The following is a 57,671-nucleotide window of genomic DNA, read 5'->3' as shown; positions in this document are numbered from 1 at the left end:
CCGGCGTCCACTCGCCACCGCACCCGCCGAAAGGACAAGGCATGAGCAGCCCGCCCCTGCTGCGCGGCACCCTGCCGCCGGCCGCACCGACCGCCGACCGCCCCACCGGCCCCTCAGGGGCCGAGGCACACCGCGGCGGAGCCGAACTGTCCGAGGCCACCACCCGGATCAGGGAGCACATCGTGACGATGTGCTCGTCCGCCGAGGGCGGTCACCTGGGCGGCTCGATGTCCCTGGTGGAGATCCTGGCCGTGCTCTACTTCCGGGTGCTGCGCCACGACCCCCGCTTCCCGGGGCAGCCAGACCGCGACATCCTGCTGCTCAGCAAGGGCCACGGGGGCATCGGCCTGTTCGCGACGCTGTGCGAGGCCGGTTACTTCCCGACCGAGGAGCTGCAGGCGTACGCCAGGCCGGGCAGCCACTTCACGGCTCACCCGCACCCCGGGATCCCCGGTGTGGAGATGCCCTCTGGATCCCTCGGCCACGGACTGGCCGTCGGCGTCGGGCACGCGCTGGGGCACAGGCTGGAGGGCTCCGAGCGCCGCTGCTTCGTCGTCATGGGCGACGGGGAGCTCCAGGAGGGCTCGGTGTGGGAGGCCGCCTCGGTCGCCTCCGCGCAGCGGCTCGGCCACCTCACCGCGATCGTGGACCGCAACGGCCTGCAGATCAGCGGCCCCACCGAGTCCGTAGGCGCGCTCGAACCGCTGTCCGACCGCTGGCGTGCCTTCGGCTGGCGGGTGCTGGAGGCCGACGGCCACGACATCGAGGCACTGACCGATGCCCTGTCCCTGCCGCCGGACCCCGAGCGCCCCACCGTCCTGATCGCGCATACCGTCAAGGGCAAGGGCGTCCCCCAGATCGAGGGCAAGGCCCGCAGCCACTACGCCCGCCTCGGCCGCCGCCAGCAGCTCCAGCTCCTGAAGGCCCTGCGCGCGGACGCGGAGGCCCGCCGATGACCACCGCCACGGCCCCCACCGCGCGCCGAGCCGCCCCCGCCGAGCGTTCCGCTCGTGAGGTCTATCGCGACACCGTCGCCGAACTCCTCCCCCGTGAGGAGCGGTTGGTGGTCCTGGACAGTGACACCGGGCTGTTCGGCGGGGTCGACTTCGGGGACGGCGCGGAACGGTACCTGAATCTCGGGATCGCCGAGCACACCCTGATGGGTGCCGCGGCCGGGCTCGCCCGTGAGGGGCGGATCGCGGTGGTCAACACGATGGCCGCGTTCGCCGCGTCCCGGGCCCTGGAGGCGGTGAAGCTCGACATCGCGCTGGGCGAGCTGCCGGTGGTGATCGCGGCCACCCACTCCGGGGTGTCGGCCGGGCACCTCGGCCCCACGCACCACGCCCTGGAGGACCTGGCGTCGATGCGGGTGCTGCCTCACATGACCGTGGTCGTGCCCGGCGACCCCGCCCAGACCGCCGAACTCCTGTGCCAGGCCCTCGCGCTGGGCGGCCCGGTCTACCTCCGCCTCGGCCGGGGCGCCACCCCCGCCCTGCCGGCCGATGCCGGGCCGCCGCGCCTCGGCAAAGCCCAGATTCTGCGCCGAGGCGGCGACATCACGTTCGCCGCCTGCGGCCCCTACCCGGTCCTGGCGGCCCTGGAGGCGGCCGAACTCCTCGCCGCGGACGGCATCTCGGCGAACGTCCTGCACCTGCACACCGTCAAACCGCTCGACACTCCGGCGCTGCTCGACTCGCTGGGCGACCAGCGGCATCTGATCACGGTGGAGGAGCACTGGGCGGCGGGCGGGTTCGGCTCCGCGGTCGCCGAGGAACTGGGCGCGCTGCCGGTCCGGGTCCACCGGGTCGCGATGCCGGACGCCTTCGTGCCGGTCGCCGGCAGCCAGCGCCAGCTTCTCGAACAGGGCGGTGTCAGCGCCCAGTCCATCGCCGCCCGCGCCCGCCGGGCGCTCGGCAACTCCGGGGGAGGCACCCGATGACCACGACAGCACAGCGACCGTCGAACGCCCCGGCAGAGCTCGGCGACGAGTGGCGCGCGGCCGGCTTCTGGCGCGACGAGACGATCCTGCACGACCTGCGCCGCTGGGCCGCCGAGCGCCCCGCCAAACCCGCCCTGGTCTGCTACTCCGGCACCGACGCGCAGACCGTGACGTACGCCGAACTCGCCCGCCGGGTCGACCGGCTCGCGGTCGGGCTGCTCCGGCTCGGCGTGCGGCGCGGCGACGTGGTGACGCTGCAACTGCCCAACTCCTGGGAGCTGGTGGCGCTGTGCCTGGCCGCCGCGCGGGTCGGCGCGGTCGCCGGTCCCGTCGTTCCGACGATGCGCCGCCGCGAGGTGGAGTTCATGACCCGGCTCACCGCCAGCCCGGTCTACATCGCCGCCGCCGAGTTCCGGGGCTTCTCCTACGACGAGATGAGCGCCGAGGTCGGGAAGGCCGTGCCCACCCTGCGCCACCGGGTGCTGCTCGGCGGCGACGGCCGGGAGGGCGGCCACCTCACCGACGGCGCCCTGGACTTCACCCGCGATCTGTACGCCCCCACGCCCGACCCGGATCTGCTCGCCTCCCTCGACTGCCTGGAGGCCGGGCCGGACGACGCCGGGCAGATCATGTTCACCTCCGGCACGACCGGGGAGCCCAAGGGCGTCGTGCACAGCCACAACACCCTGTACGCGATGAACAAGGCGCAGGCCGACGTCCTCGGCCTCGCCGACGACGAGATCACCGCGATGGGCTCGCCGACCACCCATCAGGCGGGTTTCACCTGGAACTTGGTGATGCCGCTACTGCTCGGCGCGACCGCGGTGCAGGTGGACCGGTGGGACGCGGACCGGATGCTGCGCATCCTCCAGGAGCAGCGGGTGACGTTCTTCATGGGGGCGCCCACCTTCCTGTCCGACCTGATCGACGCCCAGCGCCGCACCCCCCACGACCTGTCCGCTCTGCGCAGCTTCGCCACCGGCAGCGCGCCGATCGCGCCGCTGCTGGTGGAGGACGCCGACGCGCTGCTCGGCTGCCGGGTGTACGCGCTGTGGGGCATGACGGAGAACGGCTGCGTGACCGTCACCCGGCCCGAACAGCCGCCGCTGCGGGCCGCCGAGAGCGACGGCACCGCGGTCCCCGGCATGGAGATCCGCGTCACCGCCAAGGACGGCACTCCCGTACGCCCCGGGGAGAACGGCCGTCTCCAGGTGCGCGGCGCCGCCCAGTGCCTCGGCTACTTCCGGCGGCAGGAGGTCTACGACGCCTCGGTGACCTCCGACGGCTGGTTCGACACCGGCGACCTGGCCCGGGACGACGGCCACGGTGGCATCCGCATCGTGGGCCGGGTCAAGGACATGATCATGCGCGGTGCCGAGAACATCCCGGTCGTCGAGGTCGAGGGCGCGCTGCTGCGGCACCCTGCGATCAAGGACGTCGCGGTGGTCGGCTACCCGGACGAGCGGCTCGGCGAGCGCGCCTGCGCCTTCCTGGTCACCACCGGCCCGGTCCTCGGCCTGCCCGACCTCCAGGAGCACCTGGCCGGGCTCGGCATGGCCAAGACGTACTGGCCGGAACGGGTGGAACTACTGCCGGCGCTGCCGCGCACCCCTTCCGGAAAGATCCAGAAATTCGCCCTGCGCGACCAGTTGCGCACGCCGGGCCGCTCCGTCCCTTCCGGCCCCGCCGCCTGACGCCCGCCGCGAGAAGGAAGCACCTCCATGGACTTCACGTACACCCCGGCGCAGAACGAACTGGCCAAGCGGGTCGCCGAGTTCGCCGCAGAGAAGATCGCCCCGCACCGCCAGGAGCAGGACCGCGCCGGCACCTACCGCCCGGACCTGATCGCGGACATGGCCGCCGTGGACCTGTTCGCCCTGCGCATCCCGGAACAGTACGGCGGCCTCGGCCTCGACGTGGTCAGCGCGGGCATCGCGCTGGAGCGGCTGGCCGCGGCCGATCTCGCGGTCTGCTTCCCGGTGCTCAACGCCGCGCTCGTCGGAGGTGTCCTCGCCGACAACGGCACCCCGGAGCAACGGGCGGCCTGGCTGCCGCCGATCGCCCGCGGCGAGGCCGTCGTCGCCCTCGCGCTGACCGAGCCCGACCACGGCACGGACGCGGCGGGCATCCGGATGAGCGCCGAGGCGGACGGTGACGGCTGGGTGCTGACCGGCGAGAAGACCTCGATCATGATCGCCGCGCACGCCACCCACGCGCTGGTCTTCGCCCGCACCGGCGGGGACGGCCCGCGCGGCATCAGCGCCTTCTACATCCCGCTGGACGACGCGCGGATACACCGGGAGCGGCTGACCGATCTGGGCTGCAGGGCCGGCGGCAGGGGCCGTATCGTCCTCGACGGGGTGCGGATCGGCCGCGGTGAGCTGGTCGGTGAACCGGGCGGCGGCTTCGCAGCCGTGATGCGCGGCTTCGGGGTTTCGCGGGCGTACATCGCGCTGATGGCGATCGCGGTGGGCAACGCCGCCCTGGACGAGGCGTACGCCCACGCCACCCGGCGGACCGCCTTCGGGCAGCCCCTCGGCCGGTTCCAGTCGGTGGCGTTCCCGCTCGTGGAGCACACCACCCTGCTGCACGCCGCGCGCCTGGTCGCCTACGAGGCTCTGTGCACGGCGGACCGGGGCGAGGATCCCCGCATCCCGTCGAACATGGCCAAGTGGTGGGCGCCCAAGGCCGCCGTGGAGGCCACCCACCAGGCGCTGCTGACCATGGGGCACCTGGGCTGGAGCGAGGACGGGCCGGTCGCCCAGCGGCTGCGGGACGTCATCGGCCTCCAGCTCGCCGACGGCACGGCGGCGGCGACCAAGCTGACGGTGGCGCGCCTCGTCCTGGGCAGGGAGTACGCGCCGTGACGGGCGTCCTGCCGCGCTCAGCCGTTCGCCGTGTCGGCCTTCAGGCCCTGCCGGTACACCTGCATCTTGGAGCGGGTGCCGCACACCGCCATGGAGCACCAGCGGCCGGAGCGGTTGCGGGCACGGTCGTAGAAGGCCCATGCGCAGCGATGATCATGGCAGGACTTCAGCCGCTGCCAGGTGCCCTCCTTGGCCGCCTCGACGACGATCCCGAGGATCTGCCCGAACACGCCCTGGGGGCCCGTGCGGGTGGGCCGCAGGGCGGGCAGGCCCTCGTCGTCGAAGCCGAGGACCAGCGGGGAGTGCTCGGCGACGCGCTCGACGACGGCGCGGGCCGCCGGGTCGGGGGCACCGCCGTTGTTCTCCCGCAGCAACGCCCGCAGGGCCTCGCGCAGTTCGACCGCCCGCCTGCGGTCGGCCTCGGTGACACCGTCGGCGGCGCCGGGCGGACCGTACTCCTCAAGCCAGCGCGTGATCCCCCCGACGGTGGCGAACTCGTCCGGTCCGAACTCCACGTTGAGGCTGTTGACGAAGGACTGCACCAGGGCGAGAGGACCGGGCGCGACCTCGCGGTTCCCCGGTTGCCGCACCCGCGGTCGTCCTGTCGGCGTTCTCGACGCCGTGGCCTGCGCCGGCATTGCGTTCATGTCGCAGACCTTACCGGTCACCTGCGTTGACCGGTATCCATCTCCACCGCTCCGTCCTCACCTCCGTATCTCCCCCCACGAAAGGAATCCCATGTCCGGGAACACCGGCGGGCGACCGCCGCTCCTTCTGCTGTGCGCCGCACAGTTCATGCTCGCCCTCGACTTCGCCATCGTGAACGTCGCCCTTGGCGGCATGCAGCGCGACCTCGGCTTCACCGACAGCGGACTGCAGTGGGTCGTGGGCGCCTACGCGCTCTTCTACGGCGGGTTCCTGCTGCTCGGCGGCCGGGCCGGGGACGTCATCGGCCGCAAGCGGCTGTTCGTCGCCGGGCTCACCGTCTTCACCCTCGCCTCGCTCGTCGGCGGCCTCGCCACCGCCCCGTTCGTCCTGGTCGCCGCCCGTGCGCTGCAGGGTCTGTCGGCCGCGGCGGTCTCCCCGGCCGTCCTGGCGCTGATCGCCGCCGGGTTCCCGGAGGGCAAGGAGCGTGTGAAGGCGATGGGCGTCTTCGGCGCTGTCTCCTCCGCCGGCTTCTCCGTCGGTGTCGCGGCCGGCGGTCTGCTCACCGAGTACATCAGCTGGCGCGCGGTGATGCTGGTCAACCTGCCGGTCGGCATCGTCCTGGTCGCGCTCGCGGCGCGGAAGCTCGTCGCCGACCACGACCAGACCCGTGGCACGCGTCTCGACGTGCCGGGGGCGGTCCTCGTCACCTCCGCGATGTGCGCGTTCAGCTACGGCCTGACCGTCGCCTCGGACAAGGGCTGGGGCGCGACACCGGTCATCGTCTCCCTGGTGGCCGGCGCCGTGCTGCTGATCGCCTTCCTGGTGGTACAGACCCGGGTCTCCGCGCCGCTCGTGCCGCTGTCGATCTTCCGCAACCGCAGCCTGTCCTCCGGTAACGCGATCGCGTTCCTGTCGGGCGGTGTGATGTCGGTGTCCACCTTCTTCATCACCCTCTACCTGCAGCAGGTGCTCCACTACTCCTCCGTCAAGACCGGACTCGCCTTCTTCCCGCAGGCGTTCGTGGTGTTCCTCGCCAGCGTCCCGGTGATCCGCCTGACCGAGAAGCTGGGCGCGCGCAACACGCTGACCCTCGGTGGTGTGTTCCTCGCCGCGGGCGGGGCGCTGCTCGCGCAGGTAACGGCGGACAGCTCGTACCTGCTGGTGGTGCTGCCCGGCGGTGTCCTGCTCGGCCTGGGTGTGACGGTCATGATGATCACCACGGCCGTCGCCGCGACCAGCGGGGTCAGCGGTCCGCAGATGGGTCTCGCCTCCGGCCTGTACAACTCCGGCCGCCAGCTGGGCGTGGGCCTGTGCCTCGCCCTGGGCGTGGCGCTCGCCGGCATCGCGCACGGCGCGGTCCGGGCCATCCCGATCGACGGCTTCCGCGCGGCGTTCTGGTTCACCGCCGCGCTCTCCGTCGGCATCGTCGCGGTCTCGACCCTCGGCCTGCGCGGCACGGCGGTCGCCACGGCAGCCCGCCCGCAGACCGACGCGGCCCCGGGCACGGAACCCCTGGGCACCCCGGCCGACGCGCCGGTGGCGGCCCAGTAGTCCACCGGCGGTTCGCCGCCGTCCCCCGCGCGCGGCCGGCCCTCGCTCCCCCGGAGGGCCGGCCGCCGCGCCCATCCGGTACACGCGTGCGGAGAGGATCAGGAAAGAGCCATGACTCACATACTCGTCGCGGGCGGCGGCATCGGCGGACTGGCGGTCGCGCTCGGCCAGGCCCGCAGCGGACATCGGGTGACGGTGCTGGAGAGCCGCCCGGAGTTCAGCGAGATCGGCGCCGGAATCCAGCTGGCACCCAACGCCTTCCACGCGCTGGACGCCCTCGGTGTCCGCGACGCCGTGGCCGACCGCGCCGACTTCATCGACGAACTCCGCTTCATGGACGGTACGACCGGACGCCGGGTCGCCGCGATGCCGCTGACCGGCGGCTACCGCACCCGCTTCGGCAACCCCTACGCCGTCGTACACCGCGCCGACCTGCACCGTGCCCTGCTCGACGGCTGCCGGGACTCCGGCGTGGAGCTGATGGCCGGTCAGCGCGTGACCCGCTACGAGCACTCCGACGGCCACGTGACCGCGACGACCGCCACCGGCGACCGCTTCCGCGGCCAGGCGCTCATCGGCGCCGACGGCCTGCGTTCCGCCGTGCGCGAGCAGCTCGTCGGCGACGGCGCACCGCGCGTCTCCGGCCACACCATCTACCGCTCCGTCATCCCGATGTCCGAGGTCCCCGAGCAGCTGCGGACCCGGGCCGTGACCCTGTGGGCGGGCCCGAAGTGGCACTTCGTGCACTATCCCATCGGCGCCGGCGCCTACCTCAACCTCGCCGCCACCCGCGACGACGGCGCCGTCCACGAGATCACCGGAACGCCCGCCCCCCGCGAGCGGGTCCTCGCCGAGTTCGACGAACTGTCCGACGCCGCACGCCAGGTGCTGCGGCTCGGCCGGGACTGGCGGATCTGGGTGCTGTGCGACCGCGACCCGGTCGCAACCTGGGTGGACCGCCGGGTGGCACTGGCCGGCGACGCCGCACACCCGATGCTCCAGTACGCCGCCCAGGGCGCCTGCACGGCCCTGGAGGACGCGGTGGTGCTCGCCGCGCTGCTGCGCTGCGACCCGGCCGACGTCTCCCAGCGTCTGGAAAAGTACAACGGCGTACGGCGCGAGCGCACCGCCCGCACCACGCTCACCGCCCGCTGGATGGGCAGCGAGCTGTACCACGCGGCCGGTGCCCGCGCCGCCGAGCGCGACGCGCTGCTCGCCTCGCACTCCGCCGAGGACCTGTACGACGTGGTGTCCTGGCTGCACGGCGCCACCGACTTCACAACCGTTTGACGCACGCGGAAGGCAGATGCCCGTATGGCCGCCCAGCACGACGACGCCGAAATGCTGCACTTTCCCACCGAGGAGGACCTGGAGAACTGGCTCGAAGAACATCACGCGCTGTCGAGCGGGGTGTGGCTGAAAATCGCGAAGAAGGGCTCCGGAATCCCCTCGGTCAATTCCCCCCAGGCCCTCGACGTGGCCCTGTGCTATGGCTGGATCCCGGGCCAGCGCAAATCGCTGGACGAGCGTTTCTTCCTGCAGAAGCTCACTCCGCGACGGCCGCGCAGCGTGTGGTCGATGGTCAACATCCGCAAGGTCGAGGCGCTGATCGAAGCCGGGCGGATGCGCGAGCCGGGCCTGGCCGAGATCCGGGCCGCGCAGGCCGACGGACGCTGGGCCGCCGCCTACGAATCACAGGCCCTCGCCGAAGTGCCGGAGGATCTGGCGGCGGCGCTGGGCGAACGGCCGGGCGCCGCCGAGCGGTTCGAACGGCTCGACCGCACCAAGCGCTACGGCCTCATGCTGCCGCTCCTCAAGGCGGTCGGCGAGCAGAGCCGGGCCGCCCAGCTGAAGAAGATCATGCAGAAGCTGGAGTCCGCCGAGAGCTGAAGCCCCTCGAAAAGCGGCCACCCGAAAAGCCGTCGCCCGGCTCCACGCAGCGGGCGGCGGCTTCTCGTTTCCATAAAGAATCCGTCACCGCACATCCCCGGCTTCCGGAATTACGGACACTATTCTTCCCGCATGACTCTTCACGTACGCCATTGGGGCACGGGCGACCACGTCGCCGTACTCGTCCATGGAATGCTGAGCAACGGGGAATGCTGGTGGGAAATCGGCCCGGCGCTGGCCGAGCGCGGCTATCGGGTGGTGGCCGTGGATCTCCCCGGCCACGGCCTCTCCCCCGCCGCCCCCGACGCCGGCCTGGACGGCTTCGTCACCGCTCTCCTGAAGTCCGTACCGGCCGCTCCGGCGCTTGCCATCGGCCACTCGATGGGGGCTTTCGTGCTCGCCTCCGCCCTGGACCGGCTGGCCCCCGAGCGGGTGGTGTACGTCGACACGCCCTTCGGCCCCAGCCGGGCCGACTTCGACCCCCCGACGCTCACCGCGGCGTACACCAAGGCCAAGGAGCGCCGTACGCTCGATGCCCTCGACCGGCACGAACCCGGCTGGCAGCAGCGGGACCGGGTCGTCGAGGCGCGGGCGGCCGAGCAGTTCGACGTGGCCACCTCGGTGAGCCTGCTCGCCTCGGTGGCCGGGACGGACTTCGCCCCGCCGGAGCACGTCCCCTCGCTGATGATCCGCCCCGAGCCCAGCCGCTTCGTCCCGCCGGCGGCGGTCGAGCAGCTGACGGCCCGGGGCGTACAGGTGCGGTCGGTCGAGGGAGCCGGGCACATCACCTGGTACGGCCACCACGCGGAGTTCATGACGGCGCTCGACGGCTGGCTTGCGGCGCCACTGCCGAAGGCCGCCTGAAGCGCCCCGGTACGCCCTCCCCTGTACGCCCAGAGCCCCACCGGTCGAACCGGCGGGGCTCTGTGATGTCCTGTCCGGTCAGGCGGCGGTTGCCGGGACCCGGTCCGCGACCAGGGCCGCCATCCTCGCCACGGACGGCTCGTCGAAGAGGTCGACGATCTCGATGTCCACCACGAACCGCTTGCGCACCAGGTCGGTCAGCCGGGCGGCGCGCAGCGAATCCCCGCCCAGTTCGAAGAAGTTGTCCCGCACGCCCACGCCGTCGAGTTCCAGCACCTCGGTCCACAGCCTGAGCAGCACCTCCTCCAGTTTCCCGGCGGGGGCCTGGTACGGGGTGTCGAGCTCGGGGCGCGAGCGCGGCGGCTCGGGCAGGGCGGCCCGGTCGATCTTGCCGTTGACGCTGAGGGGCAGCCCGCCGATGACGTACACGGCCGGGACCATGAACGACGGCAGCCGCTGGGACAGCCCGCGACGGATGTCGCGCACCGACGGCACGGTCCCCTGGCTGGGCTCGACGTAGGCGGTCAGCTGGACGTCGCCCTGCCCGTCCTGACGGGCGAGTACGGCGGCCTGGTCGACCCCCGGCAGGGTGGTGAGGACGACCTCTATCTCACCGAGGTGAACCCGGTTGCCGCGCACCTTGACCTGGTTGTCGGTGCGGCCGACGATCTCGATGCTGCCGTCCGGCCAGTACCGGGCCAGGTCTCCGGTGCGGTACATCACGGGGTGGCGGGCGGGGTCGATCGGGTTTCGGATCCACTTCTCCGCGGTGGCCTCCGGACGGCCCAGGTAGCCGGCCGAGAGGCTGACGCCGGCGATGCACAGCTCGCCGACGAGGCCCGGCGGCAGCGGGCGCAGCTCCTCGTCGAGGACGTACGTGGTGACGTTGGTGGTGGGGCGGCCGATCGGCGGCAGCCGGCGAGCCCTGCCCTGAGCGCCCAGTCGCTCGCCGAGTTCGGTGATGTCGCAGCTGGCGACGACGGTGGCCTCCGCCGAGCCGTAGAGGTTGACCAGCCGGAACGGCAGGCCGGCCGGGGGCCAGGACTGGATGCGCTCGCCGCACACCCGGATGTTCTCGAGCGGGGTGTCCTCGGGCCACTCCAGGCGCCACAGCCGCTCGGCCATCGGCTTCATCAGCAGGGTGGTGGTGATGCCCTCGCGCAGGAACCACTCCTGGAGGCGGTGCTCGGAGGAGACCACCGACACGTCGGGAATGTGCACGGTCCCGCCGCGGGCGAGGACGGGGAAGCATTCGACCTCGATCATCCCGTAGCCGGGGGCGGCGAGCCAGGTGCCCTGGGAGGCGGCGGTCATCCCGCACAGTTCGGCCATGCTGTGGATCAGGTTGCGGGCGGCGCCGAAGCGGACCATGACGGCCTTGGGGGCGCCGGTGGAGCCGGAGGTGTAACAGATGTGGATCAGGTCGTCCGCGTCGACCGGCTCGCTCACCTCGGTGTCCGGCTCGGTGCGCCAGTCGTCGGTGTCCAGGGCGATCACCGGGGCGAGGCCGCTGACCTTGTCCGCATGGGCGGCGAGCGTCAGTACGACGGCGGCGGAGGCGTCCTTGATCATGTAGCGGACGCGGTCGGCGGGGAAGTCGCTGTCGAGCAGGATCGCCGCGCAGGCCAGCTTGAAGCAGGCCAGCTGGGCGACCAGGCTCTCCGCGCCGCGCGGGAAGCAGACGCCGACCCGGTCGCCGGGACGCACGCCCCGGGCGGCGAGCCGGTGCGCCAACTGGTTGGCCTGGCCGTCGAGTTCGCGGTACGTGAGCCGGGTACCGGGAAGGATCACCGCGAGCGCGTCGGGGGAGCGGCGCGCGTGCTCGGCGACCAGTTCGTGGAAGTACTCCGGGCCCACCGGCCCCTCGGTGTCGTTCCACTCCACCAGGGTGCGGTGCAGCTCCTCGTCGGTCAGCAGCGCGATGTCCCGGACGGTGCCGTCCGCGTCGGCCGCCAGCGCGGCGAGGATCCGCTCCAGGTGGCGGGCGTACTGGTCGGCGGCCTCGGCGTCGAACTCGTCGCTGTCCAGGGCGAGTTCCAGGCCGTCGCCGGTCGTGGAGAGGGTCAGCGCGGCGAGCGCCGCCGACGCGGGCCCGGTCGTGTCGACGGCGGCGTGCGCCGGCCGTCCGGTGCCGCCCACCTCCGCGACGGGGGCCCCGGGTGCGGCGCGCAGGAGATCCCCGGCAGTGGTCGGTCCGTCGACGCGGAGTGCGACCGTCTCGGTGACGCCCGGCTGCCGGCGGCGGCCTATCAGCAGGTCGGTCTCTCCCGTGTACGTGTGCACGAGTGCCGCCAGGGCGGCCGTCGCGTACACCTCGGACCGCTCGGCGACGACCGCGGGGGCGTCGATGGCACGCCGGTGCAGCGCGCCGCTCCGCGCGCCGTCCAGGACGCGCGCCAGGGGCAGGGACGAACTCGTGGTGACAGCCACGGCATTGGTTCCTCTCGAGTGTTGTTCCGGGTGGACTGCAGGGGGTGTGCTCAGGCGGCGGAGGCCCGGCGGGTGTCGATCGCCGCGGCCAGGTCGTCGACCATGCGGGCCGTGGTCGACCAGTCCACGCACGCGTCGGTGACGCTCTGGCCGTACACGAGGCGGTCGGTGCGGCCGAGTCGGAGGTCCTGGCGGCCCGCGGTGAGGAAGCTCTCGATCATGACGCCGGCGATCCCCTGCTCACCCGCGGCGATCCGGCGGGCGATGTCGGCGATGACGAGCGGCTGCCGCTCGTGGTCCTTGTTGCTGTTGCCGTGGCTGGCGTCGACGATCAGCCGCTGCGGCAGACCGGCGGCGTCCAGTTCCTCCAACGCGGCGGCGACCTGCGCGGGACCGTAGTTGGGGCCGTCGGCACCACCGCGCAGCACCACATGGCCGTCGGGGTTGCCCTGGGTCGCGACGACGGCCGCCCGGCCGTCACCGTCGATGCCCGGGTGGACATGGGCACGGGAGGAGGCGACGACGGCGTCCACCGCGTCCCGGACCCCGCCGTCGGTCGTGTTCTTGAACCCGATCGGCATACCAAGGCCGCTGCAGAACTGGCGGTGGACCTGGCTCTGCACCGTACGCGCCCCGATGGCCCCCCAGGCGACCGCGTCGGCCAGGTACGGCGGGACCAGCGGGTCCAGGAACTCGCAGGCCACGGGCAGTCCCATGCCGGCGATCTGGGCCATCAGGCCGCGGGCGAGCCCGAGCCCGCCGGGCAGGTCGTGCGAACCGTCCAGGCCGGGGTCGCTGAGCAGCCCCTTCCAGCCGACCCGGGTACGCGGCTTCTCCACGTACACCCGCATGACGACGATCAGCTGATCCCGGGTCTCCGCGGCGAGCGCGGACAGCCGCTCGGCGTATCCGAGGGCGGCGTCCGGGTCGTGCACGGAACAGGGGCCGGTGATGACGACCATGCGGTCGTCATGGCCCGCCAGCACCCGGCCGATGTCGCGGCGGGCCAGCGCGGTGGTCTTCTTCGCGAGGGCGGACAGGGGGATCCGCGCACGCAGCGCGTCCGGGCTGGGCAGCACCTGCGGGGGCGCGGGCGCCGGGACGGCGGGGGCGTTCGGGGCGATGCTCGCGGTACGAAAGGGAGTCATGGACGTGATCCGTTTCCTTGGGCGAAAGGTGCGGAGGGGGCTGTGAAGGCCGTGCGGGGCGGCGGAGCCGGTCTGGTGCCGCGGGGGGCCGGGTCACTCAGACGCCGTCGGCCGTGAGGACCGCGGCGGAGAAGGTGAAGCCCATGCCGGTGCCGATCACGAGGACGCGGTCGCCGGGCGTCAGCAGGTCGTTCCTGAGCAGGTGATCGAGGCCGTACATCTGGTCGCAGGGGCCGAGGTGGCCGATGGTCAGGCCGAGTTCGTGCACGGTGTTGCGAGGGGTGATGCCGAGCGGCCGTACGAAGCTCTCGCGGTACAGGGTCCGGCCGACGAACGGAGTCAGGAACCAGTCGATCTCGTCGGCGGTGATGCCGGCCTCGTCCAGCGCGCGTCCGACCACCTGCCGGGTGCAGTCGGCGACGCGGGTGTGCACGCCCCTGAGCGTGACCTCGCCGGACGCCAGGAACTCACGCGTCCTGCGCCGCATGTCGGGCTGCCCCTCGGGCACCGTACGGAACGGCTCGGCGCCCCGGGACAGTCCTTCCAGGACGGTGTCGGTCCGGCTCACCAGTGAGCGCAGCCGCAGCCGCCCGGTGTCACGGGTGACGACCCCGGCGGCGGCGCCGTCGCCGAAGACCATGCCGGGGGAGGTGTGGAAGCGGTCGGTGGGCGGGGCGAACCGGTCGGCCAGGGTGATCAGCACGGACGGCACGTCCGGGCGGGCGATGAGCGTGGAGGCGGCGACGTCGAGCGCGGCCAGGGAGCCGTTGGACCAGGCGTTGACCGTCGTCGGCGTGTTGTCGACGTGCTCGCCCAGCAGCTCCCGGGCGATCCAGCAGGCGGCGGGCCACAGGTCGATGCCCTGGAAGTGGCCGTGGCTGTGCAGCAACAGGGTGTCGGTGTCGACACGCGCTCCCTTCTCCGCCGCTTCCTTGACGGCCTGCCGGGCCGCGGTCACCGCCATCTCGGGCGGCGCCTGGGTGGCCCGCGCGTAACTGACCATGCCGGTGCTCTCGGCGGCCTCGGCCGAGTAGCGGCCGTCGGCGACCGCCGCGGCCACCGGCTCGAACGCGCCGAGGGTTCCTCCGGTGCCGGCGATCCAGATGTTGTCGAAGCGCATCGGACGGTTCCTTCCACAGTGGGGCGGCGGGACAAGGGGTGCTGCTACCACCAAAAACGCTATGCCGGTATCGAGGCAGGGACAACGGCCCCCCGATTAGCGCCCGTTACCTCACCGAGCAGCTCCGCGATCAGCTCCCCCAGCAGTTCGGGACCGCGCCGCGTCAGCACCGACGCGGGGTGGAACTGGACGGAGGCGAAACCGGGCCCGCGCAACGCGTGCACCTCGCCGTCCGCCTCGCGGAACACCCGCACCGGACCGGCCCGTTCGGGGCACTCGACGAGGTCCTGGGCGCTGCGCGCGGCGAAGGTGTTGTAGAAGCCCACGGGCTCACCGCGCCCGAAGCAGTCGATCGTGCGCTGCACCCCCTGGCTGGGCACGCTGTGACGCACCAGCGGAAGCCCGAGCAGCGTGCTGAGCACCTGGTGCCCGAGGCAGACCGAGAAGAACGGGATACCGTCCCGCAGCAGCCGCGAGGTCACCCCGCACAGCCGGGCGATCTTCGGGTCGGCCGTCTCCCGGGGGTCACCCGGACCGGGCCCGACGATCACCAAGTCATAGTTGTCGAGCGGGAGGTCGTCGTCGTGGCGGCGTACGTCGACGTACGGCCCGTACGCCTGGAGCAGATGGCGCGCCATATGCGTGAAGGTGTCCTCGGCGTCGATCACCAGGATCCGGCGCCCGGACAGCGCGGCCGACGGCCGGGACCGCTCGCGCGGGTCCTCGAACCAGAAGCCGGCCAGCGGCCGGTTGCGCTCGGCCAGCGCCGCCCGCACCGCCGGATGCGCGGCCAGCGGCTCCGGCCGGCCCGCGGCGGACCCCGGCCGCGCGCCGACCGGTGCCCGCAGCGCCTCGATCAGCCCGGCCGCCTTGGCCCGGGTCTCCGCGGCCTCCGCCACCGGGTCGGAGTCGCGGACCAGGGTGGCGCCCACCGGGATCCGGACCCGCCCCGACGCGTCGATCTCCGCCGTACGGATGAGGATGGCCGAGTCCATCCGCCGGGACCCCGAGGCGTCCCTGCCGATCAGGGCCGCGACCCCCGCGTAGTGACCACGCCCCTCCGGCTCGTGACGGCTGATCACCTCGCAGGCGCTCTCGATGGGGCCGCCGGTGACGGTCGGCGCGAGCAGCGTCTCGCGCAGGATCTCCCGTACGTCCAGGGAGCTGTGGCCCTCGATGAGGTATTCGGTGTGGGCGAGCCGGTCCATCTCCTTCAGGAACGGCCCGGTGACCTGTCCGCCCAGGTCGCAGACCCGGCCCATCATCTTCAGTTCCTCGTCGAGGACCATGTACAGCTCGTTGGCCTCCTTGGGGTCGGCGAGGAAGGCCAACACCTCCTCCGGGACGGGCCCGCCCGGCGGATAGCGGTACGTGCCGCTGATCGGGTTCATGACGACCCGGCCGGAGTCCAGGCTCACATGGCGCTCCGGCGAGGCGCCGACGAAGGTGCGCTCCCCGGTGTGCACGACGAACGACCAGTGGCTGCCCGGGGCGCGGCCGGCCAGCCGGCGGAAGAACGACAGCGCGGTCCGCGCCGACCAGCCCTCGATCCGCGCCGTGAAGGACCGCCGGAGCACGAAGTTGGCCCCCGCGCCCCGCCCGATCTCCTCGGCGAGCACCCGGCGCACCCGGGCGGCGTACTCCTCGTCGTCGGCGTCGAAGCGGCCCTCGTCCATGGCGATCGGCACGTCCGGCAGTTGTTCGAGGACGTCCCCCAGCGGCAGCACCGCCTGGTCGTCCACGGCCAGGGCGATCAGCGGCGCCCCGTCGTCGGCACAAGCGAATCCGCGCTCGCGGATCTGCCGGTACGGCAACAGCGCGAGCACCTCGTGCCGCTCGCCGGCCGGCTCGTCCGCACGGGGGTCCGCGAGCGGGATCTGCGAGATCAGCTCGTGTACGGCGACCCGCCCGGTCAGCACGTCGATCCGGTCGGGCCCCGTCGCACCGGGCCGGTGCAGCAGCGCGAACGGAGGCGGGTCGGCACCGAGGACGCGCTCGAGGACCGGGTGCGCGGTCATGACCGTCCCCCAGCCATCGCTGCCCCTGCCGTCCCGGCCATCGTGCCCATCGCGGCCAGCACGGACCGCGTCGGCAAGGTGACCGAGCAGCGGCCCGCGACGTACTCCAGCGTCTCCCGGTGCCGCCGGGCGGAGAAGTCGGCGATCGCGTCGCTCACCACGAAGGTCTGGATGTCCTGCGAGAAGCCCTCGTGGGCGGTCATGAGGATGCCGACATGGGCGTACACCCCGCAGATCACCAGCTGGTCGCGGCCGGTGCGGCGCAGCATGCCCAGCAGATCGGTGCGGCAGAACGCGCTCGGCCGCCACTTGGTGAACACCTCGTCACCGGGGCCCGGGGCGATCCGCTCGGGGATGGCGCGGTGCTCCTCGTCCGCGCTCATCCCAGCGCCCCAGAAGTCCTTGAGCAGCCCGCGCTGCTCGTCGTTCATGCCGCCCGGCTGGGCGGTGTACACCACGGGCGCACCGGCCGCCGCGAACGACCCGCGCAGGGCCTCGGTGTGGTCGAGCAGATCCGTCAGCGGCTGCCGGCCGGTGTCCGGGCCGCCGTACCCGAAGGGGCTGAGGAAGTAGTTCTGCAGATCGTGGACGAGCAGCACCGCACGGGCGGGATCGACCGTCCACGAGGCGGTGTTGCGCGGGAGTTCGTCCTCCGTCGGCATCGGATAGGGATCGATGAGAGGGATCGCCATGGTGGCTCCAGGGTCAGTTGCGGGTCGGGCTTCCCCCGACCCGCTGGTGCGGGGACCGGCCGGACCGGCCCGGTGTGGTCAGGCTCCGAGCGCGGCGCCGCCGTCCACCACGAGGGAGTGCAGGGTGATGTGCGCGGCCTGCTCGGAGAGGAGGAAGAGCACCGCGTGCGCGATGTCCTCGGGCCGGGCGAGCCGGCCCAGCGGGATGCCCACCCGGTAGGTGTCCGGTGAGCCCTCGACGGACGGCCGGGCGAAGTCGCCGTCGGCGTACATCGTGGTGAGCATCGGGGTCTCGGTGGAGCCGGGCGCGACGACGTTGCAGCGGATGCCGTACCGCGCGACCTCCAGGCCGAGGGTCCGGGTGAAGCTGGTCGCCGCCGCCTTCGACGCCGCGTAGGCCGCCATGTTCCAGCGCGGTACGCCCGCCGAGTTGGAGGCGACGGTCACCACCGCGCCCGAGCCGCGCGGCACCATCCGTCCGACGACCGCCCGGCTGACGTGGAAGACGCCGGTGGCGTTGACCGCGAAGGTGAACTCCCAGTCCTCGTCGCTGTATCCGGTGACCTCCCCGGTGCGCAGCACCCCGGCCGCGTTCACCAGGTGGTCCAGCGGCCCGAGTTCGGTCTCGGCGCGCTCCACCGCGGCGTCCACCTCGGCGCTGGAGCGCACGTCGGCGGCCAACGCCAGTACGCTCGCCCCCTCGGCCTCCAGCTCCTTCACCAGCGGTTCCAGGGCGGCCCCGTCGGCGTCGAGCAGGGCGACCCGGGCACCGGCGGCGGCGAGCTCGCGGGCCACGGAGGCACCGATGCCGCCGGCGGCGCCGGTGACGAGGGCCGTGCTGCCGTACAGGGCGGCCCTTACCTTGGACTCGCTCATGGCGCCTGCCTCCATCCCGTGTGATGTGCGGCCGCCGCCCGGCGGCGCCGTTCGAGCGTCTCGGTCCGCCGGCGCAGCACCGCCGCGACCGTGTCGGCGTCCACGCCCAGGCAGCGCACCGTGAAGGAGGACAGGGCCTCCAGGTACTCCGCCTCCAGGGCGTCCTCGTCGAGCTCCGTGGAGCGGCCGTCCTCGATGAGGACCCGGCCGGCGACTACGACCGTTTCCACGTCCATGGAGCCGCCGAGCGACAGGAACCCCTCCAGCGGGCGCGGGTTGAGCAGATAGCGCCAGTCGCCGGCGGGCACGAGCAGCAGGTCCGCCTGCTTGCCCGGCTCCAGGCTGCCGATCCGCTCCCCCTGGTCCAGGCCCCGGGCGGGCAGCCGGGTGGCCATCGCGAGGGCGTCGGTGGGCAGCACCTCGGTCGGGTCGGCGTACATCTCGTTGTAGAGCTGCCACACCGCCCGCATCGCCTCCGGCATCCCGCCGAGCGGCACGGCGGCGCCATCGGTGGACACCGACACGTCCAGCCCGGCCCGCCGGAACTCCGGGATCGCCCGCGTCTCGGAGACGGTGGACTCGCCGGCCTGCCCGTACTTGGCGGGCGAGTGGCTGATGTGCGCGCCCGCGTCGATGAGCAGCGCCCGCTCCCCCGGATCGGCGAAGCCGCAGTGCACCGCCATGAACCGCTTCGACAGCAGCCCGGCGTCGGCGAACCGCCGTACCGGAGTGGCGCCGTAGTAGGCGAGCATCACGTCGGCCTCGTTGCGCAGCGCGCCCACGTGGGTGGCGAACGGGACGTCGTAGCGGGCGACCAGGTCGGCGAACCCAGCGGCGAGTTCGTCGCTCATGTTGGTGCCGTAGACGGCGGTGGGCCAGGCCCGTACGAGACCGTCGGGGTCGGCTGTGCACTCGTCGAGCAGTTCCTCGATGCGCTGGAGTTCCAGGTCGGTGTCGCGGGTGCGCCGGAAGCGGCTGTCGCCGGGGGCGCAGACCGCGTCGGCGGCCCAGGTGCTCACCGTGACGCGCATCCCCAGGTCACGGGCGGCCCGGGCCAGCGCCTGCGGCTGGTTGAGGGAGCCGACATCGCCCAGTGTGGTGACGCCGGAGCGCAGCTGGGTCCACATCGAGTAGCGGGCGATGGTGAGGGCCTCGTCGGGGGTGAGCCGGTCGACGTGGTCGTGGAAGGTGTCGAAGACGACGGAGATCTGCGGCACGTCGCCGCCCAGTGCCATGAACACCGGTTTGTCGTCGCGGTCCGTGGCCGAGCGCAGCGCGCCCTTGAAGGGGAAGCGCAGCGCGAACATCTCGTGCCAGTGAGCGTTGACGAAGCCGGGCAGGATCATCCGGTCGTGGGCGTCGATGACGCGCAGGCCGCCGGCCCGGTGCTCGGGCCGGACCGCCGCCTCGACCTCGGCGCGCGGACCGGCGGCGACGATCACGCCGTCCGCCGCGAGCACCGCGCCGTCGGGCACGACCCGGTCGGTGGCGTCCGCGGGGTAGAGCACCCCGCCGCGGATCAGCAGGGCGTCCATCACGCCGCTCCCGTCTCGCGCAGAGCCCATGCCTCACCGAGATGCCGGTGCCAGGCGTCGAGGGTGGGGGCTCCGGTGAGCGCGGCGAAGTCGACGGGGATGCCCTGCCGACGCCAGCGGGTCACGAGCAGCATCGCCTCCAGTGACCCGAGCCCGAGGTGCACCAGGTGGGCGTCACCGTCGATCTCTTCGGGCGGGACGCCGATGGCCTGGCCGACGTCGCGACGCAGTTCGTCGAGGGAGAGGGGAGTGGTACGGCGCAGGGCGCGGGGTCGTGCGGGAGAAGTGGGCGAGGAAGGGGCGGAAGGGGCGGAAAGGGCTGGGGTGGTGGGTACGGTCATGGGTTTTCACCTCGTGGGTGTCGATGCGGGCGGTGCCGGCGGCGCCGGGGCGGGCCTGTCGCCTCGTCGGTGTCGGAGGGGCGTCACCTCGTCGGTGCCGGAACAGGGGCGGCCGCGGCAGCCGGGATGAGCCGGGCCTGCCCCCAGTCGCGGGAGTACTCCGGGTCGGCGGCGGCCGCTGACAGGACCTTCTTGTCGACCTTCCCGAGCGGTGTGAGCGGCAGGTCCGCCACATACTCGGCGCGGTCCGGCAGCTTGAAGTCGGCCAGCCCCTTCTCCTGCAGCGCGGCCTTGAGCGCGCTGAGCGGCGGCGCCTCCTCCTCGGCCCGGCTGACGAGGAACGCGTAGATCCGCTCCCCGAGGAACTCGTCGGGCACCGGTACGACGGCCGCCGCGGCGATACCCGGAACGGTGACGAGATGCGCCTCCACCTCCCCGGCGGCGATCTTGTCCCCGCCCCGGATGACGACGTCCTTGATCCGCCCCTGGACCACGAGCCGCCCCCCGGGGGTGATGCTCGCCAGGTCGCCGGTGCGGTAGAACCCGTCTTCCGTGAAGGCCCGTGCGTTGTGCTCGGGAGCCCGGTAGTAGCCGCGCAGGGTGTACGGCCCGCGGGTCAGCAGTTCCCCGGTCCCACCGACCGGAACCGGGGCACCGGTCGACGGGTCGACGATCAGCACCTCGTCCGCCTCCGACACCTGCCGTCCCTGCGTGTGCAGTACGTCGTGCGGATCGTCGTCCGGCCGAGTCATGGTGAGCAGCCCCTCGGCCATGCCGAACACCTGCTGCAGCCGGCACCCGAGTTCCGGCTCGATCCGCGCGGCCAGCTCCGGTTCGAGCCGGGCTCCGCCGATCTGCAGGACCCGGAGGCTGGACAGGTCCGTGTCGGACCACTGGCGCTCCTCCAACCAGAGCCGGGCCACGGTCGGCACCACCGAGGTCAGGGTGACGCGCTCGGCCTCGATCAGCCGGAAGCAGTCGTCGGCGGTGGGATCGGGCGCGAGCACGACGGTCCCGCCGGACGACAGCGTGCCGACGACTCCGGGACAGCCCCAGGCGAAGTTGAACTCCACCGGCAGCGCGGCGAGATAGACCGAACCGGGCCCGAGTCCCGACTGCCCGGCCACCGTGCGGGTCTGGTACGCGTAGTCGTCGTGGGTCCGCGGAATGAGCTTCGGCAGCGCGGTCGTACCACCCGACAGCAGGAAGAAGGCCACGTCGGACGGGTCGTTGGCCGGCAACGGCACCGGCTCGGCGTCGACCTGCTCCAGGGGTACGACAAGGCCGTCGGCGGCGCCAGTGCCGCCGGTGCCGTCCATGACGAACACCCGCCGCAGCGCGGGGAGTCCGGCTGCGAGCTGCCGCCCGAGGGCGGTGTGGTCGAAGCCGCGGAAGAGACCGGGAACCACATACCCGGACGCTCCCGACAGCTCGCACAGGTGCCGCACCTCCTGGGCGCGGTGCGAGGTGAGCGAGAACACCGGCTTGGCGCCGGCCCGGAACAGGGCGAAGGCCACCTCCACGAACTGTGCGACGTTGGGCAGCTGGAGCACGATCCGGTCGCCCGGTCGCACCCCCTCGCGGACGAACCCGGCGGCCCTGCGGTCGACCCGGTCGGCCAGTTCGTCGTAGCTGACGCGCTCCGGGCCGGCGACGAGGGCCGTGGCGGCGCCGTACGCGTCGGCCCATGCGCGGGGCAGAGAGCCGAGGTCGATGCCGCGCCACAGCCCGGCACGGCGGTAGCGCTCGGCGGTCTCGGCGGGCCAGGGCGTGCAGCCGTCGAGCATCATCGGTCGTCCTCCTTGACCATGTCGTTCGTCCGGGCGACCGTTTGGTCGTCCGTTTGGTCGTCCGTTTGGTCGTCCGCGTACTCACCGGTGATCTCCACGACCGCGCAGGCGACCTCCATGCCGGGCCCGGCCGCGAGGAGCAGCACGCGGTCGCCCGGTGTGACGTCGCCCCGGGTCCACAGGTGCTCCAGGGCGATGAAGGGGTCGGCGGCGCCGACGTGGCCGATGTCCCGGCTGAACTCCCAGGTGCCGAGGGAGGGTTCGATGTCCAGCGGGGCGAGGTAGATGCTGTGCAGCGCTCCCTTGGCGTACCCGGTGTGGCAGACGCGGGCCACCTTCTCCAGGCTGGTGCCGGCCTCGTCGAGGACGCGGTCGACGGTGTCGGCGACCACCTCGCCGAAGTGCACGGTCGGCGCGGCCGTCCCCTGTTCCCACTGCCGGCGCAGATGGGCGTTGCGCTCCTCGAAGTTGAGCGAGCGGCCGACAGTGATGCCGGGCGGAAAGAGCTGTTCGCCGGCGCGGTGCAACTCCTCCAGCACGGGTGCGGAGGCCGAGCCGATGGACAAGAGCCGGGCGAACCCGCCGCGCCGGGACACGGCGGCGGCCGCACCGCCGTCCGCGAGGAGGAACAGCTTGGAGGAGTTCCAGCGGTCCACGACGGGGGCGGAGAAGTTGTCGCCGGCGGTGACGAGCACGGCGTCCCGGGAGGGATCGGCGGCCAGCCGATGTGCCGCCAACTCCAGTGCGGTGAGCATGCCGAGACAGCCGGGCCCGATCTGGGCGGCGCCGATCGGACGGTCGAGGGTGTGCCGCAGCACGTAGTGCGGCGCGGACCAGCCGTCGGGCCCTTGGTGGTAGGTGGCGCAGTGCAGCAGTGCCCCGAAGTCGTCCGGGGTGAGCCCGGTGGCGGCGCTGCGGCGCAGGGCGGCACGCGCGGCGCGTACGGCCATGTCGGGGGCGGGCAGCTCACCGGCGACCCGAACGGCCCGCATGCCGGAGGTGTCCCGGTCGGCGGCGTCGTACCAGCCGTGGGCCACAGCCTCCTCGGTACTGACGGCGTCCGGAAGCCAGCTGCCGACACCCGCCAGCCATATGTCCTTGTCGGCGACCCTCATCGCAGGTCCCCGTCGCGAGGGTCGTCCGCCGCCGGGACCAGGAACCGGGCGACGCTGTCGAGCTTCTCGCACGTCTCCTCGAACTCCCGCTCGGGCGTGGAGTGCCCGACGATGCCGGCCCCGGCGCGCAGCCAGGTGCGTTCTCCCTGGCGGTAGGCGCTGCGCAGCACGAGGGCCGCGTCCATGGCGCCGGAGTGGTCGACGGTGAGGACGGCGCCGCTGTACAGCCCGCGCGCCTCGGTCTCGTACCGCCGGATGGAGTCGTAGGCGGCGGCCTTGGGCACACCGGAGGCGGTGACGGCGGGGAAGACGGCGGCGAAGGCGTCCCAGGCGTTCCGCCCCGGGGCGAGCCTCCCGGCAACGCGGGAGGCGAGGTGCTGCACGCTGCCCCGCTCCCTCACGGTCATGAACTCGGGCACCTCCACGGACCCCTCGACGCACACGTCGACCAGTTCGTCCGCGCCGACCTTGACCGAGATGGCGTGCTCGTAGACCTCCTTCGGGGAGCCGAAGAGGTCGGCGCGCAGGCTCTCGTTGACCAGGGCGTCCTCGGTGAGGGCACGGGTGCCGGCCAGCGGCTGGCTCACGACGTGCCCGTCCTCGGAGACCTGGACGACGATCTCGGGGCTGAAGCCGATGGCCTCGGTGCCGCCGAGGTCGAGCATGAAGGAGCGGGCGGGGTTGTTGCCGCGCCGTCCGGCGACGTACGTGGCGGTCAGATCGGTCCGCCCCGGCACCTCGACAACGCGGGACAGGATCACCTTGTGCAGCTCACCGGCGTTGATGTCGTCGACGGCGTGCTGGACGGCGGCCCGGTAGTGGGTGCCGTCGGTGACGTGGACGTCGAGGGCCCGAGGCTGCCCACCACCGGCAGGCGCCTGGTCGATGACGGTGTTGACGAGAGCGTCGAGCGTGGCCTGATCGGCGGCGCGCAGGAGGGCGTGTCCCTCGCCGAAGCGGACCTCGGCGCGCGGCACGATGAGCTGCATCAGCCGCTGGTCACCGAGGTGCCGGCGGTCGCCGTCCTTGGCGTACGACAACTCGAAGGCGGCCCAGCCGTAGGCGCGCCAGTACGGCACCTCGACCTGGGTGAGCAGCTCGGAGACGAGCCGCAGCGGCTGCTCACCCCAGGGCAGCTCGACGTCGGGCACCCCGTCCTGGCGAAGCCGGGCCCCGTCGCGGTCGAGGGTCAGCTCGGCCCGCACGCCGCCCGCGTAGGCCCAGCTCCCCCCGTTCTCGTAGAGGACGTACGACTCGTGCAGCCCGGAGTCGGCGAGCCGCGCCGCGATGAGCAAGGGGTCTTCGCTGAGCGGCAGTTGGGTCTCGTAGTAGTGGCGCGAGGCAAGGGCGATCATCTGAGTGGTCCCTCCCGTGAGACTGTTACCTTCCATGAGGTTACGGAGGTAACAGCCCCGGGTCGCCGCCGAGCCGATCACCCTTCCTTCTCGAACTGCCAAACCGAACAAGAAGAGGGCGCGGGATCTAGGACGGAAACTGACCTATTCGAGGGCTACTTTCAGAGAACCCACCGCCCCCCACATGAGGAGCAGGAGATGCTGCGAGGTCTCACGACGGTCCGCTTCCACACCACCGACCTGGAGTCCGCGAAGCGCTGGTACACCGAACTTCTCGGCATCGAGCCCTACTTCGAACGCCCCGGCTACGCCGAGTTCCGCATCGGCGACTACGAGCACGAGTTGGGCCTGCTGGACAGCAAGTACGCGGGAACCCTGGGTGCGCACGGCGACGGGACCATCGCGGGCGGCCCGGTGATCTACTGGCACGTGGACGACATCCGGACCACCCTGGACCGCCTGCTGTCCCTGGGCGCGACACCCCACGAACCGATCCGCGAATTCGGCGAGGGCTTCATCGCCGCCTCGGTCGTGGACCCCTTCGGCAACACCCTCGGCATCATGCAGAACCGCCACTACCTCGACATCCTCTCCACCACAACGCGCTGACCGGCGTGCACGTCGGCACCGGCAGGTACGGGGCCGGGGCCCGGGTTCGGGGGACTTCTCCTCGCAGGCCGGCGAGCAGTCAGGTGGTGGCGGTTCCGCGCGGGGAGAGGAGCGGGCCGTCGGCCGGAGTCAGGGGCTGCTCGCACCAGATCGTTTTGCCCGCTGCCGCCTGACGGGTGCCCCAGCGCTCCGTGAGCTGGGCGACCAGCAACAACCCCCGACCGCCCTCGTCGAACACTCGGGCCCGCCGCAGATGGGGTGCGGTGCTGCTGGAGTCGGAGACCTCGCAGATCAGCGCGCGGTCGTGGATCAGCCGCAGCTGGATCGGCGGGTCACCGTACCGGATGGCGTTCGTGACCAGTTCACTGACCACCAGTTCGGTCACGAACGCGGCCTCTCCCAGTCCCCACTCGTCAAGGCGCCCGACGGCGTCCGACCGTATCCGCGCCACGGCGGCGGCGTCGGCCTCCACGTCCCACACGGCGACCCTGTGCCCGTCCAGGGCCCGGGGCCGCACCACCAGCAGGGCGGCATCGTCGGAGGGGCCGTCGGGCAGCAGCGTGCGTACGACGTGGTCGCACAAGGCGTCCAGGGAGTCCTCCGACGCGGCCAGCGCCTCCCGCAGAGCGTCGAGGCCCTCCCCTACGTCACGGTGGCGGGAATGGATCAAGCCGTCGGTGTAGAGGGCGAGCAGGCTGCCCTCCGGGAGGGTGACGTCCACCGGTTCGAACGGCAGCCCGCCCAGTCCGAGCGGCGGTCCCACGGGGACGTCCAGGAATCTGGCGGTGCCGTCCGGGTCCACGACGGCGGGTGGCGGGTGGCCGGCGAGCGCCATGGAGCAGCGCCTGGAGACCGGGTCGTACACCGCGTACAGGCAGGTGGCTCCGATGTCCCCGGAGAGCTCCGCCCCCGGCGGCCCCGCGTCGGCACCGGACTCCGCCGACAAGCGGACGACCAGGTCGTCGAGGCGGGTGAGCAGCTCGTCGGGAGCGGCGTCGACATCGGCGAGGGTGCGTACGGCGGTGCGCAGCCGGCCCATCGTGGCGGCCGCGTGGATGCCGTGCCCGACCACGTCGCCGACCACCAGCGCGACCCTGGCTCCGGAGAGCTCGATCACGTCGAACCAGTCGCCGCCCACGCCGTAACGCTGTTCGGCGGGGAGGTAGCGGGAGGCGGCTTCCACCGCCGAGGGTTCCGGCATCCGCTGCGGGAGCAGACTGCGCTGCAGAGCGAGAGCCGCGACGCGTTCGCGGGCGAAGCGCCGGGCATTGTCCAGACAGACCGCCGCCCTCGCCACCAGGTCCTCGGCGAGGGGGAGGTCGTCCGCGTCGAAGCTCTCGGGAGTCTCCCGGATGCGGGTGAACCACACCACGCCGAGGGTCGTGCCCCTGGCTTTCACCGGTACGAGGATCCATGAGTGCGTGCCGTACCGTCGGACCTTCGCCTGCCGCTCGGGGGTCTGGTCGATATAGCTGCGGATCGGCGGGGCCGCGTTGGTCCGGTACAGCGAGGACCGGCCTGTGGCCAGGCACAGGGCGGCCGGCGAGTCGGCGAGGTAGACGTCCGCTTCGCCGGCGGTGCGCTGTGCCGTGGTGACCCCCTCGAACAGCGTCAGTTCCGCGATGCGCCGCAGCCGCACAGGCCCGGCCAGCGGCCCCGGAGCGGGTTCGTCGCCTCTGAGGATGACCTCCAGCAGGTCCACGCGAGCCTGGTCGGCGAACCTGGGTACGGACACCTCGGTGAGTTCCCGCGCGGTCTGTGCGATGTCGAGGGTGCTGCCGACGCGCAGGCTCGCGTCGTTCAGCAGGGAGAGCCGCTCGCGGGCACGACTCCTCTCGGTCACATCGCCGACGAGGGCGCAGACCCCGAGCGTACGACCGTCCGCGTCCCGCAGCGGCGTCGCCGAGACGCTGAAGACGCGGGATCCGGGTTCGTTCAGGATCGTGCCCTTGAGCTCGGCGACCTGCTCCTCCCCCGTGGCCATGGCCAGCCGCATCCGCTCCTCCCACTCCACCGCGTCGGGGTCGCCCAGGACCTCCGTCAGCCGGCGTCCGCGCCGGGCCTCGTCCGGCAGGCCGCTGAGGCGGTGCGTCACGGCGCTCTGCCACACGCAGCGCAGATCGGTGTCGTACACCGTCAGGGCCAGCGGTGAGTCCCGCAGCACCCAGCCGGACAGCGACTGCCGCAGTCGCTCCGCCGCCGGCCCGGACGGCGGGCCGAAGAGCAGGACGGTGCCGGGCCCTGCGATGCCGTCCGTCCCGGGGGCGAGGGGGTGGCGGGAGACGGCCATGGCCAGCCGGCGCCCGTCCTTGTGGCGTACGCCGAGACCCGGGTGCCGCTCACCGTGCCCGGCGGCCCCTTCACCCCGGTTCGGCTCCTCGGCAGCGAGTACGGGGGCGTCCAGCAGTTCCGTCGCGGACCGGCCGCGGGCCTCGGCGCTGGTGTATCCGAGCAGGCGTTCCGCTCCGGGCGTCCACCCGATGACCAGGCCCTGCCGGTCGGTCACGACCACTCCGAGCGGTGGATAGACGTCCATGCCGTCAAGACTGACGTCGGATATGTCCATAATCAACCTGATGTGCCGTTCACGGCGTGGGGGCGCTCCGGCCGCGTCGCTGGTCGCCGAGGTCGGTGCGGGCCACCGCCGCGAGTGCGGCACCGATGGCACGGGCCGGTTCGGTCAGAAGCCGGTCGTAGGTGCGTGCCGCCACGAACCGCAGTGTCTGATCCCGGTCGAGGGCGAACCACGCGCCGATGGTGCGCAGGCCGTGCGGGGTCAGTCGCCACAGCTTGTCGGCGTCCTTCACCATGGCGTCGTCCAGGCCGAGGGCCTCCCTGCGGGTGTCGTGCCCGTCGATGATGGCGACGATCCGCTCGGTGTCCCGCGCCGGGTAGCCGACGTCGGCGAGGATGCGGGCGGCGACGGCGGCGCCCTCGGTCTCGTGCCTGCGTGTCGTCTCGTGCGCGGCAGGGCCGGACCGGCGGGCGATGGCGGGCAGGATGTCCGCGGGATCGACCATCTTCCAGCCGGTGTCGTGCAGGAGGACGGCGGGCAGCACGATCTCCTCCGGCGCCTCCGCCCGCGCCTCCGGCAGGGCGTTCAGCAGCGCGGTCGCCAGCGCGTAGGCGTACAGCGAATGGGCGTCGTTGTCACGCACGTCGAGGTAGGGAAGGGCGCGGTCCCATATTTCCCTCCGGACGCCGGTCAACGGCGTGGGGAGGGCAAGCGTGTCACCCGGGGGGATCTCCGACGCGTCGAGCGGAAGCACTGGCAGCGGCTCGCGGGCCGCCCGGTCGGAAGTCATGGCGTCTCCTGTCGAACGCAGCCTGTCGGTCGAGAAGGGGTGACGGTCCGGGCCTGTCAGTCGAGAAAGGTGACGCTCCCGGGCCGTCAGTCGAGAAAGGTGCCGGTCCGGCCCGTCAATCCAGCAAGGTGCCGGTCCGGCCCGTCAGTCGAGCAGGGTGACGGTCCCGGACGTGCCGTCCACGTGGATCCGCTGGCCGTTCCTGATGCGGGTGGACGCCGATCCCGTCCCGGTGACGGCGGGCAGGCTGTACTCGCGGCAGACGATCGCGGCGTGGGACATGACCCCCCCGATGTCGGTGACGGTCGCGCGGATCTTGCCGAAGATCGGGGCCCAGCTCGGCGCGGTCACCGGCGCGACGAGGATGTCCCCCTCCTGGATGAGATCCAGTTCGTCGGGGCCGCGGATCACACGGGCCGTGCCCTCGGCGACGCCCGGCGAGGCGGCCATGCCGGTCAGGTCGCCCAGGTCGTCCGGGGCTGCCAGCCAGGACCGGATCCGCTCGCTGGTGACGCCCCACAGCATGACGCTGAACGGCTCGGTGACGGCCCGCGGAGGCTCGTTCAGCGCCGGTTCCGGGTGCTGCTGTGCGAGCGTGGCCACGATCCGGTGCCGCCGTTCCACCTCCGGTGGCCAGTGGCCGGGGCCGGCCGGCCGGTCTCCGATCGCCCACCCGGACACGTAGTCGAACAGCGCGGCCCGGACTTCGTCACGCGTGAGGTAGAACATGTCGTCCGCGCCGGGCCAGAACCCCGCCCGGTGCAGCAGGGCGGACAGTTCCCTGGCCTTGCGCCAGAAGACGCCCATCGTCCAGTGCTCGATGTAGAAGTTGTGGTTCTCCACGTACGGGTAGACCTGGCGGACCAGGCCCAGTTTCGCCTCGAAGTCCGCGCGTGCCGTGGAGTCGAGCAGTGCGGCGTACTCAGCGGTGATCCGCTCGCGCTCGGCGACGAGCTCGGCCAGGCGCCGGTCGATGACCTCGTCCCGCCGCAGGCGCAGGATGTAGTCGCGGATGTATCCCAGGGGAAGCGAGGGGGTGTCCCTCCAGTACCGGTCGCCGCTGTAGAGGCCGTTGCCCGAGGTGAAGTTGAACCAGGGGTCGCGGGCGGCGTGCCAGGCGTCGAGCCAGTCGCGGCCGCCCGGCTCGCGGCCGAGGGCGGCCAGGGTGCGCTCCCCGGGGTCGGGCACGGTCAGTGTCCTGTCGACGCCCAGTGCGACAGCGAGCCTGGCCAGTTTCCTGAGCTCGTCGTCAGGACGGAACAGCTCCATGTCCACGCCCGACACCATCGCCGCGATTCCCTGGTCCGGGATGTCCGGGAACCATTGCTTGCAGAAGTGGAAGAAGTCCAGGTAGGCCGCGTAGCCGAGGTTGAGGAACTCGAAGTGGTACTGCCAGGCGCGGTGCAACAGGGCGAGGAGCCGGTCGTACCCGCCGAGCAGGGCATCGCCGGCGCCCAGGCCGGTCCCCGCTTCGACGTCCTCGTACGGCTGGAATTCCGGCGGCTCGCTGAAGCTGATCGACTCCAGTTCACGGATGGTGTCGAGGACCTTGCCCTTCCAGTTCTCCAGGAGCCTGTCCCAGTTCGCGTAGTAATACCCGGCGCGTTCCAGGAACTGCGACGCGCGGGCGGGTATCCGGCTTTCCGGCGCGGTCACCGGGCTCAGGTAGACGTAGCCCTGGTGGACGCGGAACGCGACGCCGTACGCGGGCGGCACGACGAAGTGCCGGGTGTTGAAATGGCCCAGGCCCTTGAACGCGAGCTCGGTGACGATCGTCTCGAAAGGCTTCACGACAGTGGGCCAGTGCTGGCTGTCCCGGAACCAGAACCGCCCCTCCTCGGCCGCGCGCCGCCAGGGCTGGAAGAGCATGTAGTACGGGTACAGCCGTTCCCAGCCCTCCGCTCCGGCAGGGGCTGTCATCTCGTAGGGGCTCGGGAACGCCGTGCGCGACGTCGCTGTCATGGGGTGGTCCCCTCATCGCTGGCGGGAAGATCCGTTCGGCAGGTCACGTCGGCGGGCTTCCGGGCCGAGCATGGTGTCGACGATGCTGGAGACGCCCGCGCCCTGGCTGGTCCGGGCAGGCGTCCTCAGCCGACGGCTCCAGAGCGTCTCGGGCCGCGTCTGGAGCAGCATCGCGGTCGCGCCGGTGCCCGCGGAGGCACGCCGGTGGCGGTCGATGGCCCACTCGATGTCCTGTGGGAAGCCGTAGTGCCGCTCGGCGGTCTTGGCCAGACGGGCGATCTCGACGACCTCCGGCGGAGCCAGGCAGGGGACCTGTCGACGGTCCTCCTCGACCGCCCGCCGTACGAGCCCGTGCCCGTCGGGGGCGGGGACCAGCTCCTGGTGCTTCGGCGACACGGTGGTCCGGACCGTGGTGAGCAGTACCTTGTCCACCAGATGGGCGTCCGGGGTCACCTGGCCGGACACCATGAGTTGCCCCAGTCCCCAGATCGCCTCCACCACGATCTTCGAAAGGTCGCCGTCGGCCGGGTTGACGGTCACGGCGGCACCGGAGGTACGGGCATCGACCATCTGCTGCACCCCGACCGCCATACGCAGTCCCCTCTGCGGCAGTCCCTGGGCCGCGCGGTAGATGATCGCGCGGTCGGTCCACAGGCTCGCCCAGCAGCGTCGGACGGCGTCGAGGACGGCATCGCCGCCCCGGATCCACAGGAACGTGTCGTGCTGCCCGGCCCAGCTCGCCTCGGGCGAGTCCTCCACCTCGGCGCTCGACCGGACGGCCACCGCGGCATCCGGGCAGCCGACGGTCCGGCAGAGTTCCTCGTACGCCGCCGTCACCGCCGACGCGACCGAAGGGGGCACGGGGCCCTCGCCCACCAGGCGGCGGATCTCGGCGCCGCGCGCGGCCACCGCGGCCGGATCGGCGGCCGGCCCGGACAAGGCGGCGTCGACGGCCCGGCGCAACCCTCCACCGTCGAGCAGCGCCTCGAAGGCATCGGTGGTCACCGTGAATCCGGGCGGCACCGGAGCGCCTGCCCGGGTCATCGCGAGCAGCGCGGCGCACTTGCCACCGAGCCTGCCCCGCCCGGACTCGGCGGGACTGTCGAACGCGACGATGTACGGAGAGCTCATGGCCTCTTACCCCACTGCCGCGGACTTCACGGCGTGGCCGGCGGCATCGGCCGTACATCCTCCCCGCAGGCACGGCCCCTGAAGGCCAGCCTAGGGCGCCCGTCGCCCGTCCGCACCAGGCGACCGCGCGGGTCGTGCCGCCCGGCGTGTGCGGCGGTCAGCGACCGGGCCACGGGTCCGTCCGGCCCCGCGCGGCAACCTGCCGCACGACGGAGTTCCTCCGCGTACGTCGGCGGGGTTCCCGGCCGTGTCCTCCCGCGGGCCCGGGCGGACGTCGCCGGTGTACGTGGGGCGAGAAGGTTGTACTGCGCGCGTGAGATTGCCGTGTGACATTCGGCATGCCCCTGACCCGTGTTGGCCCTGACTTGGCATGCGCTTGACCAGTGGGGGAACCGGTTGGCGCTCCCCAAGCCGACTGAAGGGGTGGGGTCCCATGGACAGAGCGGACGAGCACACGCCGCACGCGGACGAGATGCGATCGTACGCGGCGGCGTTCGTCGCTCGCGTCACCGTTCGCAACCGGCTGCCGTTGGACTACTCGGTGGCCAGCCTGCGCATCGTCGACTTCATGGTCGACGGTCTGCGCAAGGGCGGTGCGGAGCGGGGGCACTTGCGGGGCACGTTGTTCGGGCTCAGTGCGTACGTGGGTGAGGTGCTGGTGCGCCGTGCGGGTGCGGTCTGGGTGGACTTCGACGCTGACCAGCGTGACTACTTCGGGCAGCCGGTCGGTGTGCGCATGCCGGACGGGAGGGTGTGGAACCCCCTCGGAAAGGTGCGGAACCGCTTGGAGTCGGGCGGCCCCGAGGAGTCCCTCCAGACCTTCTACCTGACCCTGCACGGGCGGGCCCGGCGGACCGCTGCCGGCTCCGCGCGGGAGATGGATGTGCCCCTGACGGGCCGCACGATGACCGCGAGGGGACAGAAGAGGGGACAGAAAGCGTCGTTCACCGTTGGGGCGTTACCGGTGGACGGGACTGCGTGCGCGCAGGAGAGCGTCAAGGATCCGCACCGGTGACCTGAACGCCGCCGGTGCATGCGGACCGGCGGAGCAGGTCAGGCGAGGCCAAGTCAGGTCAGGTCAGGTCAGGTCAGGTCAGGTCAGGGTGCTGACCGTACGCAGGAAGTGATCCGCGTCCTCCGGCTCCGCGAGTCGGCCGAGTTCCAGCCAGGAACCGTCGGCGAAGCGGAGCCTGAAGGTGGCGAACCCGCGAGGCTGGCCCGCCTCGGCTTCGACACGGGCCTCGTCGAGGGAGAACTCCGCGACGGCCCGGAAGTCGTCGGCTGTGGTGGGCGACAGTGTGCGGCGCGGGGACGCGGCAAGGCAGACGCGGTCGCGGGCCAGCATCACCAGGCGCTTGGGATCGGGCGAGTGGCCGTACCAGCGCAGCAGCAACTGGCCCGCGGTCAGGTGCCAGTCGCCGTCGAAGACACCGCCGGCCGGATCGTCGCCCGGGCGGCCGTCGCTCCTGACCGCGCGGCGGGTGGTGCCCTCTCCGGATGAAGTCCCGCCCAGCATGTCGCCGAGCTTGCCGATCAGCACCATCGGTACCAGGACGAAGAAGAACACGACACCGCCGACGTACAGCAGCCAGGGATGCCCCGGTTTCAGCCGTCCTTTGCCCGCCGCCCGATGAACCTCCTTGGGAGGCGCGGGAATCGGCTTGCCGATCTCGCACCAGACCATGGCCACGGGGTCCTCGCCCAGAATCTTCCGGGCCCGCCGCTGTACCTTGCGCTTCGCCATGCCGGGGAGCCTAGGCGGATTCGGTCACGGTGTGGACGGTGCGCTTCACCTGGCCCTTGGAGACCACTGTCTGGACTGACGCCTCGGGTCGGCGGGATGGCGAGCACGCCGAGCGCCGGCCCGTTGTCGCCGGCCGTCCGGCGGACGGCCCGACGCGTCCTGCGGGCGGGGCGCGTCCACGGCCGGGGCGCGCGTTGACACACGGCCGTGGCGGACGTTGACTGGCGGTACGGCTCAGAGCCATGCCGCCAGTCAGCGTCCGGCATGACGTCCATGACGTACAGGAAAGCGGCACTTGATGATGTACGACCAGACACGCGCCCAGCAGCCCGCGGGCAAGGCCTCGGGGCGGGACGAGCGGCGGGCTCCCGGACCGGAGGCGCTGTTTCCGTCGGGTGACCGGGACAAGATCGTCCATCGTCTCGGGCAGGCACTCAACGCCTTCGCCGACACCCCGCGCGAGGCGCTGGAGGAGGCCGAGGGGGCCTTCGACGACGCCGCCGCCCTGCTGGTGGCCGCCCTCGCCGAACAGCGGCGGCTGCTGCGTGAGGGCTGGCAGGACCGGGATCCCGAGACGCAGTCCACGGAACTTCGCCTCGCGCTGCGGCAGTACCGGGAGATCACCCAGCGGTTGCTGCGGCTTTAGAGGGCGACTTCAGAGGGCGGCTTCAGAGGGCGGCTTCAGTGGGCGCTATCAGACGGCGGCCTTGGAGGGCGGCTCCAGACTGCGGCGCGACGGCGGTTCGCGTTTCGCGTATCGACGGCCGAAAACACATGTCAGGCCCGGCGTGCGGAAACAGGGGCCGGGTCTGATGCGTTGTCGGGGGGCGGTACGGGAATGAGTCCGGGATGGATCACGGGCAGCTGGGGGGTGGTCCGGCGCCGGTCCCTCCCCTCGTGGGGACCGGTGCCGGACAGTGCGGACGCTCAGGTCCGATCCGGGCGGGCGTGGATCGGGGACAGGTGCCGGGTCTCAGCGGATCTCTCCGGCTCGGCCGGGAGGGCCGGTGGCGTCGTCCCGTCGCTCCGGCGCAGGCCGGGCTTCAGCGTGCGATGCCGTGCCGTGTTCCGCCGAGCCCTGAGCCGGTGAACTGCCCTGGTGACGTCCGGTTGCCGCGCTGTTACGGACTGATCCTGCCAGTTGGGGATCCGGGCGAGGAGGTTCCGGTCTCCGCCGGGGCACGTCCTCGCAGGTCAGCCGTATAAAGTGGGTTTTCCGGTCCGGACGTTCACACGCGCAGGAAGTAAGGGGTGGAGACCTTGAGTTCCGACTCAGGGGCACGCACGGCCTTCGCGGAGCGTCTGGCGCTGCTGTACAAGGAGGCCGGCAACCCTCCCCTGAAGAGCGTCGCCGAGGCGGTCGTACGACTGCAGCGGGTCGATGAGCGGGGGCGCCCCGTGCGGGTGTCCGCCCAGCGGATCAGTGACTGGCGGCGGGCCAAGAACGTTCCGGCGCAGTTCGCCGCCCTCACGGCCGTGCTGCAGGTGCTGATACCCCAGGCCCGGCGCGCGCGGCCCGCGCCCGTGTCCACCGGGCTGTACGACCTCGCCCAGTGGCAGCGGCTGTGGGAGCGGGCCGTGGCCGATCCGGTGGGCGCCGCGGAGGCGGTGCGGGAGCAGGAGCAGGGGGCGAAAACCGATGCCGTCGCCTCCGCCCTCGCCGGTGGTGTGTGTCCCTACCGTGGGCTCGCCTCCTACCGGCAGCAGGACGCCCGGTGGTTCTTCGGGCGGGAGCGGAGTACGGACGCGCTCGTCGCGCTGCTGCGGGCGGCGGAGCCGACCGGGGGGCTGGTCATGCTCGTGGGGGCCTCCGGCGCCGGGAAATCTTCCCTGTTGAACGCGGGGCTGGTGCCGGCGGTACGGGACGGGGTGCTCGGCGGCGAGGAGCGGGCGGCCCTGCCCCGGCCCGTTCTCCAGCTCGTTCCCGGGGCCGATCCGCTCAAGGAGCTGATCCGTTGCGTTCCCGGCCTCGGGGATCTCGCCCTCGACGACACGGAGGACGACGCCGCCTTCGGCCCGGAGGGCAGGGGGTCCTTCGGCGGCGCGGGGGACGTGGCCTTCGGCGCGGAGGGCAGCGGACCCTTCGCCGACGCGAGGGAGCCCGCCTCCGGTCCTCAGGCCCCGGTCTCCGGTCCCCAAGTCCCGGCCCCCGGTCCCCAGGCCGACGCCTCCGGCAGCCATGCCCCGGTCTCCGGCACCCAGGCCGACACCTCCGGCAGCCAAGCCCCCACCCCCCTTCCCAGCTCCGCCCCCTCCACCGGCTCCGCCCCCTCCACCCGTTCCGCCCGCTCCGTGAAGGAGGCCTTCGCCGACTGGGCCCAGCGGGAATCCCCCTCCGGCGGGCCGGCCGTCGTCATCGTGGATCAGTTCGAAGAAGCGTTCACTCTCTGTTCCGACGAGGCCGACCGGCGGGCCTTCATCCAGACGCTGCACGCCGCCTCGACACCCTCCGGACCGGATGAGGCCGCCCCCGTGCTGGTGGTCCTCGGGATTCGGGCCGACTTCTACGAGCAGTGCCTCGCGCATCCCGAACTGGCCGACGCGCTCCAGCGCCGGCAGATGGTGCTCGGACCCCTCACCACCGCGGAGTTACGGGAGGCGGTGACCGGGCCGGCCAAGGCGGTGGGGCTGGAGTTGGAGCCGGGGCTGGCGGAGCTGATCGTGCGGGAGGTGAGCGCCGACGGGCCGCGCGGGGCGCATGACGCGGGGGTGCTGCCGCTGATGTCGCACGCCCTGCTCGCCACCTGGCAGCGGCGCAAGGCGGGACGGCTGACGCTGGCCGGGTACCGGGCGGCGGGCGGGATCCAGGGCGCGGTGGCGGCGACGGCCGAGCGGGCCTGGTCGGGGCTGGACCCGGCGGCGCGGACGGCCGCCCGGGTGCTGCTGCTGCGGCTGGTCCGGCTGGGCGAGGACACCCAGGCCACCCGGCGGCGGGGTACCCGGCGGCAGCTGGCGGAGGAGTCGACGGATCCGGCCAAGACGGAGGAGTCGCTCGAGGCGCTGGTGCGGGCCCGGCTGGTGACGCTCGACGCGGAGACCGTCGAGATCACCCATGAGGCGCTGCTGCACGCCTGGCCCCGGCTGCGCGACTGGATCGACGAGGACCGCGGCGGCAACCTGCTGCGCCAGCGGTTGGAGGAGGACGCCCGGGCCTGGGAGGACTCGCACCGGGACAGCTCCCTCCTCTACCGGGGCTCCCGGCTGGAGCAGGCGCACACCTGGGTGAGGTCCGCCGGTGACACCTTCCTGACCCGCTGCGCGATGGACTTCCTGGCCGCGTCGGGACGGCTGCGCAAGCGGACCGTGTGGATCAGCCGCGGCGCGGTGTCGGCGCTGGTGGTGCTGGCGATCCTGGCCGTCGGTTCGGCGGTGGTCGCCTGGCAGCAGCGCAACGACGCGGTGTTCGAGCAGGTGGTCGCGGAGGCCGACCGCGTCCAGTACACGGACCCGTCGCTGTCGGCCCAGCTCGACCTGGTCGCCCACCGGTTGCGGCCGGGCGACGAGGGCACCAACAACCGTCTGATCTCGATCGTGAACGCCCCGCTGGCCACGTCCCTGCTCGGCCACACCGGTGCCGTCTACCTCACCTCGTTCAGCCCGGACGGGAAGCTCCTGGCCACCGCCAGCTACGACCGGACGGTCCGGCTGTGGAACGTGGCCGACCCGTCGCGCCCCGAGCCGCTGGGCGGGCCGCTGACCGGTCACACCAGCTGGGTGAGCAGCGCGGTCTTCAGCCCGGACGGCAAGACCCTCGCCAGCGCGGCGGACGACGGCACGATCCGGCTGTGGGACGTGCGGGACCCCGCTCACCCGCGCCCGCTCGGCGCGCCCCTGACCGGGCACAAGGGCACGATCTACCTGGTCGCCTTCAGCCCGGACGGGCGCACGCTGGCCTCCGCCGGCGAGGATCACACCGTACGGCTGTGGGACGTACGCGATCCGCGGGCGCCCCACGCTCTGAAGACGCTGACCGGGCACCGGGCCGCCGTGCGGTCGGTGGCGTTCAGTCCCGACGGGCGGACGCTGGCCGCCGGGGGCGACGACAACACGATCCTGCTGTGGGACACGGCCGATCCACGGCGTCCGGAGCCGGTCGACACCGTGCTGACCGGGCACACCGGCACCGTGCACTCCGTCGCGTTCAGTCCCGACGGCAGGACACTCGCCAGCGGCAGCGCGGACGACACCGTACGGCTGTGGGACGTGTCCGACCCGCCGCGTGCCGCCCCGCTCGGCCCGCCGCTCACCGGGCACACCGGTCCCGTGTGGTCGGTGGACTTCAGTCCGGACGGGACGATGCTGGCGGCGGCCAGCGCGGACAGTACGGCGAGTCTGTGGAACGTCAGCGATCCGGCGTATCCGTCGCAGGTCGGCGAGCCGCTCGCGGGCAGCAGCGGTGAGATGTACGCGCTCGGCTTCAGCCCCGACGGCCGGACCCTGGCCACCGGCAGCGGCGACAGCAAGGTCCGCCTGTGGTCGATCCCGAAGGGCGACATGGTCGGCCGCAGCGGGGCGTTCCGCCCGGACGGGAAGGTGCTCGCCACCGCCGGGCGCGACGGACGGATCCGGCTGTGGAACGTACAGAGCCCCGGCCGGCCAGTGGCGCTGGGCTCGCCGTTCATGCCCGGGGACGGGGGCCTGCGTTCGCTGGCGTTCTCCCCCGACGGCCGCACCCTCGTGGTGCTGACGGACAACCGCGCGGTGTACCTGTGGGACATCAGCGACCCGTCCCGCCCCGTCACACACGGGCCGCCCACCGAACTCCTGACCCGGTTCATGGGCCCGGACGCGCTGGCCTACAGCCCGGACGGGCGCACGCTGGCCACCGCCTACGACGACCGCACCGTCCAGCTGTGGAACGTGTCCGACCCCTCCCACGTCGTCCCGTTCCGCACGCCCCTCACCGGCCACAAGGGGTACGTCAACGCCCTCGCCTTCAGTTCCGACGGCAGGACCCTCGCCAGCGGCAGCGCGGACGGCTCGATCCGGCTGTGGGACGTGACCGACCCCCGGCACACCACCCTCCTGGGCTCCCCGCTCACCGGGCACGCCGGCCCGGTCAACTCGCTCGCGTTCAGCCCGGACGGCGAAACGCTGGCCAGCGGCAGCGACGACGACTCCGTACGGCTCTGGGACGTCACCGACGTCCGGGACGCGAGGCCGCTGGGCTCCCCGCTCACCGGTCACACCGAGGCGGTGGTGTCGCTGACGTTCAGCCGGGACGGCCGCACCCTCGCCAGCGGCGGCAACGACAACACCGTCCGGCTGTGGGACGTCGCCCACCCAGCCGACGCCGGCCCCATCGGGCAGTCGATGAGCCCCAACGCCAAGACGGGCAACTTCCTGTCGTTCAGCCCGAGGAGTCAGATGCTCGGGGTCTCCAGTGGCGCCGACACCGTACGGCTGTGGAACCTGGACGTCGACGACGCCATCTCCCGGATCTGCTCGACCACGCGGGGCGTACTGACGTCCGACAAGTGGCACGAGTACCTGCCCCGGCTCTCCTACGAGCCGCCGTGCGGGAAGTGACGGGAGCCGGTGGGCGGGCCGCGGCGGGCCCGTTCGGCTCCTTCTTACACGTGATCCCGGTCACAACGCAGCGTTACGACTCAGCAGTCGGCTCCCGCCGGACAGGCGGCGTTGTTAGTCTTGGCCATAGCCCGATCGCTGGTGCATCCCCCGTCGCCAGCGGTCGGGCCTTTTCGTGCCCCGTTCGCTCCGGCCCCGGCCCCGCTTCGGAAAGGTGGTGGGTACTGCCGTGACCAGGCGCGTCGTCGTCGTCACCGCTGTCCACGCTCCCTCGGCCCGCTTCCTGCGGGAGGCCCACGCCTCGCTGTGCGCACAGGAGTTACCCGACGGCTGGGAGTGGCACTGGGTGATCCAGGAGGACGGCAGGACGGACGCCGTCGCCCCGTACGTCCCCGACGATCCCCGGATCACGTTCCGGCAGGCCCGGCCCGGCGGCCCCGGAGTCGCCCGCACCATCGCGCTCGGGCACGTCGACGGCGAGTACGTGAAGATCCTGGACGCCGACGACCGGCTCGCCCCCGGTGCCCTGGCCCGCGACCTGGCCGCCCTCGAAGCCGACCGCGACATCGGATGGGCGACCTCCCGCGCACTGGACCACCTGCCCGACGGCTCCACGGTCGGCTTCCCCGGGGACCCCGAGCACGGGCCGATCGCCCGCGGGGCCGTCCTCGCCTTCTGGAAGGCGAACGGCTTCCGCGCCCCGGTGCACCCGGCGACCCTCTGCGTCCGCCGGGACCTCCTGGTGGCCCTCGGCGGCTGGATGGCCCTGCCCGCGTCCGAGGACACCGGTCTGCTGCTCGCGCTGAACTCCGTGAGCCGCGGCTGGTTCTCCCGGGAGGTCGGGCTCCTCTACCGCAAGTGGGACGGCCAGATGACCGGCCAGCCCTCCCACGTCGACCCGGAGGAACGCGCGGCCCGGATGGCGGTCGTCGAGGCCCGGGCGCGGGCGCTGGCGTCCTTACGGTGGCAGTACGCCTAGCGTCGGGCCGCGCCTGGCGTTGTGCCACGCCTGGCCTCGCGTCACGCCTGGCGTTGTGCCGTGCCTAGCCTCGCGCCGCGTGGTCGGCCGCGGTGGCGAGCCAGCGGGCGAGGGTGCGGACGGTGGTTTCGTCGAGCCGGTCGACGACGGTCCGTACGGCCGCCACGTCGTCCGGCGCGAGGTCGTGGAGGCCGGCCTTGCCGAGGCCCGCCATGAGGGCCTGGTGTCGGCGGTCGTGCATGCGTTCCGCGAGCTTGGTGGGTTCGCCGGCCGGTTCCCTGGGTTCGTCGGCCGGTTCCTCGGTGGATTCGCCGGTCGGTTCCTTGGTCGGGCCCTCGGCCGTCCGCCGGGGCGGGGCCGACGTGGGGGCAGGAGCGGAGGCGGGGGCGTCGTAACAGTGCCAGTCCCCGCCCTTCGGGCCCCACAGCGCGACGGTCGCCTCGTCGCCGCGGGCCCGCAGGGTCTGGGTCATCTCGCCGAGCGCGTACAGGACCGGGGAGCGGTCGGGCGACTGGGCTCCCACCTGCCACACGGCCGTGTCGGGCCGGTAGAACAGCGCGACCCAGCGGGGCTCCCCCTGCGGTCGCGGGCACTGGGGACGGGTCTGCATGGCGCTCACCCCTTCGATGCGGCACGGCGCCGCGACCATAACTGACGTACCGTCAGATGACCAGGGGCAGGGGTCATTTGGGGTCCGCGGCAGCCGGTAGTCTGGGTCGGCTGCGGCACCCCCCACGATCACCGCACCACGAGGTGAGTTCGGCCTGCGGCCATCGACACGTCTTACGGCGTATCGACACGTCTTACGGCATGAGGATGACGAACAGGTGCTCATAGCGGGCCGGTACCGGCTGCACGATCCGATCGGTCGCGGTGCGATGGGGGAGGTCTGGCGGGGCGTCGACGAGACGCTCGGCAGACCGGTCGCCGTCAAGCTTCTCCTCCCCCACGACTCCGATCCCACAGCCACCTCCCGTTTCCGGCTGGAGGCGCAGACCGCGGGGCGGCTCAACCACCCGTACGTGGTGGGCGTGTACGACTTCGGCGAGTACGACGGCCGGCTCTTCCTGGTGATGGAACTGGTCGAGGGCGACAGTCTCGCCCGTCGGCTCTCCACGGGCGGACCGCTGCCCGCCGACCAGGTGGCCCGGATCGCCACGCAGGCCGCCGCCGGCCTCGCCGCCGCCCATCAGCAGGGCATCGTGCACCGCGACATCAAGCCGGCCAACCTGCTGCTGGACGCCGACGGCACACTCAAGATCGGTGACTTCGGCATCGCCCGCTTCGTCGACGACCCGTCCGGAGCGCTCACCACGACCGGGCAGATCGTCGGCACCAGCCTGTACCTCGCACCCGAGCGGGCCCTCGGGCAGAGCGCCGGTCCGGCCTGCGACGTGTACGCGCTGGGCTGCGTGCTGTACCAACTCCTCACCGGGAGCCCGCCGTTCCAGGCCGACAGCGCGGTGGCGATCCTGCACCAGCATCTCGACTCCGCCCCCGTACCGCCCCGGCAGCTCGGCGTCCCCCTCCCGCCCGCCTTCGAGAACTACCTCCTCGGCCTGCTCGCCAAGCAGCCCGACGACCGGCCGACAGCACAGCGGGTCGCCGAGTGGTTCGGCGGCGGGGGCTGGCAGGGGCGGCCCGAACCGCTGCCCGCGCCGGCGGCGGTGCCCTCCGGGTCCGCTGTGCCCTCCGCGTCCGCCGTTTCCGCTGTGTCCGCCGTGAGGGCGTCCGCCGCGCCGGTGTTCCCGGTTCCGGCTCAGACCGGGCCTGCGACGACGTACGCCCTGCCGTCGGCCACCGGCCGGGCGGCGTCCCGCCCGCGGGCGGCACGGCGTCCGCAGGGGCCGACGGTGCGGGGTGCCGTCCGGCGGCGGCCGAGGGTGGCGGGGATCGTCGCCGGGGTGGTGGTGTTCCTGGCCGCGATGCTCGCCGGCATGCTCTGGTTCGCGCCGGGCCGCAGCACCGCGGAGAGCCCGGGGGACACCGCCCCGGGCACGACGGCCACCACGCCCACCCCGAGCGCCGCCCCGTCGGAGTCCGCCGCCCTGTCCGATGTGCCCGTCCCCTCCCCCACCGTGGCCGTCCCGACGGTCACCCCGGAGGAGCCGAAGGGGGACAAGAAGCAGCGTGAGGGCGACAAGGGCCCTGGCAAGGGGCACTAGGACGACGGGGGTTACGGGGGCCGCGGGGCCGATGGGGCCGACGGGGAGTGACGTTCCGGCCGCGCGGCGAGCGGTCAGGTCCGGGCGGGCGCGCGGTCCGGTCCGCGCGGCAGACGGTCAGGTCCGGGCCGGCGCGCGGAACGGGACCGGCTCGGAGGTGAACAACGTGTCGAGGCGGCGCGCGTACGCCTCCCGCGCGTCAGCGAAGCGTTCCGCCGGCAGGGCGTTCGCCTCGGGCACCGCGAACGGCTCCAGCGGGGCCATGCCGGTGAACCGGAGCAGGCCGTGCTGGAGCGGGTGGAGGACGTCCTGGAGACGGCCGTGGATGCCGTCGGCCGAGAAGGACCGCTCGCGTGCGCCGTACGTCACCGACAGCAGGGCGCGGCGGCCGGACAGGGGCGCGTCCTCGCCGTAGGGCGGCGGGACGTCAGGGCCGTAGGCGAAGCCGCTGGTGAAGACCCGGTCGATCCAGCCCTTGAGGACCGCCGGGGCGGAGAACCACCACATCGGGAACTGCAGGATCACCGCGTCCGCCCAGCGGAGCTTGTCCTGCTCGGCGGCGATGTCCGGGGACAGCCGGCCGGAAAGGGTGGCCTCCTGCGAGACGTCCATCACGTGCAGGCGGCGGTCCGGGGCGTGGCTGGGGAAGTCGTCGGCGTCCACGGTCGCCTTCCACTTCATCGCGTACAGGTCGGAGAGCCGCACCTGGTGGCCGGCCGCACGCAGGCGGTCGACCGCGAAGGCGGTCAACGAGGCGTTGAGGGAACGGGGTTCGGGGTGCGCGGCGACGACGAGGATGTTCTTGCTCTGGTCAGGGGTTTCCGTCATGCCCTCAGGTTCGCCCGGGCGGCTACGGCCTGCCAGAACCCTGTGGAACCGGCGGAACGGGAATCCTGGTACCGCCAGGGCCAGTCACCGCCCGCGAGAGCCGGTCGTCGGGCCCCCGCATACTGGAACCCATGGACGGCGTGCGTGGAATGGGGGACGGCAAGGCGCTCGGTGGTTTTCTGCGCGCCCGTCGTGAGCGGGTCGCGCCGGAGCGCGTGGGGCTGACGGGCGGCGGCCGCCGTCGGGTGCGCGGGCTGCGCCGCGAGGAGCTGGCCCAACTCGCCGGGATCAGCGTCGACTACTACGTACGACTGGAACAGGGCCGCGCCACCCAGCCCTCCCCCGAGGTCCTGGACGCGCTCGCCCGGGTTCTCGGCCTCGACACGGCGGAACGCCGGCATCTCGACACCCTGGCCATGGGCAGGCCCGAGCCCACGCCCAGGCTGCGTGTCGGCCCCGTGCTGCTGCGGGCCCTGGAGGCGATGGCCCCGCTGCCCGCCTTCGTCACCGACCACCGCCTCGACGTCGTGGCCTGGAACGATCTGGGCTCGGAACTGATGGGCGGGCTCGCCGACCCGGGCCGCCGGGACCGCAACAACGCCCGGTTCCTCTTCCTCGACCCCGCCTCGCGCGACCTCCATCCCGAGTGGGAGGAGCGGGCCGCCGAGGCCGTGGGCCAGCTGCGGGTGGCGGCGGCCCGCTACCCCGACGACACCGAACTGGCCGCGCTCATCGGCCGGCTGGCCGAGGGCAGCGGCGACTTCCGGCGGATCTGGGACTCCGGCGAGGTGGTCATGTGCGCGGCCGGCCGCAAGCGGCTGCGCCATCCCGCCGCCGGCCTGCTCGACCTCGACTTCGAAACCCTGCACGTCCCGGCGGCGCCCGGCGAGAGCGGCCTGGTCATGCACGTCTTCAGCGGCCGGCCGGGCAGCCGGGAGGCCGCCGCCCTCGAACAACTGGCGACTGCCTCGGCGGGAACCGTGACGTGACCGCAGCGGGGCCGGATGTGACAGCCCATGGGGCAAGGTGTGACAGCCCTGGGGCAGGTGTGACAGCCCTTTGGCCAGGTGTGACCTTCAGTTGTTCCAGGTCTCGTCGTACGGGTCGTGCGGTGTCGGGACCGGTTTGGCGGTGGTGACCTGGAAGTACGGGATCGGGCCGTGGTTGACCGGATCCTTGGTGCGGCGGGCGGTGTAGGTTCCGGTGACCTCCAGCCAGGCGTCCGGTTGCAGGACCGGCGGGATCCGGCCGGTCAGGCCGATCTTCACCGGCTGGGCGTCGGCGGCACAGCAGTTGAGGGCCATGCGGACCAGGTACGGGGCACCGCTGTGGTCCAGGGCGACGAAGCCGGTGACCTTGATCTGCCGGCCCTGCAGGGAGCCGTGGTCGTAGACCGCGCGGCCCGCGTAGTCGACCAGGCTCAGACGCAGGGGGCCGGCGGCGGGGAGATCCCCGTAGCCGTACGGCTGTTGCAGGGCCGTACCGGTGCGCAGGGCGCTGTAGGAGCCGAGGGCCGGCGGGGCGACCAGTATCAGGGCGAGGAGCGGGAGGACGAGGAGCCAGGAGACGCGCGGTTCGTGGTGGGTGTGCGCGTGGTCTTCCACGCCGGGCCGGGCGTGGTCCTCCGCGCCGGGCTGGACGTGGTCCTCCGCGCCGGACCGGGCGTGGTCCGCCCTGTCGGGCTGGGCGTGGTCCGTCCTGTCGGGCTGGGCGGGCTTCGTGCGCCACTCGTACCAGACCGTGGCCAGGGCCGCCGCGATCAGTACGACGCCGGATGCCAGCAGCATCGGGCGCAGGCCCGCCTTGACGTAGCGCAGGTAGAGGTCGGTGGAGCCGGCGTGCAGCAGGCCCGCGCCGAGCAGGAACAGGACCGCCGCCTGTGCCTGGCGGTTCAAAGGAGCACCGCCCCGGTCAGGACCGCCCCGGTGACCGCCAGGACGAAGGTGGCCGGGGCGAAGCGCAGGGCGAAGCCGCGGCCGAAGGTGCCCGCCTGCATCGCGAACAGCTTCAGGTCGACCATCGGGCCGACGACCAGGAACGCCAGCCGCGCGGTGAGTGAGAACTGGGACAGCGAGGCCGCCACGAACGCGTCCGCCTCCGAACAGATCGACAGCAGTACGGCCAGGACGGCGAGCGCCAGCACGGACACCACCGGGTTGCCCGCCGCCATCCGCAGCCACTCCTCCGGGACTACGGCCTTGAGGGTCGCCGCGGCCATCGCGCCGACCACCAGGAAACCGCCGGCGTGCATCACGTCGTGCCGGACCGATCCCCAGAACGCGGCGCCCTTGCTCTGGCCGTCGTAGGCCGCGCGGGCCGGGGGACGCAGCCAGTCGGCCCGGCCGAGGCGCTGCCACAGCCAGCCCATCGCGCAGGCCACCAGCAGGCTCCCGACGAGACGGGCGAGGACCATCTCGGGGTTCTTCGGGAAGGCGACCGCGGTCGCCGTCAGCACGATCGGGTTGATCGCCGGAGCGGACAGCAGGAACGCGAGCGCGGCGGCCGGCGTGACGCCCCGCCGTACGAGCGCCCCGGCCACCGGCACCGACGCGCACTCGCAGCCGGGCAGCACCGCGCCCGCCATACCGGCCACCGGGACCGCCAGGGCGGGCCGTTTCGGCAGCGCGCGGGCGAAGAAGGACGGCGGGACGAACACCGCGATGGCCGCCGACAACAGCACACCCAGGACGAGGAAGGGCAGCGCCTGGACGACCACCGCGACGAACACGGTCATCCAGCTCTGCATCACCGGCGCGGACAGGACCCGCCGGATCGAGCCCTGTGCCACCACCATGAGCACGAGCAACAAGGTCAGCGCGAGCGGCGAGTTGAGACGGCGAGGCCCCTGGGGGGCTCTTGGCGGAGCGGTGTCCGGGACGCTCTCCCGCGGAGCTGCTTTGGTGACGGCCACGGCCGAGGTACCTCCGGTGGTGCGGAAGGGCGCTGGTTTCCCTCCCCTTCGGTACGGCGGGCGGGGGGCGAACGTTCAACGGGTGTTGGAACCACCCGTGACAGTGAGGCAGTCTTCTCCCTCGTGACCAGCGTTCCGAATCAGAGTCCGCCGGGTGACCCGGCCGCCCCTATGGTGGTGTGCGGTGACGACGGACTCGCGCACCGGCTCGCCGCCGAACTGCGCGGGGTCTACGGCGAGCAGGTCACGCTGGTCGTGCCGCCCTCCGAGCGCGCCGTACGGCCCCCGGTCGTCGGGCGGGCCCGGGCGGCATCGGCGCTGCTCGACCGGGTGGTGAACGCGGCCGTCAACCGGGCCGGGGCCAACGGCGCGTCCGAGCCGCCGCCGCCCGACGCACGGGTGGTGGAGGCCGCGGAGCCGGCCGAGGCCGTGCTCGCCGAGGCGGGTGTGGAGCGGGCGGCCGCGCTGGCCCTCGTGTACGACGACGACGAGACCAACATCCGCGCCGCCCTCACCGCCCGCCGCCTCAACCCCCGGCTGCGGCTCGTGCTGCGGCTGTACAACCGGCGGTTGGGCCAGCACATCGAGGAACTCCTCGACCAGGCGGCGGCCTTGGCGACCAGCGGGACGGACGGAACGGACCGGACGGCCAGGACGACCGGGCCGGGCGGGCCGGGCGCGGCGGCCGGGGCGGGCGACGCTTCCACGACCGTGCTGTCCGACGCCGACACGGCCGCACCCGCGCTGGCCGCCACCGCGATCGTCGGCACCAGCAAGGTCGTCCAGACCGACGGGCTGCTGCTGCGGGCGGTGGAACGGCAGCCGCCGGGACCCGGCCAGGTCGCCGACCCGGGCCTCGCCACCCTCGCGCTGCTCTCCGTGACCAGCAACGACCCGGCGGGCGCGGACGGTTCCGACAGCAGCGGGGACCAGGGGCCGCGGCTGCTGCCGGACGCGGCGGCGGTACGGGCCGCGACCGGGCGCGGGACCGTCGTACTGGAGCAGGTGTCGTACTCCGGGCCTGCGCTGTCCGCGGGACGCGGGATCGTACCGCCGTTCGCCTCGCTGTTCTCGCGGCGGCTGCGGTGGTCGCTGGCGGGGTCGGTGGCGTGTGTGATCGCGCTGGCGGTGGCGTTGTGGCTGGTCACCGACATGCATCCGCTGGGGGCCTTCTATCTGACGCTGCTCGATCTGTTCGCCATCGACGACCCGGCGATCGGGGCGTCGACGGGGCGGCAGGTGCTCCAACTGCTGTCCGGACTGGTCGGGTTGCTGCTGCTGCCGGTGCTGCTGGCCGCGGTGCTCGAAGCGCTGGGCACCTTCCGGACCGCCTCCGCGCTCCGGAAGCCGCCCCGGGGGCTGGGCGGGCATGTGGTGCTGCTCGGGCTCGGCAAGATCGGTACTCGGGTGCTGACGCGGCTGCGGGAGCTGAACATCCCCGTGGTGTGCGTCGAGTCCGACCCCGAGGCGCGGGGGCTCGCGACCGCCCGGCGGCTGCGGGTGCCGGTCGTGCTCGGGGACGTCACCCAGGAGGGCGTCCTGGAGGCCGCCAAGATCCATCGCGCGCGGACGCTGCTCGCGGTGACCAGCGCGGACACCACGAACCTGGAGGCCGTGCTGTACGCGCGGTCCGTACGGCCCGATCTGCGCGTCGTCCTTCGCCTGTACGACGACGACTTCGCGACCGCCGTGTACCGCACCCTGCGGGTCGCGCATCCGGGGGCGTCCACGCGGAGCCGCAGTGTGTCGCATCTGGCGGCGCCCGCGTTCGCCGGGGCGATGATGGGGCGGCAGATCCTGGGGGCGATCCCGGTCGAGCGGCAGGTGTTGCTGTTCGCGGCGCTCGTGGTGCGCGGGCATCCGCAGTTGGAGGGGAAGACGGTCGGGGAGGCGTTTCGGGCGGGGGCGTGGCGGGTGCTGGCCCTGGACACGAGGGCCTCCGACAGGGGGCGGGCGGGGTCGGCCGCGGAGGCCTCTGCCGAGGAGCTGAGGTCTGCGGGCGGCTCGGGGCTGGTGTGGGACCTGCCCGACACCTACGTCCTGCGGGGCTCGGACCGGGTCGTGCTGGCCGCGACGCGTCGGGGGCTGGCGGAGTTGCTGGGCCGACGGAGCCGGGAGCGGGCGGGTACGTAGGTACGCGGCCTGCCCCCGGCCTGCGTCCGCCCACCACCCGACTCGGTCGGTCACGTCGTGGGCAGATGCCTTTCCGCGAAGTCCAGTTCCAGCCTCACCTGTTTGATGCGCTCGTCCACGACCAGGGAGCCGTGGCCGGCGTCGTAGCGATAGACCTCGTGGACTGCCCCCCGGGACTCCAGGCGTTTGACGTAGTTGTCGATCTGGCGGATGGGGCAGCGGGGGTCGTTGACGCCTGCGGAGATGTAGACGGGGGCCTTGACCTGGTCGACGTAGGTCAGGGGGGAGGATGCCTCGAAGCGTTCCGGGACCTCCTCCGGGGTGCCGCCGAGGAGGGTGCGGTCCATGGCCTTCAGGGCTTCCATCTCGTCGTGGTACGCCGCGACGTAGTCGGCGACCGGGACCGCCGCGATGCCCAGGGTCCACGCGTCGGGCTGGGTGCCGAGGCCGAGGAGGGTGAGGTAGCCGCCCCAGGAGCCGCCGGTGAGGATCAGGCGGGCGGGGTCGGCGAGGCCGGAGGTGATCGCCCAGGCGCGGACCGCCTCGACGTCCTCCAGCTCGATCAGGCCGACCCGGTGCTTCAGGGCGTCCGTCCAGGCGCGGCCGTAGCCCGTGGAGCCCCGGTAGTTGACGCGGACCACCGCGTACCCGTGGTCCACCCAGGCCGCCGGGCCGGCCGCGAAGGAGTCGCTGTCGTGCCAGGTGGGGCCGCCGTGGATGTCGAAGACGGTGGGGAGCGGGCCGGTGCTGCCCGCCGGCTTCTGGACCAGGGCGTGGATGCGGCCGCCGGGGCCTTCCACCCACACGTCCTCCACGGGCACCGAGCCCGGGGACTTCATGCCGGGCGGGTCGAGGACGGCCCGGCCGGTGGTCGAACGGACCGTGGACGGCTCGGCGGCGGAGGACCAGAGGTACTCCACGCTGCCGTCGGGGCGGGCCGTCGCCCCGGACACCGTGCCCTGCGGGGTGGGTACCCTGACCAGCTCGCGGGTCGCCAGGTCGTAGCGGAAGAGTTCGCTGCGCGCCTCGAAGCTGTGCGAGATCAGCAGGCCGGTGCCGTCCGGGTACCACTCGGCGCCGACGTCACCGGGCAGGTCCAGGTCGAGGTCAGTCTCCTCGCCCGTGGACACGTCCCAGACCAGGGGCTCCCAGCGACCCCGCCGCTGGTGGCCGATCAGCAGCCGGGCGTCGCCCTCCACCGGTGCGAAGCCGAGGATCTCCAGGCCGAGTTCCAGGGTGCCGCCCTTGGTGTCGTCGAGGTCGGCGACCGGGGTGCCGTCGGGACGCAGGACACGCAGCGCCGAGTGCATCGCGTCGCCGTGCTCGGTGTGCTCGATCGCGATCAGGGAGCCGTCGTGGGAGAGGTCGCCGACGCCCGCGGACTCACGGTGGCGGTAGATCTCCACCGGGTCCTCGCCGGGACGGGAGAGATGGATCGTCGTACCGTCCTCGTCGGTGGAGCGGCCCACGATCGCCGTGCGGCCGTCCCGGCCGAGGGCCAGGCCCGCCGGGTAGGAGGCCTCCAGGCCGGGCGTGGCGAGTTCGTCCGCCCCGCCCTCGAAGGGCTGGCGGCGCCAGAGGCCGAACTCGTCGCCGTCCTTGTCGTCGAACCACCACACCCAGCGGCCGTCCGGGGAGAGCACGCCGTCCGTCGTGCCGTTCGGCCGGTCGGTCACCTGGCGTTGTTCGCCTGTCGCCCGGTCCCAGGCGTACAGCTCGTACGTCCCTGTCGCGTTCGACACGAACAGGGAGCGGTCCGGCGCGTCCTCCGCCCAGTCGGGCAGTGACACCCGGGGCGCCCGGAAGCGCTTCTCCCAGTCCGGCATCTCCTCGTTCCGCGTCGGTGCGGCGGACCCGTTGCTCTCAGTCATGGCCCCATAGTGCCCGCCCCGACCGACAACGCGCTGGCCAGCTCCCCAGCCTGTGGATAACTCCGACCGCCCTCTTCCGGTTCCCTTACCGGGCCGACCACCCGATCGACCCGGAACCCACACCTCGAATCCACTCCGCGAACCCACCCCACGAACCCACCCCGCGAACCGGCTCCCCGCGGGAGCGCCGTACCGTGGGAGCGTGTACCGGTTTCTGCTGACGCCCCGTTGGTGGGGGATCAACGTCTTCGTGCTGCTCGCCATCCCCTTCTGCGTCTTCATGGGGTCCTGGCAGCTGAGCCGGTTCGAGGACCGTATGCAGGACCACCGCACCGCGGTGACACAGGCCGCGGACAGTGAGCGGGAGGCGGCACGTCCGCTGGACGAGATGCTGCCTGTGAACAAGGCCACGTCCGGACGGCAGGTCACCGCGACCGGACGCTACGACCGGCAGCTGCTCGTCCCCGACCGTGAGCTGGACGGCAGGAACGGCTACTACGTCCTGACCCTGCTGCGGACCGACCGGGGCGAGGCCCTCCCCGTCGTCCGGGGCTGGCTCCCGGGGTCACCCGATCCGGCGAAGGCTCCGGCCGCGCCGACGGGTGAGGTCACCGTCACGGGCGCGTTGCAGGCGTCCGAGACGCCCGGGGACAACGGGGTCAGTGCGCAGGGCGGCTTGCCGGCCGGTCAGACCGCGGCGATCAGCGCGGCGTCGCTGGTGAACCTCGTGCCGTACGACGTGTACGACGCGTGGGTGACCCTGGCCCGGGCGGACTCCGGGATGACGGCCGTACCGGCGGTCGCGCCCGCGGACAGCGGACTGGATCTGAAGGCGTTCCAGAACCTGGGATACACCGGGGAATGGTTCGTTTTCGCCGGGTTCGTGGTGTTCATGTGGTTCCGGCTGCTGCGGCGTGAGGTGGAGTTCGTCCGGGACGCGGAGTTGGGGCTGGTCCCGGACGAGGGCGGGAGCCCGGATGAAGGCGACGGCCAGGACGAGGACGAGGGCCAGGATCACGACCGGCGACGGATGACTGTCTGACGCCGGACCGCTGAGCGACCGGGGGCGTTCGGACCCCCGCCCGACCGGGGGCGTTCAGACCCCCGCGAGCAACCCCGTCCAGTACACGACCCCCGCGCACGCGTTGGACACCGTCGCCGAGATCGACGGGGCGCCGCCCTCCGCCGTGTTGGTGACCGTCACGCTGCCGTCTGCCGTGCCGTCTGCCGTGACCAGCTGGGTGGTGGGGCCGGTGTCGCCGCTGGTGGTCGTGGTGCCGCCGTCCGCGGTGGGCTCCTCGGTGGGGCTCGGGTCCGGGCTCGGGGGGGTCCCGGTGTCACCGGTCGAGTTGTCGCCGCCGGTCGTGGGACAGCTCTCGGTGGGAACCCAGGCGAACTGCACCTCGTACGACGAACCCGGCTTCAGCAGCAGTGAGGTGACCTCGAGGGACGGGTCGGGCAGCGCGGCCGCCGGATCCCCGGCGACATGCCGGAGCGCGCTGATCTTGGTGGGGTCGGCCGCGCCCAGCGGTGCCGGGGTGAGGGTGCCGGGGCCGCTGACCGTGCAGCTCGTGCCGGAGATGTTGGTGAAGCGGAAGGTGCCGTAGACCGCGCCGACCGAGTCGGGGGCGTTGACGGTCTGGGTGGGCGAGCCGATCTCGGCCGCCGAGCACACCGGGACGCCGCCCGCCGTGTTGGCGGAGGGCGCGTCGGGGGCGCCGCCGGAGCCGGCGGCGCTGCCGGTGGGCTTGCCCTTCTCGCCGTCCCTCTGCTCGGCCTTGCCCTTGTCCTCGGTCCTGCCCGAGGAGCCGCCGGAGGTGGTCTCGCCGCCCTCCGGGCCCTTGCCCTGGCCCGCCCCGCCCTGCGCCTGCGAGCCATGGCCGGCGATGGAGGGGTCGACACCGAGGCCGGTGGAGTTGGAGACGTGCCACAGGGCCGGGATCGCCGTACCGATGAAGAGGGCGGCGGCCGCCATGCCGACGACGGCCTGCCGCTTGCGTGCCCGTCGGGCGGGTACCGCCTTGCGGAGGTGGTCGAGGGTGCCGTCGCGTGGCTCGATCTCCTGGACTGCCTGGTGCAGCAGGTTGCGCAGTGCCAGCTCGTCCGAGTCGAGCCCTGTGGAGCTCTGGTCGTCGGGGCCGTCGTTCACAGTTCCGTTCCCAGCGTGCGATTGCTTCGCCGGGCGCGTGTCCGCACCCGGCTCGTGCCATGCGTAGGGCTCATGTTCGTGCGGGACGCGCAGATGGCGCCGTCCCTCCTGGTCGCCGCTCATGCCGAGGCCTCCATGGCGACCCGCAGTGCGGCGATGCCGCGCGAGCCGTACGCCTTGACGGAGCCCAGCGATATCCCGAGCGTCTCGGCGACCTGGGCCTCGGTCATGTCCGCGAAGTACCGCAGGACCAGGACCTCGCGCTGGCGGCGCTGCAGGCCTTTCATCGCCTTGATCAGGGAGTCGCGCTCCAGTTGGTCGTACGCCCCCTCCTCGGCGCTCGCCATGTCGGGCATCGGCTTGGACAGCAGCTTCAGTCCGAGGATGCGCCGGCGCAGGGCCGAGCGGGAGAGGTTGACGACCGTCTGCCGCAGGTACGCGAGCGTCTTCTCCGGGTCACGGACGCGTTTGCGTGCCGAGTGGACGCGGATGAACGCCTCCTGGACGACGTCCTCGCAGGACGCGGTGTCGTCGAGGAGGAGTGCCGCGAGGCCCAGCAGCGAGCGGTAGTGGGCGCGGTAGGTCTCGGTGAGGTGGTCGACGGTGGTCCCGGCCGCCACTTGGTCTTCGGCGTACTCGGCACCGTCACGCTGACTGGGTATGCGGGCCGGCCGCGCTGCGGGCATGGGCGCGATCACCGGCATGCCGCCGGGCGTGCCGGGCATGCGGGGTCGTAGCGCCGGGCGGGTCGGCCGGAGGGCCGTGCCGCGGGGCGCCGCAATGAAGTCGAGAACCTCTGCCACGCCAGTTGGACACGTCTGCCCCCGTCAGGGTTGTACGCGACTGTCCGTCTTCTGCCAGGGAGCACAACTGACCGTGCGTCAAACGCGCTCATGCCTACCCGCTCTTCCCCTGTGTCCTGAATGACCGGGGCGTCCCCACGCCCCGCACCGCGTCCCCGCGCCCTCCTGAAAGGGCGTTCGCAAAGACGCTCCCCGCCCTCCGCGCGGTTGCGGAGAGCGGGGAGGCAAATCTTCGAACGCCGAGCGGGCTCGGTTCAAGTGGTCCGGACCATCGTCCGTGTCCATGTCTTACGCAGATCTTACAAATGAACGCGGTTTCAGACAGGACTTTTCCGGCAGGAACCCCATGCCGCACCACGTGTCGCTCATTACACCGAGCGTGAGGGAACGCGCTTTCGTCACCGGAACGCGTCCGGAATCAGCGGAACACGACCGTACGCACCAGAATCCGGCCGAACAGAGCGGACGAGCGGGAACCAGGGCGAACAGCGCACACGTCCCTCCTCACCGGAACTCCCCCGCCACCAGCTCCGCGATCTGCGCGGTGTTGAGGGCGGCGCCCTTGCGCAGGTTGTCCCCGCAGACGAAGAGTTCCAGCGCGGTCGGATCGTCGAGCGCCCGGCGCACCCGGCCCACCCAGGTCGGATCCGTACCCACGACGTCGGCGGGCGTCGGGAACTCCCCCGCCGCCGGATCGTCGAAGAGGACCACCCCGGGGGCCGTGGCGAGGATCTCGCGCGCCTTGCCGACGGTGACCTCGCCCTCGAAGCGGGCGTGGACGGTGAGGGAGTGCGTGGTGACGACCGGCACCCGTACGCAGGTCACCGCGACCGGCAGTTTCGGCAGCCCGAGGATCTTGCGGGACTCGTCCCGCACCTTCATCTCCTCGGAGGACCAGCCGTCCTCGCGCAGCGACCCGGCCCACGGTACGACGTTCAGCGCGACCGGCTCCGGGAACGGCCCGGTGTTGTCGCCGACGGCCCGCCGTACGTCACCGGGGCTGGTCCCCAGCTCGGTGCCGGCCACCAGGGACAGCTGCTGGCGCAGGGTCTCGACGCCGGCGCGTCCGGCCCCGCTGACCGCCTGGTAGGAGGAGACGACCAGCTCGCGCAGCCCGAACCCGGCGTGCAGGGCGCCCAGGGCCACGATCATGGAGAGGGTCGTGCAGTTGGGGTTGGCGATGATGCCGCGCGGCCGCATCCGGGCCGCGTGCGGATTGACCTCGGGCACCACCAGCGGCACCTCCGGGTCCATCCGGAAGGCGCCCGAGTTGTCGACCACCACGGCGCCCCTGGCGGCGGCGATCGGCGCCCACTGGGCGGCGATCTCGTCGGGCACGTCGAACATCGCGACGTCGACCCCGTCGAAGGCGTCCTCGGTGAGCGCCGTCACCTCGGCCTGTTCGCCGCGCACGGCCAGTTTGCGGCCGGCCGAGCGCGGCGAGGCGATCAGTCGGATCTCGCCCCAGATGTCCGCGTGCTGGGACAGGATCTGGAGCATGACCGTGCCGACGGCTCCGGTCGCTCCCACGACCGCGAGCGTCGGTCGTCCGGACCGGCCGGATCCCGTCCCTGCCATCAGCGTCCGGTGCCCCCGTAGACGACGGCCTCGTCGCTGTCGGAGTCGAGTCCGAAGGCGGAGTGGACCGCGCGGACGGCCTCGGACACGTCGTCGGCGCGGGTGACCACCGAGATGCGGATCTCGGAGGTGGAGATCAGCTCGATGTTGACGCCCGCGTCGCTCAGCGCCTCGAAGAATCCGGCCGTGACCCCCGGGTTGGTCTTCATCCCGGCGCCGACCAGGGAGATCTTGCCGATCTGGTCGTCGTAGCGCAGCGAGTCGAAGCCGATGCCGTGCTTGTTCTTCTCCAGGGCGTCGATGGCCTTGCGGCCCTCGGTCTTCGGCAGGGTGAAGGAGATGTCCGTCAGGCCGGTGGAGGCGGCGGACACGTTCTGCACGACCATGTCGATGTTGATCTCGGCATCGGCGATGGTGCGGAAGATGGCGGCGGCCTCGCCCGGCTTGTCGGGCACGCCGACGACCGTGATCTTGGCCTCCGAGGTGTCGTGCGCGACACCGGAGATGATGGCCTGCTCCACCTTCTGGTCCCCTTGCTCGATCGGCTCACTGCTGACCCACGTGCCCTGCAGTCCGCTGAAGGACGAGCGGACGTGGATCGGGATGTCGTAGCGGCGGGCGTACTCCACACAGCGGTGGAGCAGCACCTTGGAGCCGGACGCCGCCAGCTCCAGCATGTCCTCGAAGGAGATCCAGTCGATCTTCTTCGCCTTCTTCACCACGCGCGGGTCGGCGGTGAACACGCCGTCGACGTCGGTGTAGATCTCGCACACCTCGGCGTCGAGCGCGGCGGCGAGGGCGACGGCCGTGGTGTCGGACCCGCCGCGCCCCAGCGTGGTGATGTCCTTCTTGTCCTGGCTGACGCCCTGGAAACCGGCGACGATGGCGATGTTGCCCTCGTCCAGCGCCGTCCTGATCCGACCCGGCGTGACGTCGATGATCCGCGCTTTGTTGTGGACCGAGTCGGTGATGACGCCTGCCTGGCTGCCGGTGAACGACTGGGCCTCGTGACCCAGGTTTTTGATCGCCATGGCCAGCAGTGCCATGGAGATCCGCTCTCCGGCGGTCAGCAGCATGTCGAACTCACGCCCGGCAGGCATCGGAGACACCTGCTCGGCGAGATCGATCAGCTCGTCCGTCGTGTCGCCCATCGCGGAAACGACCACGACCACCTGGTGGCCGTTCTTCTTCGCTTCCACGATCCGCTTGGCGACGCGCTTGATGCCCTCGGCATCGGCTACGGAGGAGCCTCCGTACTTCTGCACGACAAGGCCCACGTGCGCTCCTCGCTCACTTAGTCTGTTTTCCGCAGTCCAGACATACCTGTATGTACCGCGGTCGGCTCAGTCTATCGAGCGCCCGAAATCCGCCTCCGCGGTATCGCATGCTGAGACCAGGGCACCCAGGCAGCGCATGCCCATCCGGAGGCCTCCGGAAAAGTGCCGAGCGTCACAGCAAGCCCCGTCAATCAAGTTTCAAGTTTCAAGCACTGGGGTGCGGCCGGTGCCCGTACTCCTCGGGGAGACGCGAGCCCGCCACCCAGCCCCTGCGCCGCGGCCCGACCCGCTACGGCTTCGAGGCCGACCGGATCACCACGGGTGCCGCCGCACCGGCCCACCCGGGGCCGTACGACGTCGCCCCGCCCGTTGCCCCTGCCCGGAGGCAGAACACCGACGGGCGGCGGCAATCGGGGCCCCGCCCTTCAACGCGCCGTGAAACCCGAGCTGCTGACTACCACTCAGGGAGTATTTACACTTCCTTCACAACTGCCCGTACAACCTTCACCAAGTGTGGCGCAGATCACGAGTGACGCACAGGGATTGCCGCAGTATGCGCGATTTTCCGCACTCGACCCGGGGGGCACTTCATGTTGGTATGGCGAAGCGGATGACGGTCACGGGGGCAGGGGACCTCTCACTTCGAGAAGCAAGGGAACCGCCTTCCAAGGGAGTTGGGGCAGACCCGGCAGAGCGATGTCGATATCGCATTCCTGTGCACCCGAATTCGTGCCCGGTGATGAAGATCCGGACGCCATGGACGAACTTGGGGGACGCAATGAAGGAGTACCGCAGAATGCCCGTGAAGCCGCGGCGCAGACGGCTTGCGCGGCGCGCACTGGGGGCGGCCGCGGTCGGCACCCTGGCCTGGGTCACGGCGACCACGGGGGTCCCCGGCGGCGCGCCGCAGCATTCTGGCCCCACCACCGCACTGGTCGCGGACGGCGCCCCTGGTTCCGCGGTGGAGGATTTCAGCTACCCGCAGGCGGACAAGATCCTGGCCGAGAAGAACATCGTCCTCAAGCGCGGCGACGGGCACATCACCCTGGCCGACTGTGTGGGGGGCACCGGCCTCCTGGAAATCATGGCCCGCGAAAAGACGGACAAGATCTGCTTCAAAGTGGTGGGCGACTCCGGCTGGCTGACCCTGGAGATCCCCGCGGTCTACGCGATCAGGGGCAACGACTACACGACCGCGGTCGACATGACCGTAGGTACCGAAGAGAAGTCGTTCGACATCACCAAGAACGCCTGGACCCCGGTGGGCGAGGCCGCGGACACAGAGGGCCGCGAGCACATGCTCGTCGAGATCAGGTCCTCCAAGTAACCGCAGGTCAACACCGACATGCTCACCGTTCCGCGGTCCGGTGCCCACAGGACGCGCGGCCTCATGGCTTAGGAACCCCGTTCATGAACCTCTCCAGACGCCCCCGTCTGTCCGCGTTGGCCGCCGCCCTGCTCGCGACCCCCGTCGCGCTGAGCGCCGTTCCGGCCGCGGCCGGCCCCGCGCTCACCGGAGCCGACGCCCCGGCACAGCTGAACTACGTCGCGAAAATCAACGTCGGTGAACAGACCGCCTGCACCGGGGCCCTCATCGCCCCGCAGTGGGTACTGACCGCGGCCAGCTGCTTCGCCACGGATGGCCAACCCCCCGCGGGCAGACCCGCCATCACCACCACCGTCACCGTCGGCCGCACCGACCTGACCCAGACCGGCGGCAGTGTCCTGCCGGCCATCCGGCTCGTTCCCCATGCCGACCGGGACCTGATGCTCGTCAAACTCGCCGCCAGGATCACCGATCCGAGCATCACGCCCGTCCGGTTGGCGACCGCGCCCGCCGCTGCGGGAGAGGAGTTGGTGAGCGCCGGATTCGGACGCACCAAGACCGAATGGGTGCCCGACAAGCTCCACACCGGCACGTTCACCGTCGCCTCCACCTCGGACACGACGGTGGACCTCAACGGCTCCGACACCGCGACCGTCTGCAAGGGCGACGCCGGCGGTCCCGCCCTGCGCACCGTCAACGGCACCACGGAACTGGTCGCCGTCAACTCCCGCTCCTGGCAAGGCGGATGCCTGGGCACCGATGCCGCCGAAACCCGTACTGGTGCCATCGACACCCGTGTTGACGACATCAGCGACTGGGTCGATCACGCCGTCTCCCGCAATCCGGACGACCTCACCGGTGACGGCAAGGCCGACCTCGCGGCCGTCAAGGACGACGGCATTCTGTGGATCTACCCCGGCACCGGAAAGGCGAGCGGCAGCACCTTCGGCACGCGCTTCCAGGCCGGCACCAGCTGGCAGAGCCAGGACGCCGTCACCACCGGCGACCTCAACAACGACGGCATCGGTGACCTCCTGTCCCGTCAGGCGTCCGACGGCACGCTGTGGGTCTACCCCGGCACCGGGAAGTCCGGCATGGAGACCTTCGGCACCCGCTACCAGGCCGGCAGGAGCTGGCAGACCCAGGACATCACCCGTACCGGGGACTTCAACAGTGACGGGCTCGCCGATG

Annotated in this window: 44 protein-coding genes and 1 pseudogene; 19 read left to right on the top strand and 26 right to left on the bottom strand. The window is 72.3% G+C overall.

What is annotated here, in order from left to right; all coding sequences use genetic code 11:
• The first annotated feature begins 41 nt into the window (after positions 1-41).
• Genes ACIBK3_RS27730 through ACIBK3_RS27715 form a run of 4 tightly spaced genes read left to right on the top strand, consistent with a single transcriptional unit; the run spans position 42 to position 4,806 of the window.
• Entirely contained in the window at positions 42-956 is a 915-nt protein-coding gene (locus ACIBK3_RS27730) for a transketolase (protein ID WP_399369843.1), read from the top strand.
• Entirely contained in the window at positions 953-1,939 is a 987-nt protein-coding gene (locus tag ACIBK3_RS27725; protein WP_399369841.1) for a transketolase family protein, read from the top strand. Before ACIBK3_RS27730 ends, ACIBK3_RS27725 begins: the two co-directional genes overlap by 4 nt.
• The gene (locus ACIBK3_RS27720; protein ID WP_399369839.1) at positions 1,936-3,633 is read left to right on the top strand and encodes an AMP-binding protein; all 1,698 of its coding nucleotides are present in this window, start codon (positions 1,936-1,938) and stop codon (positions 3,631-3,633) included. Before ACIBK3_RS27725 ends, ACIBK3_RS27720 begins: the two co-directional genes overlap by 4 nt.
• A gap of 27 nt (positions 3,634-3,660) precedes the next feature.
• Entirely contained in the window at positions 3,661-4,806 is a 1,146-nt protein-coding gene (locus tag ACIBK3_RS27715) for an acyl-CoA dehydrogenase family protein (RefSeq protein WP_399369837.1), read from the top strand.
• 17 nt (positions 4,807-4,823) lie between these two features.
• Here ACIBK3_RS27715 and ACIBK3_RS27710 read toward each other — a convergent pair whose 3' ends face one another.
• Positions 4,824-5,453: a CGNR zinc finger domain-containing protein gene (locus ACIBK3_RS27710; RefSeq protein ID WP_399369835.1), complete on the bottom strand. Its 630-nt coding sequence runs from the start codon at positions 5,451-5,453 to the stop codon at positions 4,824-4,826.
• 91 nt (positions 5,454-5,544) lie between these two features.
• Here ACIBK3_RS27710 and ACIBK3_RS27705 point away from each other — a divergent pair, with 91 nt between their 5' ends.
• The 4 genes from ACIBK3_RS27705 (at position 5,545) to ACIBK3_RS27690 (ending at position 9,759) form a co-directional block, all read left to right on the top strand.
• A complete protein-coding gene (locus ACIBK3_RS27705; RefSeq protein ID WP_399369833.1) occupies positions 5,545-7,005 on the top strand; it encodes an MFS transporter in 1,461 nt (486 codons plus the stop codon).
• Positions 7,006-7,116: 111 nt separating this feature from the next.
• Positions 7,117-8,295, top strand: coding sequence for a 3-hydroxybenzoate 6-monooxygenase (locus tag ACIBK3_RS27700; protein WP_399369831.1), 1,179 nt, complete (start codon positions 7,117-7,119; stop codon positions 8,293-8,295).
• A 24-nt stretch (positions 8,296-8,319) separates the two neighbouring features.
• Positions 8,320-8,895 (top strand): YdeI family protein, encoded by a 576-nt coding sequence (locus tag ACIBK3_RS27695; protein ID WP_399369829.1) that lies wholly within the window; start codon positions 8,320-8,322, stop codon positions 8,893-8,895.
• Positions 8,896-9,027: 132 nt separating this feature from the next.
• Complete coding sequence (locus tag ACIBK3_RS27690) at positions 9,028-9,759, top strand: alpha/beta fold hydrolase (RefSeq protein WP_399369827.1); 732 nt, start codon at positions 9,028-9,030, stop codon at positions 9,757-9,759.
• Between the two features lie 78 nt (positions 9,760-9,837).
• On the opposite strand, the gene ACIBK3_RS27685 is transcribed toward ACIBK3_RS27690, so the two are convergent.
• The 11 genes from ACIBK3_RS27685 to ACIBK3_RS27635 all read right to left on the bottom strand — a co-directional run bounded on the left by ACIBK3_RS27685 (position 9,838) and on the right by ACIBK3_RS27635 (position 24,179).
• Complete coding sequence (locus ACIBK3_RS27685; protein ID WP_399369825.1) at positions 9,838-12,189, bottom strand: amino acid adenylation domain-containing protein; 2,352 nt, start codon at positions 12,187-12,189, stop codon at positions 9,838-9,840.
• Between the two features lie 50 nt (positions 12,190-12,239).
• Entirely contained in the window at positions 12,240-13,337 is a 1,098-nt protein-coding gene (locus ACIBK3_RS27680; protein ID WP_399369823.1) for a 3-deoxy-7-phosphoheptulonate synthase, read from the bottom strand.
• 97 nt (positions 13,338-13,434) lie between these two features.
• Positions 13,435-14,457 carry a ketoacyl-ACP synthase III family protein gene (locus ACIBK3_RS27675; protein ID WP_399369821.1) on the bottom strand — a complete coding sequence of 341 codons (1,023 nt, stop codon included), beginning with the start codon at positions 14,455-14,457 and terminating at the stop codon, positions 13,435-13,437.
• 59 nt (positions 14,458-14,516) lie between these two features.
• Positions 14,517-16,475: an anthranilate synthase family protein gene (locus tag ACIBK3_RS27670; RefSeq protein ID WP_399369819.1), complete on the bottom strand. Its 1,959-nt coding sequence runs from the start codon at positions 16,473-16,475 to the stop codon at positions 14,517-14,519.
• Positions 16,472-17,167, bottom strand: coding sequence for an isochorismatase family protein (locus tag ACIBK3_RS27665; RefSeq protein ID WP_399369817.1), 696 nt, complete (start codon positions 17,165-17,167; stop codon positions 16,472-16,474). The genes ACIBK3_RS27670 and ACIBK3_RS27665 overlap by 4 nt, the downstream gene beginning before the upstream one ends.
• A 78-nt stretch (positions 17,168-17,245) precedes the next feature.
• Positions 17,246-18,043 (bottom strand): 2,3-dihydro-2,3-dihydroxybenzoate dehydrogenase, encoded by a 798-nt coding sequence (locus tag ACIBK3_RS27660; protein WP_399369815.1) that lies wholly within the window; start codon positions 18,041-18,043, stop codon positions 17,246-17,248.
• On the bottom strand, positions 18,040-19,578 hold the full coding sequence (locus ACIBK3_RS27655) for an amidohydrolase family protein (protein WP_399369813.1): 1,539 nt from the start codon (positions 19,576-19,578) through the stop codon (positions 18,040-18,042). Before ACIBK3_RS27655 ends, ACIBK3_RS27660 begins: the two co-directional genes overlap by 4 nt.
• The gene (locus ACIBK3_RS27650; protein WP_399369811.1) at positions 19,578-19,919 is read right to left on the bottom strand and encodes a phosphopantetheine-binding protein; all 342 of its coding nucleotides are present in this window, start codon (positions 19,917-19,919) and stop codon (positions 19,578-19,580) included. The genes ACIBK3_RS27655 and ACIBK3_RS27650 overlap by 1 nt, the downstream gene beginning before the upstream one ends.
• Positions 19,920-20,002: 83 nt before the next feature.
• Complete coding sequence (locus ACIBK3_RS27645) at positions 20,003-21,709, bottom strand: (2,3-dihydroxybenzoyl)adenylate synthase (RefSeq protein ID WP_399369809.1); 1,707 nt, start codon at positions 21,707-21,709, stop codon at positions 20,003-20,005.
• Entirely contained in the window at positions 21,706-22,824 is a 1,119-nt protein-coding gene (locus tag ACIBK3_RS27640) for a ketoacyl-ACP synthase III family protein (protein ID WP_399369807.1), read from the bottom strand. The genes ACIBK3_RS27645 and ACIBK3_RS27640 overlap by 4 nt, the downstream gene beginning before the upstream one ends.
• Positions 22,821-24,179, bottom strand: a complete 1,359-nt coding sequence (locus tag ACIBK3_RS27635) for a salicylate synthase (RefSeq protein WP_399369804.1) — start codon at positions 24,177-24,179, stop codon at positions 22,821-22,823. Before ACIBK3_RS27635 ends, ACIBK3_RS27640 begins: the two co-directional genes overlap by 4 nt.
• A gap of 198 nt (positions 24,180-24,377) precedes the next feature.
• On the opposite strand from ACIBK3_RS27635, the gene ACIBK3_RS27630 reads away from it, so the two are divergent.
• Positions 24,378-24,788 (top strand): VOC family protein, encoded by a 411-nt coding sequence (locus ACIBK3_RS27630; RefSeq protein ID WP_399369802.1) that lies wholly within the window; start codon positions 24,378-24,380, stop codon positions 24,786-24,788.
• 79 nt (positions 24,789-24,867) lie between these two features.
• Here the strand turns inward: ACIBK3_RS27630 and ACIBK3_RS27625 are convergent, their stop codons facing one another.
• The 4 genes from ACIBK3_RS27625 to ACIBK3_RS27610 form a co-directional block, all read right to left on the bottom strand.
• On the bottom strand, positions 24,868-27,324 hold the full coding sequence (locus tag ACIBK3_RS27625; protein WP_399369800.1) for a SpoIIE family protein phosphatase: 2,457 nt from the start codon (positions 27,322-27,324) through the stop codon (positions 24,868-24,870).
• 49 nt (positions 27,325-27,373) lie between these two features.
• Entirely contained in the window at positions 27,374-28,093 is a 720-nt protein-coding gene (locus tag ACIBK3_RS27620; protein WP_399369798.1) for an HD domain-containing protein, read from the bottom strand.
• Positions 28,094-28,237: 144 nt separating this feature from the next.
• Positions 28,238-30,055: a PEP-utilizing enzyme gene (locus ACIBK3_RS27615; RefSeq protein ID WP_399369796.1), complete on the bottom strand. Its 1,818-nt coding sequence runs from the start codon at positions 30,053-30,055 to the stop codon at positions 28,238-28,240.
• Positions 30,056-30,067: 12 nt separating this feature from the next.
• The gene (locus ACIBK3_RS27610; protein ID WP_399369794.1) at positions 30,068-31,186 is read right to left on the bottom strand and encodes a PEP/pyruvate-binding domain-containing protein; all 1,119 of its coding nucleotides are present in this window, start codon (positions 31,184-31,186) and stop codon (positions 30,068-30,070) included.
• 433 nt (positions 31,187-31,619) lie between these two features.
• Between ACIBK3_RS27610 and ACIBK3_RS27605 the strand changes: the two are divergent.
• Positions 31,620-32,048, top strand: a pseudogene (locus ACIBK3_RS27605) (hypothetical protein); the annotation flags it as partial.
• A gap of 231 nt (positions 32,049-32,279) precedes the next feature.
• Here the strand turns inward: ACIBK3_RS27605 and ACIBK3_RS27600 are convergent.
• Positions 32,280-32,930 (bottom strand): hypothetical protein, encoded by a 651-nt coding sequence (locus ACIBK3_RS27600; protein ID WP_399369792.1) that lies wholly within the window; start codon positions 32,928-32,930, stop codon positions 32,280-32,282.
• 298 nt (positions 32,931-33,228) lie between these two features.
• On the opposite strand from ACIBK3_RS27600, the gene ACIBK3_RS27595 reads away from it, so the two are divergent.
• The 3 genes from ACIBK3_RS27595 to ACIBK3_RS27585 all read left to right on the top strand — a co-directional run bounded on the left by ACIBK3_RS27595 (position 33,229) and on the right by ACIBK3_RS27585 (position 39,438).
• Positions 33,229-33,576, top strand: coding sequence for a hypothetical protein (locus ACIBK3_RS27595; protein ID WP_399369790.1), 348 nt, complete (start codon positions 33,229-33,231; stop codon positions 33,574-33,576).
• A 614-nt stretch (positions 33,577-34,190) separates the two neighbouring features.
• Complete coding sequence (locus ACIBK3_RS27590; protein ID WP_399369788.1) at positions 34,191-38,459, top strand: AAA family ATPase; 4,269 nt, start codon at positions 34,191-34,193, stop codon at positions 38,457-38,459.
• A gap of 229 nt (positions 38,460-38,688) precedes the next feature.
• Positions 38,689-39,438, top strand: a complete 750-nt coding sequence (locus ACIBK3_RS27585) for a glycosyltransferase family 2 protein (protein WP_399369786.1) — start codon at positions 38,689-38,691, stop codon at positions 39,436-39,438.
• Between the two features lie 64 nt (positions 39,439-39,502).
• Here the strand turns inward: ACIBK3_RS27585 and ACIBK3_RS27580 are convergent, their stop codons facing one another.
• A complete protein-coding gene (locus tag ACIBK3_RS27580) occupies positions 39,503-40,048 on the bottom strand; it encodes a hypothetical protein (RefSeq protein WP_399369784.1) in 546 nt (181 codons plus the stop codon).
• Positions 40,049-40,265: 217 nt separating this feature from the next.
• Here ACIBK3_RS27580 and ACIBK3_RS27575 point away from each other — a divergent pair, with 217 nt between their 5' ends.
• Entirely contained in the window at positions 40,266-41,603 is a 1,338-nt protein-coding gene (locus ACIBK3_RS27575; RefSeq protein WP_399369782.1) for a serine/threonine-protein kinase, read from the top strand.
• A gap of 117 nt (positions 41,604-41,720) precedes the next feature.
• Here ACIBK3_RS27575 and ACIBK3_RS27570 read toward each other — a convergent pair whose 3' ends face one another.
• Positions 41,721-42,431 carry an NAD(P)H-dependent oxidoreductase gene (locus tag ACIBK3_RS27570; protein ID WP_399369780.1) on the bottom strand — a complete coding sequence of 237 codons (711 nt, stop codon included), beginning with the start codon at positions 42,429-42,431 and terminating at the stop codon, positions 41,721-41,723.
• A 131-nt stretch (positions 42,432-42,562) separates the two neighbouring features.
• On the opposite strand from ACIBK3_RS27570, the gene ACIBK3_RS27565 reads away from it, so the two are divergent.
• A complete protein-coding gene (locus ACIBK3_RS27565) occupies positions 42,563-43,420 on the top strand; it encodes a helix-turn-helix transcriptional regulator (protein WP_399369778.1) in 858 nt (285 codons plus the stop codon).
• Positions 43,421-43,507: 87 nt separating this feature from the next.
• Here the strand turns inward: ACIBK3_RS27565 and ACIBK3_RS27560 are convergent, their stop codons facing one another.
• Both ACIBK3_RS27560 and ACIBK3_RS27555 read right to left on the bottom strand, forming a co-directional pair.
• On the bottom strand, positions 43,508-44,326 hold the full coding sequence (locus ACIBK3_RS27560) for a TIGR03943 family putative permease subunit (protein ID WP_399369776.1): 819 nt from the start codon (positions 44,324-44,326) through the stop codon (positions 43,508-43,510).
• Positions 44,323-45,342 carry a permease gene (locus tag ACIBK3_RS27555; RefSeq protein ID WP_399369774.1) on the bottom strand — a complete coding sequence of 340 codons (1,020 nt, stop codon included), beginning with the start codon at positions 45,340-45,342 and terminating at the stop codon, positions 44,323-44,325. The genes ACIBK3_RS27560 and ACIBK3_RS27555 overlap by 4 nt, the downstream gene beginning before the upstream one ends.
• Positions 45,343-45,513: 171 nt before the next feature.
• Between ACIBK3_RS27555 and ACIBK3_RS27550 the strand changes: the two genes are divergently transcribed.
• Positions 45,514-47,475 carry an NAD-binding protein gene (locus tag ACIBK3_RS27550; protein ID WP_399370012.1) on the top strand — a complete coding sequence of 654 codons (1,962 nt, stop codon included), beginning with the start codon at positions 45,514-45,516 and terminating at the stop codon, positions 47,473-47,475.
• A gap of 50 nt (positions 47,476-47,525) precedes the next feature.
• Here ACIBK3_RS27550 and ACIBK3_RS27545 read toward each other — a convergent pair whose 3' ends face one another.
• Complete coding sequence (locus tag ACIBK3_RS27545) at positions 47,526-49,346, bottom strand: prolyl oligopeptidase family serine peptidase (protein WP_399369772.1); 1,821 nt, start codon at positions 49,344-49,346, stop codon at positions 47,526-47,528.
• Positions 49,347-49,548: 202 nt separating this feature from the next.
• Here ACIBK3_RS27545 and ACIBK3_RS27540 point away from each other — a divergent pair, with 202 nt between their 5' ends.
• Complete coding sequence (locus tag ACIBK3_RS27540; RefSeq protein ID WP_399369770.1) at positions 49,549-50,388, top strand: SURF1 family protein; 840 nt, start codon at positions 49,549-49,551, stop codon at positions 50,386-50,388.
• 54 nt (positions 50,389-50,442) lie between these two features.
• Here ACIBK3_RS27540 and ACIBK3_RS27535 read toward each other — a convergent pair whose 3' ends face one another.
• The 4 genes from ACIBK3_RS27535 to ACIBK3_RS27520 form a co-directional block, all read right to left on the bottom strand.
• A complete protein-coding gene (locus tag ACIBK3_RS27535) occupies positions 50,443-51,618 on the bottom strand; it encodes a hypothetical protein (RefSeq protein WP_399369768.1) in 1,176 nt (391 codons plus the stop codon).
• Entirely contained in the window at positions 51,615-52,298 is a 684-nt protein-coding gene (locus ACIBK3_RS27530; protein WP_399369766.1) for a SigE family RNA polymerase sigma factor, read from the bottom strand. The genes ACIBK3_RS27535 and ACIBK3_RS27530 overlap by 4 nt, the downstream gene beginning before the upstream one ends.
• Positions 52,299-52,802: 504 nt before the next feature.
• Positions 52,803-53,876, bottom strand: coding sequence for an aspartate-semialdehyde dehydrogenase (locus tag ACIBK3_RS27525; protein ID WP_399369764.1), 1,074 nt, complete (start codon positions 53,874-53,876; stop codon positions 52,803-52,805).
• Complete coding sequence (locus ACIBK3_RS27520; protein ID WP_399369762.1) at positions 53,876-55,153, bottom strand: aspartate kinase; 1,278 nt, start codon at positions 55,151-55,153, stop codon at positions 53,876-53,878. Before ACIBK3_RS27520 ends, ACIBK3_RS27525 begins: the two co-directional genes overlap by 1 nt.
• Before the next feature lie 796 nt (positions 55,154-55,949).
• On the opposite strand from ACIBK3_RS27520, the gene ACIBK3_RS27515 reads away from it, so the two are divergent.
• Positions 55,950-56,480, top strand: coding sequence for a hypothetical protein (locus ACIBK3_RS27515; protein ID WP_399369760.1), 531 nt, complete (start codon positions 55,950-55,952; stop codon positions 56,478-56,480).
• A gap of 83 nt (positions 56,481-56,563) precedes the next feature.
• Positions 56,564-57,671: trypsin-like serine protease (locus ACIBK3_RS27510; protein WP_399369758.1), on the top strand; the 1,108-nt coding region annotated here is incomplete at its 3' end.

This window comes from Streptomyces sp. NPDC050287, from assembly GCF_044459385.1.
Lineage (GTDB): Bacteria > Actinomycetota > Actinomycetes > Streptomycetales > Streptomycetaceae > Streptomyces.
The sequence above is the reverse complement of the archived record's forward strand: the minus strand, read 5'-3'. Positions and strand labels throughout refer to the sequence as shown.

Bases quoted from the DNA above. Each gene is read 5' to 3' on its own strand.
- ACIBK3_RS27730 (WP_399369843.1), top strand. From the start codon at position 42: ATGAGCAGCCCGCCCCTGCTGCGCGGCACCCTGCCGCCGGCCGCACCG.
- ACIBK3_RS27725 (WP_399369841.1), top strand. From the start codon at position 953: ATGACCACCGCCACGGCCCCCACCGCGCGCCGAGCCGCCCCCGCCGAG.
- ACIBK3_RS27720 (WP_399369839.1), top strand. From the start codon at position 1,936: ATGACCACGACAGCACAGCGACCGTCGAACGCCCCGGCAGAGCTCGGC.
- ACIBK3_RS27715 (WP_399369837.1), top strand. From the start codon at position 3,661: ATGGACTTCACGTACACCCCGGCGCAGAACGAACTGGCCAAGCGGGTC.
- ACIBK3_RS27710 (WP_399369835.1), bottom strand. From the start codon at position 5,453: ATGAACGCAATGCCGGCGCAGGCCACGGCGTCGAGAACGCCGACAGGA.
- ACIBK3_RS27705 (WP_399369833.1), top strand. From the start codon at position 5,545: ATGTCCGGGAACACCGGCGGGCGACCGCCGCTCCTTCTGCTGTGCGCC.
- ACIBK3_RS27700 (WP_399369831.1), top strand. From the start codon at position 7,117: ATGACTCACATACTCGTCGCGGGCGGCGGCATCGGCGGACTGGCGGTC.
- ACIBK3_RS27695 (WP_399369829.1), top strand. From the start codon at position 8,320: ATGGCCGCCCAGCACGACGACGCCGAAATGCTGCACTTTCCCACCGAG.
- ACIBK3_RS27690 (WP_399369827.1), top strand. From the start codon at position 9,028: ATGACTCTTCACGTACGCCATTGGGGCACGGGCGACCACGTCGCCGTA.
- ACIBK3_RS27680 (WP_399369823.1), bottom strand. From the start codon at position 13,337: ATGACTCCCTTTCGTACCGCGAGCATCGCCCCGAACGCCCCCGCCGTC.
- ACIBK3_RS27675 (WP_399369821.1), bottom strand. From the start codon at position 14,457: ATGCGCTTCGACAACATCTGGATCGCCGGCACCGGAGGAACCCTCGGC.
- ACIBK3_RS27670 (WP_399369819.1), bottom strand. From the start codon at position 16,475: ATGACCGCGCACCCGGTCCTCGAGCGCGTCCTCGGTGCCGACCCGCCT.
- ACIBK3_RS27665 (WP_399369817.1), bottom strand. From the start codon at position 17,167: ATGGCGATCCCTCTCATCGATCCCTATCCGATGCCGACGGAGGACGAA.
- ACIBK3_RS27660 (WP_399369815.1), bottom strand. From the start codon at position 18,043: ATGAGCGAGTCCAAGGTAAGGGCCGCCCTGTACGGCAGCACGGCCCTC.
- ACIBK3_RS27655 (WP_399369813.1), bottom strand. From the start codon at position 19,578: ATGGACGCCCTGCTGATCCGCGGCGGGGTGCTCTACCCCGCGGACGCC.
- ACIBK3_RS27650 (WP_399369811.1), bottom strand. From the start codon at position 19,919: ATGACCGTACCCACCACCCCAGCCCTTTCCGCCCCTTCCGCCCCTTCC.
- ACIBK3_RS27645 (WP_399369809.1), bottom strand. From the start codon at position 21,709: ATGATGCTCGACGGCTGCACGCCCTGGCCCGCCGAGACCGCCGAGCGC.
- ACIBK3_RS27640 (WP_399369807.1), bottom strand. From the start codon at position 22,824: ATGAGGGTCGCCGACAAGGACATATGGCTGGCGGGTGTCGGCAGCTGG.
- ACIBK3_RS27635 (WP_399369804.1), bottom strand. From the start codon at position 24,179: ATGATCGCCCTTGCCTCGCGCCACTACTACGAGACCCAACTGCCGCTC.
- ACIBK3_RS27630 (WP_399369802.1), top strand. From the start codon at position 24,378: ATGCTGCGAGGTCTCACGACGGTCCGCTTCCACACCACCGACCTGGAG.
- ACIBK3_RS27625 (WP_399369800.1), bottom strand. From the start codon at position 27,324: ATGGACGTCTATCCACCGCTCGGAGTGGTCGTGACCGACCGGCAGGGC.
- ACIBK3_RS27620 (WP_399369798.1), bottom strand. From the start codon at position 28,093: ATGACTTCCGACCGGGCGGCCCGCGAGCCGCTGCCAGTGCTTCCGCTC.
- ACIBK3_RS27615 (WP_399369796.1), bottom strand. From the start codon at position 30,055: ATGACAGCGACGTCGCGCACGGCGTTCCCGAGCCCCTACGAGATGACA.
- ACIBK3_RS27610 (WP_399369794.1), bottom strand. From the start codon at position 31,186: ATGAGCTCTCCGTACATCGTCGCGTTCGACAGTCCCGCCGAGTCCGGG.
- ACIBK3_RS27600 (WP_399369792.1), bottom strand. From the start codon at position 32,930: ATGGCGAAGCGCAAGGTACAGCGGCGGGCCCGGAAGATTCTGGGCGAG.
- ACIBK3_RS27595 (WP_399369790.1), top strand. From the start codon at position 33,229: ATGATGTACGACCAGACACGCGCCCAGCAGCCCGCGGGCAAGGCCTCG.
- ACIBK3_RS27580 (WP_399369784.1), bottom strand. From the start codon at position 40,048: ATGCAGACCCGTCCCCAGTGCCCGCGACCGCAGGGGGAGCCCCGCTGG.
- ACIBK3_RS27570 (WP_399369780.1), bottom strand. From the start codon at position 42,431: ATGACGGAAACCCCTGACCAGAGCAAGAACATCCTCGTCGTCGCCGCG.
- ACIBK3_RS27565 (WP_399369778.1), top strand. From the start codon at position 42,563: ATGGACGGCGTGCGTGGAATGGGGGACGGCAAGGCGCTCGGTGGTTTT.
- ACIBK3_RS27550 (WP_399370012.1), top strand. From the start codon at position 45,514: ATGGTGGTGTGCGGTGACGACGGACTCGCGCACCGGCTCGCCGCCGAA.
- ACIBK3_RS27545 (WP_399369772.1), bottom strand. From the start codon at position 49,346: ATGACTGAGAGCAACGGGTCCGCCGCACCGACGCGGAACGAGGAGATG.
- ACIBK3_RS27535 (WP_399369768.1), bottom strand. From the start codon at position 51,618: ATGAGCGGCGACCAGGAGGGACGGCGCCATCTGCGCGTCCCGCACGAA.
- ACIBK3_RS27525 (WP_399369764.1), bottom strand. From the start codon at position 53,876: ATGGCAGGGACGGGATCCGGCCGGTCCGGACGACCGACGCTCGCGGTC.
- ACIBK3_RS27515 (WP_399369760.1), top strand. From the start codon at position 55,950: ATGCCCGTGAAGCCGCGGCGCAGACGGCTTGCGCGGCGCGCACTGGGG.